General features: G+C 59.1%; 47 protein-coding genes (1 of these 47 running past the window's edge). 31 read left to right on the top strand and 16 right to left on the bottom strand.

The features are described from left to right. Positions 1-110: 110 nt before the first annotated feature. From LAO20_08865 to LAO20_08830, 8 genes are all read right to left on the bottom strand, one after another. The gene (locus LAO20_08865; GenBank protein ID MBZ5531531.1) at positions 111-527 is read right to left on the bottom strand and encodes a hypothetical protein; all 417 of its coding nucleotides are present in this window, start codon (positions 525-527) and stop codon (positions 111-113) included. A gap of 266 nt (positions 528-793) precedes the next feature. Then, positions 794-1,792: an XdhC family protein gene (locus LAO20_08860; GenBank protein ID MBZ5531530.1), complete on the bottom strand. Its 999-nt coding sequence runs from the start codon at positions 1,790-1,792 to the stop codon at positions 794-796. A gap of 152 nt (positions 1,793-1,944) precedes the next feature. Then, entirely contained in the window at positions 1,945-3,081 is a 1,137-nt protein-coding gene (locus LAO20_08855; GenBank protein MBZ5531529.1) for a VWA domain-containing protein, read from the bottom strand. Further along, positions 3,081-3,992, bottom strand: a complete 912-nt coding sequence (locus tag LAO20_08850; protein MBZ5531528.1) for a MoxR family ATPase — start codon at positions 3,990-3,992, stop codon at positions 3,081-3,083. Before LAO20_08850 ends, LAO20_08855 begins: the two co-directional genes overlap by 1 nt. 6 nt (positions 3,993-3,998) lie before the next feature. Then, positions 3,999-4,601 carry an SRPBCC family protein gene (locus LAO20_08845; protein MBZ5531527.1) on the bottom strand — a complete coding sequence of 201 codons (603 nt, stop codon included), beginning with the start codon at positions 4,599-4,601 and terminating at the stop codon, positions 3,999-4,001. Between the two features lie 6 nt (positions 4,602-4,607). Next, positions 4,608-6,959 carry a carbon-monoxide dehydrogenase large subunit gene (locus tag LAO20_08840; GenBank protein ID MBZ5531526.1) on the bottom strand — a complete coding sequence of 784 codons (2,352 nt, stop codon included), beginning with the start codon at positions 6,957-6,959 and terminating at the stop codon, positions 4,608-4,610. Beyond that, positions 6,959-7,444 (bottom strand): (2Fe-2S)-binding protein, encoded by a 486-nt coding sequence (locus tag LAO20_08835; GenBank protein MBZ5531525.1) that lies wholly within the window; start codon positions 7,442-7,444, stop codon positions 6,959-6,961. The genes LAO20_08840 and LAO20_08835 overlap by 1 nt, the downstream gene beginning before the upstream one ends. A 54-nt stretch (positions 7,445-7,498) precedes the next feature. Further along, positions 7,499-8,365: a xanthine dehydrogenase family protein subunit M gene (locus LAO20_08830; GenBank protein ID MBZ5531524.1), complete on the bottom strand. Its 867-nt coding sequence runs from the start codon at positions 8,363-8,365 to the stop codon at positions 7,499-7,501. Between the two features lie 269 nt (positions 8,366-8,634). Between LAO20_08830 and LAO20_08825 the strand changes: the two genes are divergently transcribed. After that, complete coding sequence (locus tag LAO20_08825; protein MBZ5531523.1) at positions 8,635-9,516, top strand: XdhC family protein; 882 nt, start codon at positions 8,635-8,637, stop codon at positions 9,514-9,516. On the opposite strand, the gene LAO20_08820 is transcribed toward LAO20_08825, so the two are convergent. Together LAO20_08820 and LAO20_08815 are read right to left on the bottom strand one after the other, a co-directional pair. Beyond that, positions 9,513-10,256 (bottom strand): hypothetical protein, encoded by a 744-nt coding sequence (locus LAO20_08820; GenBank protein ID MBZ5531522.1) that lies wholly within the window; start codon positions 10,254-10,256, stop codon positions 9,513-9,515. The genes LAO20_08825 and LAO20_08820 overlap by 4 nt on opposite strands. A 28-nt stretch (positions 10,257-10,284) precedes the next feature. Then, positions 10,285-11,421, bottom strand: a complete 1,137-nt coding sequence (locus tag LAO20_08815) for an NTP transferase domain-containing protein (protein ID MBZ5531521.1) — start codon at positions 11,419-11,421, stop codon at positions 10,285-10,287. Between the two features lie 35 nt (positions 11,422-11,456). On the opposite strand from LAO20_08815, the gene LAO20_08810 reads away from it, so the two are divergent. From LAO20_08810 to LAO20_08800, 3 genes are all read left to right on the top strand, one after another. Further along, positions 11,457-11,975 carry a DinB family protein gene (locus tag LAO20_08810; protein ID MBZ5531520.1) on the top strand — a complete coding sequence of 173 codons (519 nt, stop codon included), beginning with the start codon at positions 11,457-11,459 and terminating at the stop codon, positions 11,973-11,975. A gap of 222 nt (positions 11,976-12,197) precedes the next feature. Continuing rightward, positions 12,198-13,361, top strand: a complete 1,164-nt coding sequence (locus LAO20_08805; GenBank protein ID MBZ5531519.1) for an ATP-binding protein — start codon at positions 12,198-12,200, stop codon at positions 13,359-13,361. A gap of 319 nt (positions 13,362-13,680) precedes the next feature. After that, complete coding sequence (locus LAO20_08800) at positions 13,681-14,253, top strand: HD domain-containing protein (protein MBZ5531518.1); 573 nt, start codon at positions 13,681-13,683, stop codon at positions 14,251-14,253. A gap of 140 nt (positions 14,254-14,393) precedes the next feature. Here the strand turns inward: LAO20_08800 and LAO20_08795 are convergent, their stop codons facing one another. The 3 genes from LAO20_08795 to LAO20_08785 form a co-directional block, all read right to left on the bottom strand. Continuing rightward, positions 14,394-15,368: an SDR family oxidoreductase gene (locus LAO20_08795; protein ID MBZ5531517.1), complete on the bottom strand. Its 975-nt coding sequence runs from the start codon at positions 15,366-15,368 to the stop codon at positions 14,394-14,396. A gap of 118 nt (positions 15,369-15,486) precedes the next feature. Then, positions 15,487-16,923 (bottom strand): sigma-54 dependent transcriptional regulator, encoded by a 1,437-nt coding sequence (locus tag LAO20_08790; protein ID MBZ5531516.1) that lies wholly within the window; start codon positions 16,921-16,923, stop codon positions 15,487-15,489. 9 nt (positions 16,924-16,932) lie between these two features. Next, a complete protein-coding gene (locus LAO20_08785) occupies positions 16,933-17,754 on the bottom strand; it encodes a HAMP domain-containing histidine kinase (GenBank protein MBZ5531515.1) in 822 nt (273 codons plus the stop codon). A gap of 1,103 nt (positions 17,755-18,857) precedes the next feature. Here LAO20_08785 and LAO20_08780 point away from each other — a divergent pair. The 11 genes from LAO20_08780 (at position 18,858) to LAO20_08730 (ending at position 28,291) form a co-directional block, all read left to right on the top strand. Next, complete coding sequence (locus tag LAO20_08780) at positions 18,858-19,970, top strand: sigma-54 dependent transcriptional regulator (GenBank protein MBZ5531514.1); 1,113 nt, start codon at positions 18,858-18,860, stop codon at positions 19,968-19,970. A 19-nt stretch (positions 19,971-19,989) separates the two neighbouring features. Beyond that, on the top strand, positions 19,990-20,784 hold the full coding sequence (locus LAO20_08775; GenBank protein ID MBZ5531513.1) for a glycosyltransferase: 795 nt from the start codon (positions 19,990-19,992) through the stop codon (positions 20,782-20,784). A 56-nt stretch (positions 20,785-20,840) separates the two neighbouring features. Then, positions 20,841-21,917 carry a Gfo/Idh/MocA family oxidoreductase gene (locus LAO20_08770; protein ID MBZ5531512.1) on the top strand — a complete coding sequence of 359 codons (1,077 nt, stop codon included), beginning with the start codon at positions 20,841-20,843 and terminating at the stop codon, positions 21,915-21,917. Further along, complete coding sequence (locus tag LAO20_08765) at positions 21,859-22,602, top strand: N-acetyltransferase (GenBank protein MBZ5531511.1); 744 nt, start codon at positions 21,859-21,861, stop codon at positions 22,600-22,602. Before LAO20_08770 ends, LAO20_08765 begins: the two co-directional genes overlap by 59 nt. Before the next feature lie 5 nt (positions 22,603-22,607). After that, positions 22,608-23,771 carry a UDP-N-acetylglucosamine 2-epimerase (non-hydrolyzing) gene (gene wecB / locus LAO20_08760; protein ID MBZ5531510.1) on the top strand — a complete coding sequence of 388 codons (1,164 nt, stop codon included), beginning with the start codon at positions 22,608-22,610 and terminating at the stop codon, positions 23,769-23,771. Between the two features lie 4 nt (positions 23,772-23,775). Next, complete coding sequence (locus tag LAO20_08755; GenBank protein ID MBZ5531509.1) at positions 23,776-24,786, top strand: SDR family NAD(P)-dependent oxidoreductase; 1,011 nt, start codon at positions 23,776-23,778, stop codon at positions 24,784-24,786. A gap of 11 nt (positions 24,787-24,797) precedes the next feature. Then, positions 24,798-25,238, top strand: a complete 441-nt coding sequence (locus LAO20_08750) for a hypothetical protein (protein MBZ5531508.1) — start codon at positions 24,798-24,800, stop codon at positions 25,236-25,238. Then, positions 25,235-25,585: an EamA family transporter gene (locus tag LAO20_08745; GenBank protein ID MBZ5531507.1), complete on the top strand. Its 351-nt coding sequence runs from the start codon at positions 25,235-25,237 to the stop codon at positions 25,583-25,585. Before LAO20_08750 ends, LAO20_08745 begins: the two co-directional genes overlap by 4 nt. 8 nt (positions 25,586-25,593) lie before the next feature. Next, a complete protein-coding gene (locus LAO20_08740; protein MBZ5531506.1) occupies positions 25,594-27,027 on the top strand; it encodes an NAD(P)/FAD-dependent oxidoreductase in 1,434 nt (477 codons plus the stop codon). A gap of 40 nt (positions 27,028-27,067) precedes the next feature. Then, a complete protein-coding gene (locus tag LAO20_08735; protein ID MBZ5531505.1) occupies positions 27,068-27,316 on the top strand; it encodes a hypothetical protein in 249 nt (82 codons plus the stop codon). Positions 27,317-27,394: 78 nt separating this feature from the next. Next, the gene (locus LAO20_08730) at positions 27,395-28,291 is read left to right on the top strand and encodes a polysaccharide deacetylase family protein (GenBank protein MBZ5531504.1); all 897 of its coding nucleotides are present in this window, start codon (positions 27,395-27,397) and stop codon (positions 28,289-28,291) included. Between the two features lie 150 nt (positions 28,292-28,441). Here LAO20_08730 and LAO20_08725 read toward each other — a convergent pair whose 3' ends face one another. Next, a complete protein-coding gene (locus LAO20_08725) occupies positions 28,442-29,023 on the bottom strand; it encodes a hypothetical protein (protein MBZ5531503.1) in 582 nt (193 codons plus the stop codon). Between the two features lie 698 nt (positions 29,024-29,721). Here LAO20_08725 and LAO20_08720 point away from each other — a divergent pair. Beyond that, on the top strand, positions 29,722-30,369 hold the full coding sequence (locus LAO20_08720; GenBank protein ID MBZ5531502.1) for a polysaccharide biosynthesis/export family protein: 648 nt from the start codon (positions 29,722-29,724) through the stop codon (positions 30,367-30,369). A gap of 26 nt (positions 30,370-30,395) precedes the next feature. Further along, positions 30,396-31,838, top strand: coding sequence for a hypothetical protein (locus tag LAO20_08715; GenBank protein MBZ5531501.1), 1,443 nt, complete (start codon positions 30,396-30,398; stop codon positions 31,836-31,838). Positions 31,839-31,850: 12 nt separating this feature from the next. On the opposite strand, the gene LAO20_08710 is transcribed toward LAO20_08715, so the two are convergent. Next, complete coding sequence (locus LAO20_08710; GenBank protein ID MBZ5531500.1) at positions 31,851-33,401, bottom strand: glycosyltransferase family 39 protein; 1,551 nt, start codon at positions 33,399-33,401, stop codon at positions 31,851-31,853. Positions 33,402-33,877: 476 nt separating this feature from the next. Between LAO20_08710 and LAO20_08705 the strand changes: the two genes are divergently transcribed. The 12 genes from LAO20_08705 to LAO20_08650 all read left to right on the top strand — a co-directional run bounded on the left by LAO20_08705 (position 33,878) and on the right by LAO20_08650 (position 50,964). Continuing rightward, positions 33,878-35,449, top strand: a complete 1,572-nt coding sequence (locus LAO20_08705) for a hypothetical protein (protein MBZ5531499.1) — start codon at positions 33,878-33,880, stop codon at positions 35,447-35,449. A 116-nt stretch (positions 35,450-35,565) separates the two neighbouring features. Beyond that, on the top strand, positions 35,566-35,820 hold the full coding sequence (locus LAO20_08700; GenBank protein ID MBZ5531498.1) for a helix-turn-helix transcriptional regulator: 255 nt from the start codon (positions 35,566-35,568) through the stop codon (positions 35,818-35,820). Positions 35,821-35,832: 12 nt separating this feature from the next. Further along, positions 35,833-36,861 carry a FemAB family PEP-CTERM system-associated protein gene (locus LAO20_08695; protein ID MBZ5531497.1) on the top strand — a complete coding sequence of 343 codons (1,029 nt, stop codon included), beginning with the start codon at positions 35,833-35,835 and terminating at the stop codon, positions 36,859-36,861. 13 nt (positions 36,862-36,874) lie between these two features. Then, on the top strand, positions 36,875-38,155 hold the full coding sequence (locus LAO20_08690) for a TIGR03087 family PEP-CTERM/XrtA system glycosyltransferase (GenBank protein ID MBZ5531496.1): 1,281 nt from the start codon (positions 36,875-36,877) through the stop codon (positions 38,153-38,155). Between the two features lie 30 nt (positions 38,156-38,185). Beyond that, a complete protein-coding gene (locus LAO20_08685; GenBank protein ID MBZ5531495.1) occupies positions 38,186-39,478 on the top strand; it encodes a putative O-glycosylation ligase, exosortase A system-associated in 1,293 nt (430 codons plus the stop codon). Continuing rightward, positions 39,475-40,701, top strand: a complete 1,227-nt coding sequence (locus LAO20_08680; GenBank protein MBZ5531494.1) for a glycosyltransferase family 4 protein — start codon at positions 39,475-39,477, stop codon at positions 40,699-40,701. Before LAO20_08685 ends, LAO20_08680 begins: the two co-directional genes overlap by 4 nt. Further along, the gene (locus LAO20_08675) at positions 40,698-41,867 is read left to right on the top strand and encodes a glycosyltransferase (GenBank protein ID MBZ5531493.1); all 1,170 of its coding nucleotides are present in this window, start codon (positions 40,698-40,700) and stop codon (positions 41,865-41,867) included. Before LAO20_08680 ends, LAO20_08675 begins: the two co-directional genes overlap by 4 nt. Next, positions 41,858-43,723, top strand: coding sequence for an asparagine synthase C-terminal domain-containing protein (locus LAO20_08670; protein MBZ5531492.1), 1,866 nt, complete (start codon positions 41,858-41,860; stop codon positions 43,721-43,723). Before LAO20_08675 ends, LAO20_08670 begins: the two co-directional genes overlap by 10 nt. Then, positions 43,720-46,017: a GNAT family N-acetyltransferase gene (locus tag LAO20_08665; GenBank protein ID MBZ5531491.1), complete on the top strand. Its 2,298-nt coding sequence runs from the start codon at positions 43,720-43,722 to the stop codon at positions 46,015-46,017. Before LAO20_08670 ends, LAO20_08665 begins: the two co-directional genes overlap by 4 nt. Continuing rightward, on the top strand, positions 46,014-47,537 hold the full coding sequence (locus LAO20_08660) for an oligosaccharide flippase family protein (protein ID MBZ5531490.1): 1,524 nt from the start codon (positions 46,014-46,016) through the stop codon (positions 47,535-47,537). Before LAO20_08665 ends, LAO20_08660 begins: the two co-directional genes overlap by 4 nt. A gap of 3 nt (positions 47,538-47,540) precedes the next feature. Then, positions 47,541-49,781, top strand: a complete 2,241-nt coding sequence (locus LAO20_08655; protein ID MBZ5531489.1) for a glycosyltransferase — start codon at positions 47,541-47,543, stop codon at positions 49,779-49,781. Between the two features lie 4 nt (positions 49,782-49,785). Next, positions 49,786-50,964, top strand: coding sequence for a hypothetical protein (locus tag LAO20_08650; GenBank protein MBZ5531488.1), 1,179 nt, complete (start codon positions 49,786-49,788; stop codon positions 50,962-50,964). A 37-nt stretch (positions 50,965-51,001) separates the two neighbouring features. Here the strand turns inward: LAO20_08650 and LAO20_08645 are convergent, their stop codons facing one another. After that, positions 51,002-52,879 (bottom strand): amidotransferase 1, exosortase A system-associated, encoded by a 1,878-nt coding sequence (locus tag LAO20_08645; GenBank protein ID MBZ5531487.1) that lies wholly within the window; start codon positions 52,877-52,879, stop codon positions 51,002-51,004. Positions 52,880-53,262: 383 nt separating this feature from the next. On the opposite strand from LAO20_08645, the gene LAO20_08640 reads away from it, so the two are divergent. Both LAO20_08640 and LAO20_08635 read left to right on the top strand, forming a co-directional pair. After that, the gene (locus LAO20_08640) at positions 53,263-54,528 is read left to right on the top strand and encodes a glycosyltransferase family 4 protein (protein MBZ5531486.1); all 1,266 of its coding nucleotides are present in this window, start codon (positions 53,263-53,265) and stop codon (positions 54,526-54,528) included. Positions 54,529-55,062: 534 nt separating this feature from the next. Next, positions 55,063-57,671, top strand: partial view of a hypothetical protein gene (locus LAO20_08635; protein ID MBZ5531485.1) — the 5' portion only. It continues 1,390 nt past the right edge of the window; only the first 2,609 of its 3,999 coding nucleotides appear in the window; its start codon is at positions 55,063-55,065; the stop codon falls past the right edge of the window.

Genomic DNA, 57,671 nt, shown 5'->3' with positions numbered 1-57,671 from the left:
TGATAAATATAGGTTTATATTTTAGAAATCGGCGGGACTTGCCGATCCGGTCCCCGAGAGCCGCTTGACGGTGGGAATTACCTCAGGTTCGGCTGTGGCACTTGTGGCGACTACCGTCCGCCTTCGCCCACCTTTTGAAAACGTTCCCGGTGACGGAGGATGAGAATGGACAGCCCAGCCTGCACAAGATTAACGGAATCGGCCAGATTCTGTATGCCGCTGGTGTCCCAGGTGAAGAGGCCATGGTCCATGTCCGCCGAAACGTCTTTCATCATCCGCGCCAGGCGGCGAAGCCGCTCGCTGGCCAGGAATGAGAGCATGGGCTGCGGGTCTTTACCGCTCTTCCGGACGGTCATGAGTTCGTTCACGGTCCATGCGGTCAAGCGGACATCGTCCAGCACGCGGCGGAACTCTCGCAGAACGCCATCATCAGGCGCCTGCTCGGACTTCAAACTCGCATCAATCCGGCGAAGCTCAGCGGTTAGATCGGTCAACGCTGCGGACAGTTCTGGGTGACTGCTCTTCATCTTGCTTTGCACTTCCTCAGTTCTACCTACAGTACCCCATGAAGAGCAGCTATTGCTCGCAAAAATTGACTATCGCACTACGACATGCATAACTTCAGTAATTAGGAAGTTCCAAAACGGGAAGGATTAGACACGGCTAATGGAGCAGCTTAGTTTATTAGTTATTTCTAATAGTATTTACTTAGTGTGCATCAAAGGCGTCTGTTGAGCGGGACTGCTTTTTCTAAGAACTTCCTGAAGATTGGCGCGCCGACCTAATCGCTGATTTATTGCTGATTCGCAAACTCTTGCGGATTGGCTGCAAACTTCTGCTCACAACCCCCGCAGCAGAAGTAAAACCATTTTCCTTGATATTCCCTTTTGTACTTGGCTTTGCTGGTGTCCACCGACATGCCGCAGATCGGGTCCCGCGCCTGGGAGTTGAGCACCGGCAACTGCATGCCCGTTGGTCCGGCACTGCCTTTGGCATTGAGGTTAGCATCGGCCTTGGTTTTCTGCGCGCGCTGCTGGATCAGCTCCGCCAGGATGCTCACAGCAATCTCTTCCGGCGTGCTCGCGCCGATATTGAGGCCCGCCGGAACTCGGACTCGCTTCAGACGGTCTTCCGCAATGCCTTTTCCGCGCAGGTAATCGAATAACTTTTGCGACTTTGTTCTGCTCGCCACAAAGGCCACGTACGCGAAGTTGCTTCGCACGGCTTGCTCCAATGCGCCTTCGTCGTCCTCGCCCTGGGTTGAGACCACAACGTAGGTTTGTGGTGTAACTCTGATTCCGCTCAAGTCGAAATCTTTGTTGGCGATGAGTTCCGCGTCGGCGAAGCTCTCCGCGGACAGCTCTTCGGCAACCACGGAAACGGCATAGCCAATCGTCCGGCTGAGCCGCGCCAGGGTCTGCGCGATGGGCGAGCGTCCCAGAATCACCACGTGTGGTTTGGGCAGGACCGGTTCAATGTAAATGTCCAACACGCCTCCGCTGTGGCAGGTCATGGTGTAATCCACCACGCCTTCTTCTGACCCGTCGCTGGAAGGGCTGATGCGCACCAGCCGCGGCCGTCCGTCGCTGAGCGACTTCAGCGCTTCTTTCACCACCACCGGCTGCGCGCAGCCTCCGCCAATCCAGCCCCAGAGTTTTCCGTCGGCGTGGATGATGGCCTTGTCGCCGGGCTTGCCGGACGTCGGCGCCTCGCAACGGACCACCGTCGCCACGGCAAACGATTCGCCCTGGACGGCTAGCTCTGCCGATTTTTTGAGAAAGTCATCAAACATGGTTTGCACTTATCTTTTGTCGTTGGTTCGTCATCCCGAAGCTCGTCCTACGAGCAAGCGCTCTCATCCGCTTGCGAATAGGGCTGAGGGACCTTGCGTTTCCAAAACATAAGATACAACGCTTCAGAGCACAGCCGTCCTGAAATGCATTTCTAACTTCGCGTTAGATGCCGCTCCAGCGCCAGCAGGCTCTCCAAATTGTGCGCCGCAGCAAACACGTCAATGAACGGGAGCGCCGCGCTCATACCGCGCGTTACCGGCTGATATTCCGCCATGCCCAGCAGCGGGTTCAGCCAGATGATCTTGCGCACGCGGCGCCTGATGGCGTCGAGTTGCTCAGCCAGCATGTCGGGTTCGCCCGTGTCCCATCCGTCGCTGAGAATCAGAAACAGCGTATGGCGCGAAAGCAGCTTGCGTCCATAGACCGCGTTAAAGTCACGCAATGATTCGCCAATTTTCGTGCCGCCCGACCACCCGGCTGACACCTGGCCGAGTGAAAACAACGCCTGGTATAAATCGCGGCTGCGCAGCATGGGAGTTATCTCCGCCAGTTGCGTGCTGAACAGAAATGTGTCCACGCGCTTGAAATGCTTCTGCAACGCGTACGCGAACCGGAGCAGAAACAGGCTATACGCGTTCATGGAGCCGCTGATGTCCAGCAGGACGGTAAGGCGGTCCTGTTGCAGCTTTTTATTGCGAAAACTGAGGGTGATGGGGTCGCCGCCCCGGCTGATGCTGTGCCGGATGGTCCGCCGCAAATCCACCCGGCCGCGCGGCCGCATGATCTTCATTCTGCGCGAAAGCCGCGTGCTCATCTGCTTCAACAGGCGCACCGCCAGCCGCTCGAGTTCAGCCAGATCTTTCTGCTTTACTTGAGAGAAGTCTGCGCGCTTCAAGCGCTCGGTGGTGGCGGCGCCCACCACAGCGCGTCCGCCGTCTTCTTCAGCTTCGCGGCCCGCGCCGCTGTTTCCCATAAAAGAAGACGCCGCCTCCCGGGGAGGACGCTCGTCTTTTTTCTTCCCTTGCGACATCGGCCTCTTGCGGCTTTTGTCGCGATCAGCATCCCGCCAGAAGAGCCAAAACAGGTCGTCAAACTTGTCCCACTCGTCTTTCGATGAGCACAGCACGGAGCGCAATGCCAGCCGGAGCACTTCCCGGTCAGCGATCCCCACGGCGCGCGTCGCCTCCAGCGCGGTCACGGATTCCTTCACGCCGGCAGAAAGGCCTTCGGCCCGCGCAAAGCGGCAGAATGCGGTAATCAGCGCGGTCAGGCTGTCTGGTTGCTGCATCAAGAACCCGCTTGCGAGATCATCTTCTCAACGCCCGCGCCCTTGATCTTCGCGCCATCTTCCACAGACTTTGCCAAGCAGCCCAGCGTCGCCTCCACCGACTCCTGGTCCAGCTTGTGTTTGCCCAGGGACATCAGCGCTTGCGCCCAATCCAGGGTCTCCGCCACGCCGGGGGACTTGTTCAAGTGTAGGTTGCGCACGCTTTGCACAAAGCTAACCAGCTGTTTGCTCAATTCCTGTTCGATGCCGGACAGCCGCGCGGACACAATCTTCAATTCTTTTTCCAGCGTCGGATACTCAATCCAATGGTACAGGCAGCGGCGCTTGAGCGCGTCACTCAACTCGCGGCTGCGATTGGAAGTAAGGATGACATGCGGAAGGTGCTTCGCGCGGATAGTGCCGAATTCGGGAATACTGATCTGGAAATCGGAGAGCAGCTCGAGGAGAAAGGCTTCGAACGCTTCGTCGGCGCGGTCTACTTCATCCACCAGCAGCACGGGCGAGACATGCTCCGACTGGATGGCCTGGAGCAGCGGGCGCTCCAGCAGAAACTCGCGGCCGAAGATGTGTTTTTCTTTTTCTTCAACCGACTGGCCGGTGCCCTCTTCAATCTTGATGGCCAGCAACTGCTTCTGGTAATTCCATTCATAAACGGCGGAGTTGATGTCCAGGCCTTCGTAACATTGCAGGCGGATCAGGGGCACGCCGAGAAAAGCCGCAAGCACTTTGGCGACTTCGGTTTTTCCCAGGCCGGCGTGGCCTTCCAACAGGACAGGCTTGCCCAGCTTGGCGCCGAGAAAAATTACAGTCGCCAGCGCGGCATCGGTAATGTAGCCGTGCTGCTCAAAGGCGCACACCACGTCGTCGGGTTCCTGGATTCGCTTGCCCTGAGGAAGAGTGGGGGAGGCCATGAAAGCTTAGGTCTTTCCACCGGGAGCGTCTTTGGGTTTCTCTGCGGATTTCGTTTCGCCAGCGGAATGTCCGGTAATGGTGGCCTTCAGCGCGGAGAAAGCCAGCCCCAGGCCGCTGATGGGCTTGGCAATGGCCTCGTCAGTCGCCGCCCCGCCGCCTTGCAACTTCTGGCGGAAATTGGTGGTGAACTGCTCAAACATGATGTTGGAAACTTCATTGATCACCCGCGCACCCATCTGCGCCAGGATGCCGACGACGTTCAGCTCGGAATCGCTCACCATCTCCGTGCTGTTGGCGTCCAGCGCGCGCAGCTTGCCGGTCATCTTCATGGACGCGCTGCCTTTGCCGCGAACGTCCTGGCCTTTGCCCACCAGTTCAATCTCATGGGTGGCGTTGTCCAGGCGGATGATCTGCACTTCGCCTTTGTAGTCGGTCACGCTGGGACCGACCTTCACGCTGATGGCGCCTTTGTAAGTTTTGTCATCCACCTGCTCGGTGATCTGCGCGCCGGGAATGCACGTTGCCACTTTCCTGGGATCGCTGAGGAAGGCCCACACCTTGTCTATGGGCTCGCTGACCTGAAACGTCTTCTCGATCTTGACTGCCATGCTTGGTTAACTCGTGATTCCCTTTTCCTTCAGGATGTTCCACACCTTCCACGGCGTGATGGGCATATCAATGTGCTTCACGCCCAGGTGGGACAGCGCGTCCACCACGGCGTTGACGAACGCGGCGGGCGAGCCCACGTTGGGCGATTCGCCAATACCCTTAGCGCCGAACGGATGATGCGGTGACGGCGTGACCGTTTTGTCGGTCTCCCAGTTCGGCGTCTCCACCGCGGTTGGCAGCAGGTAGTCCATGAAGGTGCCGCCCTGCACGTTGCCGCTTTCGTCGTAACTGATCTCCTGCATGAACGCGATGGCCAGGCCTTCGGTCAGGCCGCCGTGAATCTGGCCTTCCACGATCATGGGATTGATGATGTTGCCGCAATCGTCCACCGCCATGAAACGCCTTACTTTGACTTCACCCGTGCCTTTGTCAATGTCCACCACAGCGATGTAGGCGCCAAACGGGAACGTCAGGTTGGGCGGATTGTAGTAGTCCACCGCTTCCAGGCCGGCTTCCTGATCTGGTGGATGATTGGTATACGCGGCGAAGGCAATTTCCTGGATGGTCTTGGATTTGCTTGGCGAGCCTTTTACGAAAAACTTGCCGGGCTCCCATTCCAAATCCTGCTCGCTGCATTCCAGCAAATACGCGGCAATCTTGCGGGCTTTGTCGCGAATCTTGCGCGCGGCCACGGCTGTTGCGGCGCCGGAGGTCGGCGTACTGCGGCTGGCGTATGTGCCCAGGCCGTAGGGAGCAGTGTCTGTGTCACCCTCTTCCACCATCACGTCGGCTGCCGGGATGCCCAGCTCCTGCGCGACGATCTGCGCGTAGGTGGTCTCGTGGCCCTGGCCCTGGCTCTTGGTGCCCATGCGGCAGATGGCTTTGCCCGTGGGATGTATGCGGATCTCCGCGCTGTCAAACATCTTGATGCCGGCAATGTCGAAGGTGTGCGCCGGGCCCGCGCCAACGATTTCCGTAAACGTGGAGATGCCGATGCCCATCAGCTCGCCCTTCTTGCGTTTTTCTGCCTGCTCCTTGAGCAGATCTTTGTAGCCGATTTTGTCCAGCGCGAGTTTCAGATTGTCCTGGTAGTTGCCGCTGTCATACTCCCAGCCCAGCGGAGACTTATACGGAAACGCGTTGGCCGGAATGAAGTTCTTCTGGCGAATTTCCGCCGGGTCCATCTTCAGTTCGTCGGCCAGCACGTCCACCACGCGTTCGATCAGGTATGCCGCTTCCGTCACGCGGAACGAACACCGGTAAGCGATGCCGCCCGGCGCTTTATTGGTGTAAACGCCGTCCACTTCGCAGAACGCGGTCGGCAGATCGTACGAGCCGCTGCAGATACTGAACAGCCCGGCAGGAAACTTGGTGGGCTGCGCCGCAGCGTTGAACGCGCCGTGATCGGCCAGCGTCTTCACCCGCAGGGCGGTCATTTTGCCGTCTTTGTTGGCGGCGACTTCGGCCGTCATGTGGTAGTCGCGGGCAAAGCCCGTGGACATCAGGTTCTCCGTGCGCGTCTCAATCCACTTGACCGGCAGGCCGGTGGTGAGCGAAGCGACAACCGCGCACACGTAGCCGGGATAGATAGGGACTTTATTGCCGAATCCCCCGCCGATGTCCGGAGAAATGATGCGGATGTTCTGCTCCGGAATGTTGCCGACCAGCGAGAACAACGTGCGATGCGCATGCGGCGCCTGCGACGTGAGATAGACGGTGAGCTTACTGGTGGCAGTGTTGTAATCGGCCACGCAGCCGCAGGTCTCCAGCGGCGCCGGATGGCAACGCTGGAAGAACGCGTCCACTTTGGCTTTGACGGGCGCGGCGTCGAAAGCTTTATTGGTTGCTTGTTTGTCGCCTACTTCCCAGTGGAAGATGTGGTTGTCTTTCTGTTCGCGATCTTCGCGCAGCAGCGGCGCGCCGGGATCCATCGACTTCTTGGGATCAACCAGCACCGGCAGCTCTTCATACTCCACTTCCACCAGGTCAGCGGCGTCGGCGGCGACGTAGCGGTCTTCGGCCACTACGAACGCCACTTCCTGCGCCTGAAACAACACTTTGCCGGTGGCCAGGACCATCTGCTTATCGCCGGAGAGCGTGGGCATCCATGCCAGGCCGGCTTTGGCCAGGTCTTCACCGGTGATCACCGCCAGCACGCCGGGGAGTTTCATGGCTTTGCTGATGTCCACTTTCTTGAGGCGCGCGTGCGCGTACGGGCTGCGCACCATGTGGCCGAACACCATGCCCGGCAGGTTGACGTCGTCAACGTAATTGCCGCGGCCCTGGATGAAGCGGGAATCTTCTTTGCGCTTGATGGAATGGCCCATGCCACCCACTTCGGGAGTCGTCTTAAACATTATTTTGTCCCTCCTTGCGCCATCTTCTTCGCGGCAAATTGAACCGCCTTCACAATGTTCTGGTATCCGGTGCAGCGGCACAGATTGCCGGAGATGCCCCAGCGAATGTCGGCCTCGCTGGGATTGGGGTTCTTCTGCAGCAATGCATACGACGACATGAGCATGCCCGGCGTGCAGAACCCGCATTGCAGGCCGTGCTCTTCCTTGAAGCCTTCCTGCAACGGATGCCACTTGCCGCCCTGGATGAGGCCTTCCACGGTCATGATCTCCGCGCCATCCGCCTGCACGGCGAACATGGTGCACGACTTCACCGTCTTGCCGTTCAGGATGACGGTGCACGCGCCGCAGTTGCTGGTGTCGCAGCCAATGTGTGTGCCGGTCTGGCCCAGGGCCTCGCGGATAAAATGCACCAGCAGCAGCCTGGGCTCAGCGGCGGCTTCACGCTCCCGCCCGTTGATTTTGATTTTGATCATCTGTTTCGCCATCGCTTGCATTCCTCCGGCAATTTCCGCGACCTGTTTCTGCTTGATGAATGAACTCTATTTGCCTGCGCGTTGCAACGCGATCGCCAGCGCGCGCTTGGTTAATTCCTTGGCCAGGCCTTTCTTATAGGCCACCGGACCACGCAGGTCAGCGCCCGGCTGGGCGTCGTCGGACGCAAGCTGCGCTGCCTGGGCGATGGCGGCTGCGTCGGGCTTCTTGCCGCGCAGCGCATCTTCCGCCTTCTTGGCCCGGATGGGTGTTGGTCCGGCGTTGGTCAGCGCGATGCCAATCTTCTGGATTGCGCCGCCGCCATCGAGCGTCAACTGCACGGCCACCGCAGCGGTGCCAAAGTCGCCGACTTTGCGCTCCAGTTTCACGTACGCGCCGCCGCTCTTGGCGGGCGGAATGGGAATGCGAATCTCAGTGAGAATCTCATCGTGCTTGAGCGCCGTGGTAAACAGCGTGACGAAGAACTCGTCAATGGGGATGACGCGCTCGCCTTTGCTGCCGGTGGCGACGATTTGCGCGCCCAGGGCCATCATGGTCGCCGGATGGTCGTTCGCGGGATCGCCGTGCGCCAGATTGCCGCCGACGGTCGCCATGTTGCGGACCTGCGGATCGGCGATCACGTGGGCGGTATCCAGCAGCAGCGGATACTTGGACAGAACCGGCGAGGCTTCGAGTTCGGCTTCGCGCGTCAGCCCGCCAATCTTCAGGAAGCCGCCGTCTTCCTTAATATAAGAGAGGCCGGCGATACGGTTGATGTCAATGAGGACCGCCGGACGCGCTAGACGCAGCTTCATCATGGGGATCAGGCTTTGGCCGCCGCTCAGGATCTTGGCGTCGTCTCCATGCTGCTGCAGGAGGGCCACGGCTTCAGGGATGGTCTTGGGCCGGAGGTACTCGAAAGCGGCAGGAATCATCTTCCACCTCTTCAAGCTGGATATACCCGATAGAGACAACAGGGTCGTTGCCGCTTTTGGGGAGCGGGAGTTTTATATCACATGCAGCGCGCACGGGGAAAGCGCAGCGCTGCGCGAATCCGTGGAAATCCTATCTGATTAGTTCGACATCTAAGCATTTTCACCCATGATGGATGCCCTTCTCCGTTGCCGCCGGAAGCTGGATGTCCGGGTTTGAATGTCCAACGCAGACCGGGCTATGATACGGTTTAGCTTCACTGCCACTGCCCATGTCTCATGACCTCTATCGTCGCGCCGGAGAGCTGGCCACACAGCGCCAGCCGTTTGCGCTGGCCACCGTGGTGCGCGTGGAAGGGTCGTCGTCCGCCAAGCGCGGCGCAAAGGCGCTGATTGACGCCAAAGGCAACATCGTCACCGGCTGGGTGGGCGGCGGCTGCGCGGAAAGCGCGGTCCGCAGCGAAGCCGTGAAATGCATTCGCTCAGAACAACCCGCGCTCATTACTCTGGACATGCAGGACGAAGTGCTGGGCGTGGGCATGCCGTGCGGAGGAATGATGGACGTTTACATTGAGCCGGTGGTGCCGCAGCGGGAACTGGTCATCGCCGGCCACGGACGAATCGCCGAGACGCTGGCTGCACTCGGCCACCTGATGAACTTCTCCGTCACCGTGCATGATCCGTCCGCCGATCGCAGCAAATTCCCCAACGCACACCGCATCATCAACCAGGATTTTGACGTGAAGGAAGTCACCTTCGGTCCGCGGACGTTTGTGGTCATCGCCACGCTGCACAAGAATGACCATCTCTGGCTGCAGCGGGCATTGGAAAGTAAAACCGGCGAGGGCGGCGCTGCATATGTTGCGCTGGTGGCCAGCGCGCACCGTTCCCGGCTGGTGCTGGATTACCTGCTGGCGGAAGGCGTCTCGCCGGAGAAAGTTGAGAGCGTCTGGGCGCCGGCCGGTCTTGATCTGGGCGCGGCCAGCCCGGAAGAAATTGCCCTCAGCATCATGGGACAGATTGTGGCGCTCACGCGCGGCGGCAATGCCCGCCCGCTGAAGCAGAACAAAGATCACGCAGAGCAAGCAGAAGCCCCGGCCGAAAGTTCCGCCGACAAAGTCATTCGCCAGTGTGAAGCCAATCCCAAGGACTAATTGGCTTCCATCGACCGCGTCAGTACATAGGCACAAACGTTGTCCGCCGGAGCGGGCGGCTGCAAGATGCTAAGCCGGACCTCCTGGTCGCTCAACATCTCTACTTTCCATTCTTCCGTGGTTGAGCCTCCGACCCATTGACGGGCGAATTTGATCCGCCCGGACGCAACATCGTGCTCGTACGTCCCATACCACCTCATGGTTGCTGCAATTCCAATGGGCACACCGACCCACACGGTTTTGTCCACACGAAAGCCCCAATGATCGTTAAGGTGGGCAGAGCTGTGTGGGAGCACAACCTTTTGTCCTTCGTCGCAGGCAACAACTGACTGGACCCGCCACCCGCCCATGAGCGGAATGTCAGCGGGGTTAAACACCACAACTTTGGCCGTCAGCTTCTTCGTTCCATTGGCCACGTTGGCATGAACGGTAGCCGTGGTCCCCGCCGCAACCTCTTTCGCTACGGTGATCTTTCCTGTGGACGGGTCAATTGCAATACCTTTGACTTCAGGCTTGATGGACCAGACCACCGCGGCCTTCAGTGGGATGAGCGGGCCATCAGGTGTGGGATACGCGACGCGAGCTTGATAAGATCCGCCGACGGGAATTTCGATGGGCGAATCCGGCCCGATCTGCGCGTTGTCCATGTCCCAGCGCGCGGCTTTTTGTGGCTGGCAAAGAGCCAGACTGGCGGCGAGAGCCGCATACGTCAGCAAAACACCTCGATAAATTTGCCGCACCGTTCTATGCCGCCTCCGCGTGGCAGTTCTAACCCGCGCTGAACTTGCTGGTTGCGCTATTTCTGGCCGCAACAATTTCCGCCAAGATGCTCAACGCAATTTCCTCGGGAGTTTTCGCGCTGATGGAGAGCCCTGCCGGCGCACGGACCTGATTGAGCCTTGCCTGGGCAATTCCCCGGCGCCGCAAAGCAATCATCACTTCCGCCGCGCGATTCCGGTTGGCCAGCAGCCCGATGTATGCGGCGTTGACGTCCAAAGCTTGCTCAATGGCTTCTTCGTCGCACAGACCGCGGCTGGCGACTACTACAAATCGCTCACCCGGCGGAAGTTGCGAGAAATCCAGCGCATGCAGCACGCGATCAGCTTCTGGAAGTTCTTCCAATGAAAGCAGCGGATCAACAAAAGTTGTACAGAAGCCAAGGACCCGCGCCAGGTGGCCAAGGGCCAAGGCCACGTCATCGTGTCCAACGATGACCAGTTCCGGATGGTTTTCTTCCAGGTGCGGCCGCGTCTCCAAATCCGCCGGCTTCGCCGCCGAGTCTTCGTTCTCCTCTGCGCCCGCGAGAAGGCGCAAGTGCCGCAAATCGTCCGGAGTATCTATGTCCAGAAGGACGCCGATATCGTTGACCGGAACTTTGTGAATCCCCGCCGTGTGGCTGCCAAAGATGGCGCGGCAGCCGACGTCGCCGTCCAGTGCGTTCAGTTCTGCAAACACCGACCGGTCCAGCAAGACGGGATTACCGCGGAAGCCCTTGTATAAAGGTAGAGTGATCTGCGGCGCGTGCTCGCGATGGTAGGCGATCAGCTGGTTCAACGTGGACGGCCGCACGAACGGCTGGTCGGCCAGGACCACAAACGCCGCGCGCGCATCAGGCTCCAGCGCGGCCAGCCCGGCGCGGATGGAAGTCCCCATACCCTCTTCGTACAGTGAATTGATGACCACCTTCAGCCCATCGGTGGGGACCTTCTTTTCGATCTCTTCCGCGCTGGCGCCCAGGACAAGGACGATCTCGCTGACCTCAGAGCCGCGAAGATTGGCCAGCGCGTGCTCCAGCAACGTCTTATCGCCCAGGGGCATCAGTTGCTTGGGCATGCCCATGCGGCTGGAGGTGCCGGCGGCCAGCACAATGGCGGCAACTTGCGAGCTTGGCTTGTTCGTAGCCACGTTGTCCCTTATCTTAAATGGAGGAAGGTGTTGGAATGAACAAGATCGAACAACCGGAGCCGTGGCTTCGCGGCACGCTGGCGGACGTCCCGCCGGTGCAGCGCGCGGTATTGCATGCGCTGGAGCTGGCCCGCGAAGACGTGGAGCGATGGACGGACGGTCTGAGCGATGATGAACTCAACGCCCGCCCCGCCGGTCTTGCCCCCATCGCGTTTCATATCCGGCACATCTCCCGCAGCACAGACCGCTTGCTGACCTACGCCGAAGGCGCGCAGCTCTCCGGCGAGCAGATCGCCGCGATGAAAACCGAACTCGATCCCGGGGCCACGCGCAATGAACTCCAGGCGGAACTGGTGGTGGCCTTGAGCCGCAGCGCCCGGCGCATCCGCGCGTTCCTGCCGCAACAGCTTGCGGAAGAGCGCAAAGTCGGCAAGAAACAGCTACCCACCACGGTGGGCGGACTCTTGGTCCACGTGGCCGACCACACGCAGCGTCACGTGGGGCAAGCGGTGATTACGGCAAAGATTGTGTTGGCGCAGAGAACGGGGAGGTAGTAATGACATGCTGGCATGTCTTGTTTTTTCGACTACACAAAGAAGTTCGTTGCGGTAAAGCCAGCTTCCAAGTGCCAGTGGTCGAGGAGGGATACTGCCCTTAGGATTGCCATTGTTCGGTCACGTTTCAAAGCTGACTTCTCAGTACCGATCCACACAGCCGCGTATGGATCTCGCCTGCGAGTCTATTCCGCATGAAGTGTGAAATGGGAAAATGTATCCATGATCCCCAGACCGTTGAACGATATCTCTGAAGCTGACCTCAGTGCGCTGATAGCCAACGGAGTTGCTGAAGGCCGGACGATCGATTACAAGCGCGTCCTGCCTGGCAACACTGACGCGGAGAAGAAGGAATTTCTAGCCGATACGTCGTCGTTCGCGAACACTGGCGGAGGAGACCTAGTCTTCGGAATGGACGAAGTGGGCGGCCTGCCTACTCAGATCGCCGGCTTGCAGGCGGCGGACTTAGATCTGGAGATCCGTCGGCTGGATAGCATCCTTGCCGCCGGCCTCAGCCCACGCATTCGATATGCGATAAGAACCGTGACGACGGCAGCCGGTGAACGTGTGCTGGTCCTACGTGTCGAACGCGGCTGGGCTGGGCCGCACCGTGTTGTTTTTCAGCAGCACGACAAGTTCTATGGCCGAAACTCCGCGGGCAAATATCCGCTGGACGTGAACGAGCTGCGCACAGCTTTCACACTGTCGAGCACGGTGACGGAGCGCATTAGGGCATTCCGCACTGACAGGATAATCGCGCTGTCGAACAATCAAACGCCATTGCCCTTTATGGATTCGCCGACTGTGGTGCTCCACTGCATACCGCTCGAGGCCTTCGCTGGCGCTGCGCAATACAACGTCCGACCTCTCTACGACAACCCTATCCCCCTGTCGCCGATGGGCACGACGAATTGGGATCGGCGCCTGAACCTGGATGGAGTACTTGCGTTTGGAACGCAGCGCCCCTGCCCCAGCTATACGCAGCTATATCGAAATGGCGTGATCGAGGTGGTTCAAGGCAGAATACTGGCACACGAATACGAAGGCAGAATGGTCATCCCGAGCGTGTCTTATGAACGCTACATCCTTGACTATCTGCCTCGTTGCTTCCGTCTGGTCGAAGCAATTGGTGCAAATGTCCCAGTCGTTGCGGCGTTAACTCTGCTGAAAACCGCTGGCCTGTACATGGGTGTAGATAATCTCTGGGGAGAGCCCGGCTATCCGATCGATTCTAACATTCTCGTCCTGCCTGAGGTGATCGTTGAGAGCTTCACAACGCCCCCGAACCAGGTTCTGAAGCCCCTGTTCGATCTGATATGGAACGCATGTGGACTTCCATCCTCGACTAACTTCGACGCCAACGGGAACTGGATCGCCCGCCGTTGATATTCTCCGAAATCTATAGCCAACAAGAAGAGTTCACGCCATAGTAGGAGGATTCAACACAGCTGTTCGAAGCGGCCGCCCGAAGACGATAAGGGCATATTCGATGCCGCAGGCGTTTTCAAGAGGGTTGGCGACATGTTGTTTACGGGTAGGTTCGGATACGGCAGGTGTCCAGTGCTAAGCATCGAGAAGAAATAATGACGGAGACTGGTTTATGCGGAACTTGGCCCGGCCCCGCTTCTGTGCTGCTAGTTGAACCGTCTCCGCCAAAACTGTCACAATCATCTGTAAGAGTCACCTGCCTTCAAGGAGCACTCGCATGGCTTCTCACGATGACCACGCTCTACCCTCCGGCCCGTTGCAGCGGATCCTGGCTGCCGCGCATTTTGCCGCCCAGCGCCACGCCGGGCAAAGACGCAAAGGGCTCGCCGGCGAACCCTACGTCAACCACCTGATTGAAGTGGCGGAGTTGGTTGCCGCCAGCAGCGAAACCGTGGACGCCAACCTGCTCATGGCGGCCTTTCTGCATGACACTGTGGAAGACACCGGGGTCACGCGCAACGAACTGGAGGAACTGTTCGGCTGCGACGTGGCTACGCTGGTCATGGAGGTTACCGACGATAAATCGCTGCCCAAGGAGAAACGGAAAGCCCTGCAGGTGCAGACTGCGCCGAAGAAGTCGGCGCGGGCCCAAACCCTCAAGCTGGCGGACAAGATTTCCAATTTGCGCTCAATTTTGTCGAGCCCGCCGCCGGACTGGAGCGCGCAGCGCAAGCGGGAATATTTCGAATGGGCGCGAGACGTGATCGCCGGTTTGGCTTCGCCCAACAAGCTTCTCAAAGATGAGTTTGAGCGGACGTATGCGCGGTTTACTGAATTGCAGGAAGGGTGAATTCTAGGAGTTTCGTACCTGAGCGGCTGAAGCCGGCCATTCCTGCGACGGTTACGCAGGCATAAATGCCTGCTCCACCCTCTCACAACCAGCTTTCACGAACAACTGCTTCATGAGACTTTGCAGCTTGGGAACGTTGTCTAGCGAGCGGCCGCGGCCAGATTCGCGGACTGCGGAACAACCTGGCGATACCACTCCACCGTCCGCCGCAGACCTTCTTCAAAACTGATCTCCGGCGAATACTTCAGGTGTTTCTGCGCCAGGCTGATGTCGGCCAGAGAATGGCGGACGTCGCCCACGCGTTCTGGAGCGAACTTGGGCGCTCCGGAGAACCCAATGATGTCCTGCAGCATGCGGTAAGTCTGGTTCAGTGAATACCGCTTTCCGGTGGCGATGTTGAAGACTTTTCCGCAGACTTCGGCGGCCGGCGCGGCACAGGCCAGCAGGTTCGCGCTGACGGCGTTCTCCACGTACGCGAAATCGCGGCTCTGCTCGCCGTCGCCAAAAATGGTGGGCGATTCGCCCTGGAACATCTGGGTAATAAACTTGGCAAGTACGGCGGAGTACAACGAGTTGGCGTCCTGGCGCGGGCCAAAGATGTTGAAGTAGCGCAGGCTCACCGTCTCCAGGCCATACACTGACCAGAAGGCCTGCAAATAGTATTCGCCCGTGAGTTTCTGCACGGCGTATGGAGAAATAGGCCGCGGCAGCATGTCTTCCTTCTTGGGAAGGACTTCGGTTTCGCCGTAAGCCGAAGACGATGCCGCGTACACCACGCGCTTCACCTGCGCCTGGCGCGCGGCCACCAGCAGGTTGAGAGTGCCATCCACGTTCACGGCGTTGGTCAGTTGCGGATCAGCCACCGACTTGGGCACCGAAGGCAGCGCGGCTTCATGAAAAACGAAATCAATGCCTTCGCATGCCTGGGCCAGCCCTTTGGGATCGAGCAGGCTGACTTCACGGAAGTCCAGATCGTCCTTCAGGTCGGCGATGTTCTCCCATTTGCCGGTGGAAAAGTCATCCAGCCCGCGGACTTTTTCGCCCCGCTTGATCAGCTCTCTGGCGATGTTGCACCCGATGAATCCGGCTACTCCGGTGACTAGATAACTTGGCATGATGACTCCGAATGATTGCTTAATATGGTTGCTTCGTAACGACGCCTTAAACGCTGGCCGGGGCAGGGTCTCCCGGCCAGAGTTTTTGATAGCAGGTTGTTGCCCCGGTGCGGCTGGCTCAGTCGCTATTGGCGGCTGTGCCCAACCCGAAGCTGCGTTCCGCTCGGGGTGAAACGCCGTGCTGCTTGATCTTGTACAAGAGCGCCTTGTAGCTGATGTTCAAGTGGGCTGCGGCCAGTTTCCGGTTCCAGTTGGTGCTCTCCAGCGCCCTCTGGATCTCCTTGGCTTCAGCATCATCTTTCAGGCCGCGCACCAGGGCCTTCAACCCGCCCTGGGCCGCAGACCGGCTGCCGCCGTCTTCAATGCTGACCACCTTGCTCTTGAGCTCCAGCTCTTCGATCAAATTATTTTCATTCTCCAGCACCAGGAAACGTTTCACAAAATTGCCCAGTTCGCGCAGATTGCCCGGCCAGTGATAGCGCAGGCATTCCTGGACCAGCTTGTCACTGATGGGAAGCGGGTTCTTGCCGAACTGCTGCGCCGTCTTGTTCATGAAGTGGGTGAGCAGCAAGGGAATTTCTTCGCGACGCTCGCGCAGCGGCGGCACGGTCATGGTAAACGCGTTCAGGCGGTAGTAGAGATCTTCGCGCAGGGTCTTGTCGGCGATGGCCTGCTGTACGTCAATATTGGTGGCCGCCAGGACGCGGGCGTCGGCTGTAATGTTGGAGCGGCCGCCCAGCCGGCAGAACTGTCCGTCCTGGAGAACGTGCAGCAGTTTGGCTTGCAGAGCAGCGCTCATCTCGCCGATTTCGTCCAGCATGATGGTGCCTTTGTGCGCCAGCTCAAATTTTCCCGGTTTGGATTTGCTGGCGCCGGTAAAGGCCCCCTGTTCATAGCCGAAGAGCTCGCTTTCCAGCAGTTCCGCCGGCAACGCGGCGCAATTTACCTTGAGCATGGGACGATGCGCTCGGACGGACATCTTGTGGATCAGGCGGGCCAGGATTTCTTTTCCTACGCCGCTTTCGCCCAACAACAGCACCGGCACGTCCACTTTGGCAATCAACGCCACCTGGGCGCGGATCTGCTTCATCACCGGGCTGGCGGCCAGAAAGAACAGGTCGTCGTCCAGAGTGTCCACAAACTCAGCCCCGGTGGGCTTGTACTTGCTGGCTTGGGCGTCTGGCTTGTTTTGTCCCAGAGCGCGGCGGATAGAAGCGGAAAACTGCGCCGGCTGAAACGGCTTGGTGAGGTAATCAGACGCGCCCAGCTTGATGGCTTGCACCACTTTGTTGGTTTCGTTCACGCATGACATCATCACCACTTTTTGTTCCGGGCGGATCTTCTTGCAGCTTTCCAAGGTCTGCAGGCCGTCCATGCCGGGCATGACCAGGTCCAGAACAATCAGGTTGGGGGCAGGACCGTGGTTCATGCGCTGCACGGCCTCTTCTCCGCTGGCAGCGGTCTCCACGCTGTAATTGTCTATCTCGAGCAGGGTCTTGGTATAACGAAGTACACTGGGCTCGTCATCTACGAGCAGTATATTGGGCGCGCTCATCTTACTCTCCTACCTGGACTGGGATAATAGAACTGAAAACGTGCTTCCTTCTCCTGGGTTGCTTTCCACCCAAATCATTCCTCCGCGGGATTCAACCAGGCGCCGGGCTATGGCCAGACCTAGACCGGTGCCACGGGAGGATGCTCCGGGCAACTGCACGAAGTCCGCAAAGATATCAGCGTGATGTTCGGGAGCGATCCCGGGGCCAGAATCACGCACATCAATGCGAACCGCGTTTTCAATCTTCACGTTCCTCTTGCGTTCCATGTTGAACAAGAAATGACTTTGCGCTTTTCGCCGTTCCCAAAAGCAGCAGGTAACGCTCACGGTGACCTGTCCGTGCTGGGGCGAAAATTTCAGCGCGTTTTCCACTAGATTGGACACAATGTGCTGCAGCTTCAGGGGCTCCACTTTGACGTGAGGGCTGCCCGCGGCCCGCCGGAACTCATATCGGATGGCCTTTTGTTTCGCTACCGCCGACCAATAGTTGAAAATCTCCTTCACTTCTTCATTTACGTCAGCGGGTTCCAGGTCGGGCTCTTCGTCGTTTTGGTTTTGCCGGGGTGCGCGAAGATCGCTGAGGAGCAGAAAGTCCTGAATCAGTTTTTGCAGCCGTTGCGCGCCTTCCTGGATTTCCCCCAGCACTTGGTGCTGACGGTCATTGACTGGACCGAGATGTCCGCTGCGCAAAAGATCGGTGTATCCCAGCATGACCACCAGGGGCGTCTTGAACTCGTGCGCCACTGAAAGGATGGGAAAACAGCAGGCATCCACCGATCCCCGCTCATAGGGGTCCTTGATTTCGTTTTGCTCGGGCGGGATGACCTCCACGATAGAGGTCTCTCTCTCCGCCTTGCAGGTTTGATGCGTATCGGAATCAACAGGAGCGTGACAAACCGGGCAAGCCACGGTACCGGGTTGTCGGTCCTGATTCTCCATTTACCTGCGTCAGCCTTTCTGCAAACAGTTACACAGGACGCTTGCAAACATTTGCTCTACCAAAGCTGCATAGTAGAACTTTTTTGCGCACAAGCCTGTGACTTAGGTCACGTTCAAAAGTGAACATTTCCACCGATGGGCTTACACAAAACAGAGTGCAGTCCACGATGGGTTGAACCCATCTCGCGCCGTTACGACGCGCGCATTTTTGCCAGCCAAGTTGCGGATTGGATTAAGGACTTGAGGAAGCACTCCAGAGAGCGGTATTGACGTCTCCGCGGTCTGCGAGCGGGGCTGAGCGGGTTTCAGGTTGAACGCGGGATCCCGGAGAACACTCCGAAGGCCATCGTCCACGGGCTGAATCGCCGCCAGCGCACGGAAGTTAGAATGTGACTTCATAACCCCTCTTCCAGGTGTCCGATTCCGTCGATACGCGCGCCGGTTACCAAACGCCAAGAAACGCACTCATGATCGAGCGCTTTCTTTCTGGGGCTACGCCTGGGTCAGCGAGCGATCGGCCACTTGGCCAATACACTTTCTTGCTTTAGTACAACACAGTGTCCGTACTATAGGACCAGCGCATTCTGGAATCAAGTGAATATAAGGCGAAATCGGCAAAATCTTTCACCTTAGTCCAAAGTCCACTTGAGTCCAATTTCTGTTCTGCTCTAGACACTACCTTAAAAATAGTGTCCGAATCGGCAAATCCGTTTCGTTTCTGGTGAGAATACCCGCGAGGCTTCGTTGGCAGGCAGCTTACTGGCGAATGTGCTCCTTTTTGGAGGAAAAGGTGTTCCCAATGTGAAAATGTTTTCTCTTTGACCCTTTGTGTCAAACCGTTGGCCGCTCTCTGAAAGCCAACCGTTGCCGCACCCACTTCTCAAGCACAGCGCTAAAGAATCAACAGCTTACAGATGATTCTCCGAGTGTGTTAGTGGCCGAGCAGGTTGGCGTCTGGAATGCACTTAAGGGTGGCGAGACCAAAGGATCGAAATATGTATTTGTCTGCCAGCTACCAGGGGAATACTGCAAGAGCGTTGAACAACGCTCCTTCCAACGGCGCGAAGTTGCCGCCGGAGGAAGTTATCTTTGGGCGCTCGCCCGCTTTGGCGACGATCAGAGAACGGATCCGCAAAGTCGCTCCAACCGACATTCCTGTTTTGATCACCGGCGAAAGCGGCACGGGTAAGGATGCCATTGCTTATCTCGTCCATCATTACTCGTCGGTAGCCAATAAGCCCTTTGTGCACGTGAACTGCGCGGCCATCCCCGCGACCTTAATCGAGAGCGAGCTCTTTGGTTATGAGAAAGGGTCTTTTACCGGCGCTGTGGGCTCTAAGCCTGGCCGGGTGGAAATGGCCAACTCCGGAACGCTATTTCTGGATGAAATCGGAGAACTCGATTCAGGCGTGCAGGCCAAGCTGCTGCACCTGCTGCAGGACGGAACGTTCAGCCGCATTGGCGGGCAGGAAGACAAGAAAGTGCATGTCCGGTTCATTTGTGCCACCAATCGCGATCTGGAATCGGAAATAGCGGCAGGTCATTTTCGCGAGGACCTGTTCTACCGCATGAACGTGGTGAACCTTCACCTGCCTCCGTTGCGCGAACGCCTGGAAGACCTGCCGGCCATGGCCCAGTACTTCCTGCAGAAGTACAACGAAAAACATAACTGCCGGACGGCGCCGTTGTCGGAAGCGGCCATCAGCCGCATGCAGGAGTACCACTGGCCAGGCAACATCCGCCAGCTGGAAAATTTGATGAAGCGCTACGTGGTGCTGGGGTCGGAAGATGCGATCCTCTCCGCGCTGGTGGAGCATGAGTCTGACATCTTCAAGTTCGTGATCCCTCCGGGCCAGCAGATTTCCCTCAAAGACATTACCAAGCAGGCGGTGCGCCAGGTGGAGCGCAAGGTGATCTTGAAGGTGGTGGAAGCCAACGGGTGGAACCGCAAGCGGGCCGCCAAGCTGCTCAGCATCAGCTATCGCGCGCTGCTCTACAAGTTGAAAGAAGTGGGCGTGCCTTCCGAGCGCCGCCGGACGGTCCGGCGCCCGGAGCCCAAAACGCCGGTGGAAGCCCAGGCTCCCATCATCAAGAAAGACAATGACTAAGCAGAGGGAACAAGTCGTTATGATCAGCAAGCGTGAACTCGTCTCCGTGGTGGTCCCCATCTTCAATGAAGAAGACGGGATCGGCCAGCTCAAGCAGAAACTGTTGTGTCTGCGCGACCTCCTGGCAGACGACTTTGATGTGGAGTTTGTTTTTGTGGACGATGGCAGCAGTGATGCCACCGTGTCCGCGCTGCACCATCACTTTGCCGGCCAACCGGTCACTTTCCGCGTGGTCGAGCACATCGTCAACCGCGGCGTGGGAGCGGCGTTTCGCACGGGATTCCAGCATTCCACCGGCGCTTTTGTCTGCACCATTGACGCTGACTGCAGCTATTCCCCGGAAGGCTTGCGGCTGCTCCTGACCACGCTGCGCGTGAGCGGTGATGACATTGCCGTGGCCTCGCCTTATCACCCGCAAGGTGGTGTGGAAGGCGTACCCGCCTGGCGCCTGGTGCTGAGCAAGGGCTGCTCCATGCTCTACCGGATGCTATCGCCGCTCAAGCTGTACACCTACACCAGTATTTTCCGGGCGTATCGCGAAGAAGTGGTGCGGCGCGTGCCCTTCAAGTCAGACGGATTTGTTTCCGCGGCGGAGATCCTGCTGGCGGCCGGCCGGCGGGGCTACACCGTGGCGGAAGTTCCCATGGTGCTGCGCGCGCGCAACCTGGGCCGCAGCAAGATGAAGGTGGCGCGTACCACGCTTTTGCATTTGAAGATGCTGTTCGGCTTCATTCTGCCTGCATCATCTGCGCCCGTGCCCAGCAAGCGGCCGGTCACTGCCATGAGCAAGCGCAAAGAAGCAAACGTGGCCTAGAGATATTCAAGAACCACGACGCCGGCGTGATGCGGACCGGCGAGACCAAAGGGGAGATGAGAAGTATGGTGCGAATCGGGACAGTGGGACTGGGGGCCTGGGGTTGGAACCTGACCAGAAATTTTGCCGAAAACAAGAACTGCAATCTGACCAGCAGCTTTGACCTGGACCAGAAACGGCGCGACTCCGCGGCGCGGGCGTGGCCGGGCGTGCAGCCGGTGGATTCGTTCGAAAAACTCCTGCAGCAGGACATTGACGCCGTGGCCATCGCCTCCCCTGCGGTCACCCACTACGACTATGCCAAGCGCGCCATGCTCTCCGGGCGCGACGTGTTCGTGGAAAAGCCGTTCACCCTCGACGTCCGCCATGCGGAAGAGTTGCTGGAACTGGCCGACAAACACAATCGCATATTGATGGTGGGCCATCTCCTGGAATACCACCCGGTGGTGAAGAAGCTGAAGACGCTGATCACCTCCGGCGAACTCGGCCCGGTCTACTACATCTACGCGCAGCGCGTGAACCTGGGCCGCATTCGCGGCGATGAAAACGCCTTGTGGAGCTTTGCTCCGCACGACATCTCGCAAATCCTTTACATGCTGGACATGGAGCCCACCAACGTGAGCTGCCGCGGCCAGAGCTACATCCAGGACGGCATTGAGGACGTGGTGTTCCTCAGCCTGTTCTTTGACAACCGGATCATGGCCCACATCCATTTGAGCTGGCTGGACCCGCACAAAGTCCGGCGCACCACCATTGTGGGCAAGAACAAAATGGCGGTGTTTGACGATGCCGAGAACACCGAAAAACTCCGCATCTATGACAACCACGCGGAAATGCCGCCGGCCAAGAGCTACGGTGAAGCCATCCAGGTGCGATTTGGCGACATTCATATTCCCCGGGTGGACATGACGGAACCGTTGAAGCTGGAAGTCCAGCACTTTGTGGACTGCGTGCGCGAACGCAAGACCCCGGTTTCCGACGCGCGTGATGGTCTCCGGGTGATTCGAATCATAGAGGCAGCCCAGCGCTCCATGGAGCAGGACGGCGTGCCAATTTCATTAAGGACAGGGCATGATGACAAACTTCATTCATCCAACGGCAACGATCGCCGCTGGTACGCAGTTGGGGCATAACACAGTCGTACACGAAAACGTGCAGTTGGGGGCAAATTGCAGGATTGGCAGCGGCGTGGTGATCCATCCCGGAAGCATGATCGGGAACAACGTCCGCATTGATGACAACACAGTCATCGGCAAGCTGCCCATGAAGGCCGCTCTGAGCGCGGTCACCCAGGACCAGACGCTGGACGCGTGCGTGATTGAAGACGATTGCATGATCGGGGCCATGGTGGTGATCTACCGCGGCTGCCGAATCGGCAAAAAAGTGATGGTCGCCGATATGGCGTCCATTCGCGAAAACGTGGAAGTGGGTGAGTTTACCATCATCGGCCGCGGCGTGACCATTGAGAACAAAGTCAAAGTCGGCAGCCGGTGCAAGCTGGAGACCGAAGCCTACATTACCGCGCTCTCGGAGATCGGCGACGGGTGCTTCATCGCGCCGGAAGTCACCTTCACCAATGACAACTTCCTGGGCCGCACCAAAGACCGTTTCAAATATCACAAAGGCGTCACCATGAAGAAAGGCGCGCGCATCGGGGCCAACGTGACTGTGCTCCCCGGGCTCACGCTGGGTGAAGACGCCCTGGTGGCTGCCGGTTCGGTAGTCACCAAAGATGTGCCGGCCCGCAAGATTGTTCTGGGATCGCCCGCGCGCATCTGGCGTGACGTTCCCAAGGACCAACTGCTGGAGAACCAATAACGGCGATGAGAAAGTTTCTGTCCATCATCGGAGTGCGGCCGCAGTTCGTTAAAGCGGCCATGGTGTGCGCAGCGGTAGAGCGGTTCAACCAGACCGCTCCGCCGCAAGACCGCATCCAGCACCTGTTGCTGAACACCGGGCAACACTACGACTTTGAGATGGCGGAAGTCTTCTTCCAACAGCTTCCCCTCCCGGCTCCTGATTTTGACCTGGGCGTTGGATCAGGCAGCCACGGCGCGCAGACCGCCGCCATGCTGCAAGGGATTGAAGAAATTCTGGTGCAAGAGAAGCCGGACTTCGTGATCGTATACGGCGACACCAACTCTACGCTGGCGGGCGCTCTGGCCGCGGTCAAGCTCCATATTCCGGTGGCCCACGTGGAATCCGGCCTGCGCAGCTTCAATCGTCTGATGCCGGAAGAAATCAACCGGCTGGTCGCCGACCATGTCTCTGACGTGCTGCTCTGCCCCACCTATGCCGCGGTGGAACAGCTGGCGCGCGAAGGCGTTGTCAGCAACGTTCATTTCTGCGGCGACGTAATGCTCGACGCGGTACGCGAGTTTGCGCCGCTGGCCGCGCAACAATCGCAGGCGCTGGATACTTTGGGCCTGACGCCCCGGCAATTCATTCTGGTGACGATTCATCGCGCCGAAAACACCGATTCTCTACCGCGGATGGAAGAATTGGCGGACACGCTTTGCCGCCTGGACCGGCCGACCGTGTTCGCCATGCATCCGCGGCTGCGGGCCAAGCTGGACTGCGAGCCGGAATATCGCGACTTGAAGAAGCGGCTGTTCTCCGCCCAGCACCTGCGCATCCTCGCTCCGCTCCCTTATCTCGACATGTTGCAGCTGGAAGCCAACGCGCAACTGGTCATGACCGATTCCGGTGGCGTGCAGAAAGAAGCCTACTTCCTGGGCACGCCCTGCCTGACGCTGCGCGACGAAACGGAATGGACGGAGACGTTGCAATCGGGCTGGAACCGTGTGGTGGGCACTTCGCCGGAGAAGATCCTTCCGCTGGTGCAGAGCTTGTGGTCGAACAACGGCGCCAGCCCTGAATCCCGGCCGGCGCTGCAGGCTTTTGGCGATGGCGCCGCGTCTGACCGCATCATTGAAATTCTGCAGGAGACCTGCAGCACTCGAAGTAATTCCCTACAACATGCGTGAACTCATGGACCCAAAGACTGTACTGGTAACCGGCGCCGCTGGATTTCTCGGCTCACATCTGTGCGATGCTCTGCTATCCCGCGGGCATCGCGTCATCGGCGTGGATGATCTTTCCCACGGAAAACGGGAGAACCTTAGCGAAGCCGAGCTCAATCCGCGGTTCAGCTTTCACGTGCTGGACATTACCGACGCTGCCAGGTTGCACGCCGTGGCCCAAGGCGTTGAGTTGATCGCCCACCTGGCCGCATTCAAGATTCCCCGCTACGGCGGGCGGCTGCAAACCCTGCTGGTGAATTCCGAAGGCAGCTTGAACGTTCTCCGCCTGGCGGCGGAGCAGAAGGCCAAGTTCCTTTTCACGTCAACTTCCGACGTGTATGGCAAAAACCCTGACGTGCCCTTCAGCGAAACCAGCGCCAGCGTGATCGGCGCCTCCACCGTGCCGCGCTGGGCTTACGCTGTATCCAAACTTTTTGACGAGCACCTGGCTTTTGCCTTCATGGAAGAGTACGGAATCCCGGTGACCGCGCTGAGGATCTTTGGCTCCTACGGTCCTCGCCATCACCTGAGCTGGTGGGGCGGGCCGCAGTCGGTGTTCATTGACGCCATCCTGCGCAATGAGGTCATCCCGATTCACGGCGACGGCCTGCAGACCCGGAGTTTTACCTTCGTTTCGGACACCGTCGGCGGAATTCTGGCGGCGCTGGAAAGCGATGCCGCAAACAACCAGATCATCAATATCGGCAGCACGCATGAGATCACCATTGTGGACCTGGCAAAAACCATCCACCGGCTGGCGGACATGCCGGAGCCGCTGCGGCTGGAATTTATTCCCTACCAGCAGATCAGCAGCGGACGCGAGTATGAAGACGTTCGCCGCCGCGTGCCCAATCCGGCAAAAGCCCAGCAGTTGCTTGGCTTCACCGCCAAGGTTTCGCTCGAAGAAGGCTTGCTTCGCACCATTGAGTGGCAAAAGACCGTGCGCGGCGTCTCCAGCCGCGTGGTAGTGGGGGCGTAATGGAAGGGCAGGTGTTTCTGGAGAAGCCGGCCATGCAGGCGGTTGCGCAAAAGCAAACCGCGCAACAGGCATTGTCATGGCAATGGGCTGCGCTGGCGGCGGTTCTGTTCGCGTCAGCCGGACACCTGCTCATCAAATTTGGGCTGATCTCCGCCGCGCCGTCAGCGGCGGGCATGAGCACCGTAGCGCGAATCATCCATTACCTCTTGCAGCCCGCAGTGGCCGGAGGCCTGGCGATTTACGGCCTGGGAACCATGTTCTGGATCTCCGCGGTATCGCGGCGCGATATCAGTTTTCTGTATCCGATTACCGCTCTCAACTACGCCCTGGTCTGCGTGGGCGGCAAATTCTTCTTTGGCGAATACATATCATCCGGCCGCTGGGTAGGCATCGGTGTGGTGGTGCTGGGCGTGGCCCTGTTGCAGCTTTCCGTGCGAGGAGACCGCTCATGACGCCTTCGATTGCATTGTGGGCGAGCATCGCTCTGGGCGCTTGCGCGCAAGTCTTCCTGAAGAAGGGCGTCTCCGGCAAGAATGCAGCTTCGCGCTCAGGCTATTTCGCTCTGCTGCTTTCCGGATGGGTGTGGGCGTGGGCACTGTGCTTCGCCCTGGCAACCGGGCTGTGGCTGATCGCGCTGGCCAAGATCCAAGTTTCGTACGCGTTCCCGCTGCTGAGCCTGGGGTATCCGATTGTTGCCGTGCTCTCCATGTTGCTGTTGAAAGAGCGCGTCAACGCGCCCCGCTGGATTGCGATTCTGGTGATCACCATCGGCGTGGCCATCATCTGGCAAAGCAGTTAGGAGTTGCCGTGCCATCCAGGCAAAATTCGTTGCGCATTGGCATCCTGGGAGGCGGCATCACCGGCTTGACCGCCGCGTTCTATCTGCTGCGCGCCGGTCATCAGGTCACGGTGCTGGAAGCCCGTCCGCAACTCGGCGGACTTGCCACCTATTTCGATTTTGGCCCGTTCCACTGGGACAAGTTCTACCACTGCATCCTCACCTCTGACGGCCCGCTGCTGCAGTTGATTGACGACCTGGGCCTTACCCAGGAACTGCGCTGGACGGAAACCAAGGTCGGGTTCTTCACCAACGGCGGTCTCCACTCCATGACCACCAGCCTCGATTTTCTGCGCTTCCCCGCGCTTTCTCTTTGGCAGAAGTTCCGGCTGGGGCTGGGCATTCTGCGGGCTTCACGCATCGAGGACGGGCTGGCCCTGGAAAAGGAACCGATTGGACCGTGGCTGGTGCGCATCTTCGGTGAAGCCGTTTACAAAAAGCTCTGGGAACCCTTGCTCAAGTGCAAGCTGGGCGAAGCGCGGCGCCAGACTTCCGCCAGTTTTATCTGGGCCACCATCAAGCGGCTCTATTCCACGCGGGAAAAGGGCGCCAGCAAGAAGGAGCGCTTGGGTTACGTTCGCGGCGGATACCGCACGGTTTTTACGCGCTTGATCGAACGGATTGAGGCCCTGGGTGGAAGCCTGCTTACGGACGTGGCGGTGGAGCAGTTGCGCAACAACCGGGGCAAGAGCGTGAGCGTGATTTCCGGCGCGCTGGCCATGGATTTTGACTATCTGCTTTCTACGATTCCCAGCAGCGCGCTGTCCAAATTGACGCCTGAGCTCAGCCCCGAATACCGCAGCAAGCTGGAAAAAGTGCAATACATGGGCATGGTTTGCGCGGTCATGGTGCTGCGGAAGAAGCTCACGCCTTACTATTGCACCAACCTCACCGAGGACCTGCCTTTCACCGGCATCATTGAGATGACCAACTTGATTTCGCTGGACGAGACCGCCGGACGCCACCTGGTCTATCTGCCAAAATACACGTCGCCCGGCGATCCGCTGTTCGACGTCCCCGACGAACAGGTCTGGCAACTGTTCCGCGGCGCGCTGCGGAGGGTGGTCCCCGAACTGGCCGACGACGACATCGAACGGAGTTTCATCTTCCGCGAACGCCTGGTCCAGCCCATCCCGGTGCTCCGTTACTCGGAGATTGTTCCCCCACTGCAAACCAACCTGGGACGCTTACTGGTTGCCAACACAACACAGATCGTGAACTCAACGTTAAATAACAATGAGATGGTGAAGATCGCGCGCAAAGCTGCGGCATGGATCGCCCAAACCGCAGCGGCCGAGATCGCGCGATCACGCGCCACAGAGCTTGCCCCGATTGCGCCCGCGCCGGTCCCCTCCGGGCCGGCCCTGGTGCAAACCAGAGGCAACGGAACGAAGAAGGCATGAGGCAATTCGAACACATGCTTTTGAATTTAGAGGTAGTGCAATGAAACGTCAGCTCATGGTTCTCTTGTTCGCGCTGCCGGTATGTTTGATTGCTGGAGCATGGCCGGCGGTCAACAGCGGACACCAGGCCGCGCCCGTCGCGCTGCACACTCATGCCGGGGCGATGCTCCTTAACTTGTACCGCTCACTCCCCCAGCTCCCCGAAGCAGGCAGCCTGCTGATTCTGGGGGCGTGCTGCTTTGTGCTGGCGTGGTTGCTGCATCGCAGATGGGTCAAGGCACAGAGCTGAACTGAAAATCATTCACCATTGACGATGAAGCCGCGCAGTGACAATCCGATGGTAATCGCAGCCGCCAAGCCAGCCGGCATGGCGCGCCAGAAGCACATCCTCAGCATCGATCTGGAAGATTACTTCCACGTGGAAGCCTTTGCCGGCAGCGTTTCCCGCGAACAGTGGAGCGATTTCCCCGCGCGTGTAGAAGCCAACACCCACCGGCTGCTGGATATTTTTGACCGCTTTGATGTGAAGGCCACGTTTTTTGTTCTGGGCTGGGTGGCGTGGCGCTTTCCCGGACTGGTGCGCCAAGTCCAGGAGCGCGGCCACGACCTGGCGTGCCACAGCTATTGGCACCGCAGGATCTATACGCTCACGCCCAACGAATTTCGCGCAGACACGCGCCAGGCCCGCGACACGATTGAGCAGATCACCGGAGTGCGCGTCAGCGGATACCGGGCCCCCTCGTGGTCGGTGACCAAGGATTCGTTGTGGGCGCTGGATATTCTCGCCGACGAAGGTTTCGCCTACGATTCCAGCATCTTCCCCATTCGCCACGACATCTACGGCATCCCCAACGCCAGCCGGTACCCGTACTTTCACGCCGGCCTGCAGGGAGAGCAGCTCCTGGAAGTCCCGCCGCCAACTTTGCGAATCGGCGGGACGAATTTCCCCGCGGCAGGCGGCGGCTACTTCCGCATTTTCCCTTTCGCGTACACCGAGTGGGCGTTCCGGCAGTTTGAGAGCGAACAGCGTCCCCTGGTGTTCTACCTGCATCCGTGGGAAGTGGATCCGGAGCAGCCGAGAATCGCGGGGCCCCTGAAATCAAGACTTCGCCATTACACTAACCTGGGCAAGACACAGAAGAGGCTGGAGCGGCTGCTGGGACGGTATGAGTTCCAGACGTTTGCCGAGTACATGCGCAGCGCAATGGACTCGACTCCCGCAGTCGAGAAGAAGATCGAAAGCGCGCAGAGGGCGGCGGTGTAAGAGCGTCGAAGGCAATCGCCGTGATCGCCGACATCGCGCGTGATCGCCGTAATCGGAAAACCCAAGACTCATCGCTGCACCGCAGAGGACGCAAAGGAAAACACCGCCGCGGTCGGCGGCGCCACGCGTGAATCGCTGGGATGACTGTATCTAGTGGCCTGACGCGACCTGCATATTGCGGAAGCCGCTCACGGTGAATCCCACGGAGCTGGCCACTTGCGGCAGCCACCACAGTTTGCGGAAGGTCGGGTGATCGCTTTGCATCAGGCGACGCGCCAAATAGTCGGTGGCCAGCGGCGCCACCTGCGTGGCGGCGTACATGGCTCCGGAACCGGCAAAAGGCTTCATCAAGGGATTGAGTTCGTGCCCGTGGCCGGAGGTGATGGATTGGCGAGTGGACCAGGCGTCGAAGGCTGCGGTGCCATGCTGCACAACCGTCAGGGCGATCCAGGCATGGCGGGTCGCCGGCGAAACCGGCGGCAACTCCGCACGCTTGACCGGCTTGATCGGGATATACGGGGTGGGCGCTTCAGGAAGGCGCGCCTCGGGAACAGCCGTCTCCAGCACGGGCCGGATCGAGGGAAACTGAGTCAACGTCGCCAGGGTGGCGTTCTGGTCCGTAGGTGACTCAATCGAAACCACTAAGCTTGGCACGGACGCAGCAGCAGTTTCGCTGCCGGAAGCCCCGGGGACAGCAAGAAGCAAGCATAAACCCGCAGTGATAGTGATCATGACCCTCCCTGTTAGTGCATGCCCGGTGCCACGGGGACCGAGCGGAATCAATACGTTCCTTAAGCACAAATGCCAGGGGAGGCTGTGCATACAATACGCGAATTAGGACATGTACTCAAGGATTAACGGAAGCGTCGAGCACCCTAGTAACTGAAGCCGTGGGGAAGGTCTATGTTATTTACAAATAAGTATTTTATGAAAATTCTTAGGGGCGATCCGCAGGGGCAAAATCGGTCCGAACCAGCACCGAGGACGCGCCAAAGCCAGAGTAACCTCGAGCGGAACCATCCTCCGTCCCGGCAGGCTGGGCCGGAGAACTTTGTGAATTTCTAGCCACGATGTGCAGGGTTTTGCATCTTGGCGGAAACCGGGTTCCTCGTAGCCGAAGGCTATCACCCAGGCCAGCAAGTAGTCGGTTGCCGGAAAGTCCCTTATCCCCAATCAATTCCGCACGCAACGCAGGGATCCGCGCAATCGCACAGGCGCGCTGATTTGGTAGGCCAATTGCACCATCGGGCAGGGGAGCACTTGCCTGCGCCGGTTGGCGACCTGATGAGGCGTGCTCCTTATTGAGGTGGCTCCGCGGCACGGTTCGGGGCGGGGCGCTAAGAGTCTGAACACGAGCAAATAGATCTGAAGTTCGTGGGGAAAGAGGCCTTGCAATGATTTTTCGTACTGCCAGATTGGCTTTTTTGGGGATGGCATTCCTAGTGTGTGCGGGCGCGTTGGCCCAGACCAGCGGTGACAAGAAGCCGGAGCAGGACAAAGTCGCGGCGCTGAAGCCGACGGCGACACCAGAGATGGAAAAAGCAAAGGCTCCGGCGGGTGGCGATTCCCACGCCGCGCCGGCGCAAGCCAAAGATAGTTTCCAGCAGTATCGAATTGGCGAGCAGGACGTGCTGGTGATCACCGTGTGGCGCGAGCCCGAGCTTTCCGCCACGGTGATGGTCCGCCCCGACGGCAAGATCACACTGCCTTTGGTCAATGACGTGGACGCCGGCGGCCTGACCACCGACGAACTCAAGAACCTGCTGACGGAGAAACTTCGCCCCTTCGTAAATGTCCCGCAGGTCACGGTGGCGGTGCGCGAGATCAACAGCCGCAAGGTTTTTGTGATCGGCCAGGTAGGCCGTGAGGGATCATACCGGATCAACAGCACGTCCACGGTGCTGCAGGTGATTGCCGAGGCCGGCGGGCTGCGCGACTTCGCCAACCGCAAAGGCATCTACGTGTTGCGCCATCAAAACGGCAGCCAGGTGAAGCTCAGCTTCAACTACGACAAAGTGATCCGCGGCAAGGACGACAACATTCAGTTGCGCCCGGGCGACACCATCGTGGTCCCCTGAGGACGAGAACAGGAAAGGAATTCCCCATGAAACAAGCGCGTCGCAACGCCTTCCGCATGATGCTGGTCATCAGCCTGTTGGCCCTGGTCTTTCCCTGGATGAGAGCAGCCGCGCAGGATGATCAAACGCCGCCTCCTCCGCCGCAGACGCAGCCAACGCCTGTAGACGTCACCGCGCCGAACGACCAAAACACCCCGGCCCAGACTCCGGCGGACCAGGCCCCGGCCGAAGAACCCAGCTATGACAAAGCACCCATCAATCTTGCGACCGGCCAGACGCTGAGAGTGACCAGTTCTCCGTTGCGCTGGGGACACTTCTCCGTGCTTTCCATGAACGCGATGCAGGTCTACGACAGCAATTATCTGTTCCTGAAGAACAACCCGATTGCCGCACACGCGGGGGCGGTGCAAGGGCTGCTGGTGTTCGCCATCAAGAGCGGGCGCTCGAACTTCAGTGTGCAGTATCGTCCGCAAGTGTGGTTCTCAGGAGAGACCACGCAGACGGACTATGCCAGTCATCTGGTGGACTTCCACGCGTCACGCCGGCTTTCCCAGGAATGGTCTTTCAACGTGAGCGACCAGTACCAGTGGGCGGCGGACCGGGGACGCCTTGACCAGATTGGCTTCACCGCAGATTACTCCACCAACGCCATCAATCAGAACCCATTCCTGGCACAGGGCCGGCGGGTGATCTCCAACCTTGCCGACATCAGCCTTGATCACAATCTCTCAGCACACAACACGCTGGAATTTCGCGCACGGCATCAGTACATCCAGCTTTCGGCATTTCCCAGCGACGGCGCCACTCCAGATCCGCTCTCCCTTGCGACGCGCGAGCAGATTTTCGGCGGTGAAGTGGCCTGGAACCATGCTTGGCGGCGAGACAACTCACTGGGTATCCGCTACGCCTATGATCGCGAGTATTTTGAGGGCTTCACCGGCGTCGCCGAGTTTCACAGCGTGTTATTCGGGTTCTCCCGGCGACTGACATCTTCTTTGTTGTTGCGCGTAACCGCCGGGCCTACTTTGTTGCAGCCGGCAACCCCGATCGGCACGGCCCTGGCGCCTGAAAATCAGCTCACTTATCAGGGATCAGCAGCCCTGTTCAAGACGTTCCGGCGCTCGGCCTTGTCGGCCTCCTATTCGCGGAACAACGATTTCACCGGCCAGATCAGCGCCACTTTGAATGACCGCTTTGACGCCTCTTATTCCCAACGATTCTTCCGGCGGATTGATGTAGTGGTCGGCGGGGCATACGTCCGGCAGGAACTCTCCGCGGGCGCGCACCTGATCGGCAAGTCCGGATGGACCGAGATAGATTATCGCCTGACGCCGTCGTGGTCGTTCTACACCACGTACAGTTATTTGACGCAAGGCGGAGGGCCGCTCCTGTTTGGACCGCGGCAGTTGGTGACGTCCGGGATCCGCTGGTCGTGGAATGCATGCCGCGAACCCTACGGACGCATGTGATAAAGAAATAGCCTAGTGCGACAGAACTGGAGCGCTCGGCTTGCACCCCAGGTCCTGCAGGCGGCGTTCGGTGGCGGCGCTGTCGCTATCCGCTGCGCGGCTGCCGGGTACGTAGACGGCAAAGCGGTCAGTCGCACAGGCCAGGCGATAGTCGCTGGCAATTTCCCGCAAGATAGACCCGCTGAACAGAGTCAGCCCGCGCCATTGCCTGGGCTGGCCGCCGCTGAGTCCAACAATGACAAAATCAAAGTCCTGTCGCTTCACTTCTTCCAGGACCGGTTGGGGCGACCAGCGCCGCGCGAGTTCCAGATAGTGGTTCACAGACGGGTCGAGCAATTCCGGCTGCGTGCCGTGCGCGCTTACATAAGGAAAGTCAGAGAGAACGCGATGGCCCCGGACGATCTCCGCAAGCTCGCCGTATGTGGACGTCGGGCGCACGGTCATAGGTACACGCCAGGCTTCAAGGCTTACCGCGGCGGCGGCAAGCCATAGCAGAACCAGAGCGGCTTTCGCCGGAATTGGCACTCTGTACCAGCTCTCGGCAAGCTGGTAGATAGCAAACGGCGCCAGCATCGCCGAAACAACCCAGGCTTCCAGAAACGCGTTCACGTTCGCGCCGGGCGCCATGGCGGTATAGAACCCTGCGAGCCAGGCAAAGGCGAGATACAGAAATAGAAACCCTCGCAGAGATTCCTTGGGGAAACACAGCGCGCCCAAAAAACCCAGCGCGAGCAGGATCATCTGCCATGGAGAATGCAGCAGGTCTGCTTTTAACAGTTGCACGGCAGCGACGAAGCTGACTGGCGAATAGCGCGCCAGGAGCACTTCTTCGAGGAAGGGCTCGTGATGGAAAGCCAGCCAGCCGACGACTACAACTCCCAGCGTTGCTCCTCCGGCGGCAAAAAGCAGCGCATTGCGCAGGCGCCTGGTCCAAAGCAGCCAGACCATCGCAACAAACGGAAGCGCGATGAATGATTGCTTGAACGAAGCGGCCATGCCGCACAGCAAGCCGGCAATGATCATTCGTCGCCAGGAGGCGTCCTCGGTCGTCAGCAGATAGAAAGCGGCAACGCTGAAGAGAAGCGCCAGGAGGTCAGGACGCACGGTGACGTTCCAGTCCAGGAAGTCAATTTGCGCCAGAACAAACGCGGCTGCCGACAGAGCAACCGCAGTGGTCAACCCTCGCTTGCGCGCCCAGCGATAGGAAACGATGGGCAGAAGCAGAAAGCTGATCAGAATCACGACACGGCCGAAAATCAGGAGGCTGTCAAACCCTGCACTGGTGGAGCGGGCTACAGCCGACAAGCTCACGTAAAAAAGAGGGCCATAGGGCGCCGGCGTGTAGGGCGAACTCTGCAAGGCCGGATAAACGCGCCCCGAATCCCGGCTCCACACGGCGGTCTGTACCACGGCGCCTTCGGGGAAGGTGTTGTCGCCGTGGAAAAAGAGCGACTGGCCGGCCTTGACCAACTGGCAAACGCCAGCCAACAAGAGCGGCGCCAGCAGGATGAAAGCGAAGAACCTGGGGGTGGCTATGAGTTGCGGGAGGTTTTCTTTGTTCATGGGCAGAACGCTGACGAATCTTTTGGGATTCCTTAGGCCGGATTTCGCAACCCGGTGAATATAGCATTTTGGTTGCGTGGCAAGTTCCCCGTTCGACTGGACGGCCTTGTTCCCAAGCCGTCCTGCGTCACCGGCGGAGAAGCCTCCACGGAGTGCGCGCTGGGGAAAAGAAAGGCCCTAATTCCGCGACCCGCCCATAAACTTGCCCCGGTGTGAAACAGTTTGCACACAAATCTACGCGACCTCATGACGTAGTTCCAGCGAATCGGCTTGTTTTGTTGTTAAATGTTTTATTTTCAATGTTTTAGATTGATATTTGTCTCCGCCCAATGGCCTCCGGATGGCACGCTGCTTGCCTTTATCAGGGAGACGGTAGACCGCTCTACCCGAGAGTTAAGTGCTGCGTTACTTGGGCGAGGGACCATTTCCTCGCCTTATTCCAAGAACCTGTTGGCAACAAATTGTTGGAAGGAACCATGGCGACAAAGACAGAATTCACCACCGGATTGGGCCTCCCTGGGCTCGAGCACTTCACCCCAAAGGATTACTTGCAATTATTGCAGCGCCGCAAGTGGCAGATTCTCCTGGCCGCTCTGGTCGTCGGGATTCTGGGGGCCCTGTTCGCCCGCTCCCTGCCCAATGCGTACCGGGCCACTACGGTAATCATGGTTGATCCGCGAAAGGTTCCGGACAACATTGTGGCGCCCACCGTCTCGGCCAGCGTCGCTGACCGGTTTGCCACGCTGAAGCAACAAATCTTCTCGTCCACCAACTTGACGGAAGTGATGGATGAAATGAAGCTCTACCCTTCGTTGCGCGCCAGCAAGACGCCGGAGGAGTTGGTGCAACTGATGACCAAGAACATCGAGATCATCGTTGCCCCGCCCAGTGAGCGCGGTGAAGGCACGTTCAAGATTTCTTTCCAGAGCGGCAGCGCCAATGAGGCGGCGACAGTCGCGAACCGACTGGCGTCGCGGTTCATCAACAACAACGTGAAGGCGCGGCAAAAAGAAGTCACCGGCACCGCCGAGTTCATTGACCGCGAACTGGAAGACGCGAAAAAAGATCTGCAGGCCAAAGAAGACAAAATCCGCGAAATCAAGAGCCGGTATATCGCTGACTTGCCGGAATCACAAACCCTGCACGTCCAAGCCTTGAATTCCCTGCAATTGGACTTGCGCAATGAAGGCGACGCGATTTCGCGCGCCCAACAGCAAAAGCTTTTTTACCAGAGCCAACTGCTGACCGCGCCCCCGGTGGTGGACTTGGACCGCAACGGTGAAGCGTCAGAGATTGTTCCTCTGCAGATTGAACTGGCCAAGGCACAGAGCCAGTTGGACAACTTGAAAACGCGCTACGGGCAGGACCATCCAGACGTGGTCAAGAAGACCACGGAAGTAAAAGACCTGCAACGGCGGATTCGCGAAACCAAGGACGAAGGCGCCGATCGGCGGTCTAACAAGCCGGTCGTCAAGTCAGGCAACCCGGTGCTGGAGAGCCAGATCGCCGCCATTGATGAAGAAATCAAATCGCGGACCAAGCGCCAGGCAGACATCCAAGGACAGATCGCCTATCACCAATCGAAACTCGAGCGCATCCCGGTACTGGAACAGCAATTGGCTTCCGTAAACCGGGATTACGAAAATGCGCGGGACCATTACAAGCTGCTGATGGACCGCAAATTTTCCGCGGACATGTCCACGAGCCTGGAAAATTTCCAGAAGAGCGAACGCTTCATTGTGCTGGATTCCGCGTTGCCGCCTTCCAAGCCGTACAGCCCGAACCGGCCGCTGATGAATGCAGCCAGCCTGGCGCTGGGGCTGGCGCTGGGATTAGTGCTGGCACTGGCGCGCGAAATGATGGACCCCAGTGTAAAGACGACGCGCGAAGTCAAAGAGCTTCTGGGTATGCCGGTTTTGGCTGAAATCCCCACCCTGGTGACGCTCGGCGATGAGCGCCAGCAGCGCTTCCGCAATTGGGTAAGCGCCACCGCGACCCTGGTGTTTGCTGTGGCGTTCGTGGTCATTGCCATCAATCCTCCGGCTTGACGCGTGGCCATGTTACAGAAGACAACCACTGGCTCCCCGAATGTCGCGACCCGCAGCGTAAGAGCGTGGAAGCGATGCTTGAAACACAACTTGGAGAAATAGGCGTGTACCCGAACTTGAAAATGGAAATTTGGCTTTCCGGCATCCGGCAGAACCGCCTGGCCCGCGAACTCAACCTTGACGAGACCGTCTTGAGCAAGGTCATCAACGGTTACCGGCAGCCTTCAGAGAAAATGCGCGCCCTGCTTGCCCAGTATTTCAACAAGAACGAACGCTGGCTTTTCCAGACCGAGCCAACCCAGCCGAACAGAATCTTGACCAAGGGGAACAACGGCGCCGGAAGCCCTCACCCAACCGAGCACAAGGACTAGGCAGCGATTGCGATGAGAATTATCGAATACAGCAACGAGCAGCAATCACGATGGGATTCCTTTGTGCTCCAGCAGCCGGGCGGAACCATCTTCCACACTACGGCGTGGATGAGGGCGATCACCCGAGCGTTTGGCTACAAACCGCATTACCTGGCGGCCGAAGAGGACGGGAACATCGCAGGCGTGTTGCCGCTGTTCGTGACTTCCAACCCTTTGACCGGACGGACGCTGATCTCCACGCCTTTCGCGGTCTACGGTGGCGTGTGCGCGGCCAGTGAAGAAGCGCGCGTCGCGCTGATGGATGCCGCCACCGGGCTGGCGGAGACAAGCCGCGTGGAATATCTGGAACTCCGCACCCAGGAAGCGAATTCGGACCTGGGCTTCCAGACCAAGAACCTCTATGTGACGTTTGACTGTCCCATCGAGCCTGATCCTGAACGTCTTCTCAAACAGCTTCCTAAAGACACGCGGTACATGATCCGTAAGGCGCAGAAGGCCGGGCTGCGGTCCACCAAGGGCAATCACCAGGTTGATGAGTTCTACGAAATCTACGCGGAGAGCGTCCGCAACCTGGGAACGCCCGTGTTTTCCAAAAAGTTTTTCAAGGTTCTGCTGGAGGAATTTGGCGAGACCGCCGAGATCAGGATGGTCTGGAAGGACCAGAAGGCCTTGGCCGGAGTGATGAGTTTCCGCTTTCGCGACTGGATTCTGCCCTACTACGGTGGGTCCACATTAGAAGCCCGGCAATATGCGGCCAATAACTTCATGTACTGGGACCTGCTGGAGGATGCGCGGCAGCGCGGCATCAAGTTTTTTGATTTCGGACGAAGCAAGTTGGGCACCGGTGCGCACGCATTCAAGTCGCAATGGAATATGCGGGAGCGGGCGTTGCCCTACCAGTTCCACCTGGTCAAACGCCAGGACATGCCGAATTTTTCTCCGGCGAACCCCAGGTTTCAGCGCGCGATTGAGCTGTGGAAGCGCATGCCCTTCCCGCTGACCAAACTGCTTGGGCCGGCGCTGGTGAAGTTGTTCCCTTAGAGATTGAGTGACTATGAGAATCCTGTTTCTGGTCCATCGCGTTCCCTACCCGCCCAACAAGGGCGACAAAATTCGTGCGCTCTGGGAACTCAAGTCGCTGGCCGGCGAACATGAGATTGATCTGTTCTGTTTTTACGATCACGAAGAGGACCGGGATTCCATTGAGGCCTTGCGTCCGTACTGCCATGACTGTTACGCCGAACCTCTTTCCTGGTGGAGCAGCCGCTGGCGCGCGCTGCTGGCGGCAGCGCGGAGACGGCCTTTCAGCCTGGGATATTTTTATTCCACTCGCATGGCCCGCCGGGTAAAGCAGGCCATGGCCACGCGCCATTACGACACTGTGCTGGTCTTCAGCTCTTCCATGGCGCAATACGTGGAAACGGAGACCACGGTCCCGCGGGTGCTGGACATGGTGGACGTAGACTCCGCCAAGTGGAGTGACTACGCCAAGAGCGCACCGGCCTTGCTGCGCTGGTTGTGGCGGCAAGAGGGCCGGGTCCTGGCGGAATACGAATACCGCATCGCCAACAGCTTTACCCAAACTCTGTTGTGCACCGACGCGGAAGCTGCATTGTTGCAGCGCCGCGCGCCGCGTGCGCCCATCAGCGTGCTTCGGCACATGGTGGATACGGATTATTTCGATCCTGCAAAGTCCACTGTGTCTGAAGACCTCGCCAAGTGGCAGCCATACGTTATTTTTTCCGGTTCCATGGACTACGCCCCCAACGTGGAAGCCGTGGAATGGTTCTATCGCAACACGCTGCCTCTGTTGCGCGCTCGCATTCCGGAGATCAAGTTTGTCATCGCCGGCCGTAATCCGGCCAAGGCCGTCATGGAGTTGGGCAAGGACCCAGCCGTCCTGGTGACCGGATCGGTGCCCGACGTGCGTCCCTATTTGCGCGGAGCCGCCGTGGCCGTGGCGCCGATGCAATTGGCGCGCGGAGTTCAGAACAAAATCCTTGAATCCATGGCCATGGGGCTTCCCGTGGCGGCGTCGTCCAAGGCTGCGGTGGCTTTCCCGCAGGAAGTGGCCGGGTTGATTGTGGTGGAAGACAACGCCGCGGCGCTGGCGGACAAACTTGCAGTCATGATTCAAGCCGGCCCGCGGCCGCCCGTGGCGCGTATTCGCGAAGGCTTGCAGAGAGTCTACGGCGCCAGCAGCCTGAAGAACCAACTGGAAGACATTCTGGCGCAGGCGACCAGCAAAGAGATGCAGAAGCGTACAGAACGCATAACCGACATTTCAGAACGATTCAAATCCGATTGGCGTTCGAAGACCGCAGGGCAACGGTAAACGATGTTAAGAGCATTTGTATTTTACGCGATGGTGACGATGGGAGTGCCGCTCTCCATCTTTGAGCCTTTTTACGGGCTGCTGCTCTATTTGTTCTTCGCCCACGCTCATCCCGCGGACTTCGTCTGGCCCGGCTATGTCTTCAACTATGGTCTGGTGCTGGTTCCATGCCTGGTGGTTGGCTACCTGCTGTTTGAAATGCGCAAATCACCTCTGCGTTTTCGCGGCATGGCGTTGTTGCTGGTTTTCTGGGCGTGGCTGACCGCCGCAGCACTCATGGCGCACGACTCGCAGCCGGCCCTGGACATGCTGACCCGGTTCAGCAAAATGTTCGTCATCGCTTTCCTGGTGGCCACGCTGGCCAATTCCACGGAACGGATTGGCACCATCCTGCGGGTCATCGCCGTGTCTCTGGGATTGCTCGGATTGAAAGGGTTGCTGGACATCATCCTGACCGCGGGACGCAGCCGCATGCAGGGTCCCGGTGGATTGATGTCAGAAGAGAATGAGTACGCGCTGGGCATGAACATGGCCATCCCGATTCTCTTCTGGATGGCGTCCGTGGAAGATCGGGGATGGTTGCGCAAAGCCTTCAAGCTCGCGGCCGTAGGGTGCGCGGTCACCGTGGTGTTCACTTACTCGCGCTCCGGACTTCTTGGCTTGATTATGGTTTGCCTCTTGCTCGCCATTTATTCCAGGCACAAGTTGCTGTTGCCCGTTGGCGTGGCGACTGCAGTTCTCGTTTTCCTGATGGTGGCTCCGCCGGCCGCCATTGAGCGCTACAAGTCCATTCCCACGGCGGCGCAAAACGATCCTTCAGCGATGGCCCGGATACAAGTCTGGGAGGCCGCCGTGCAAATGGCCAAGGTCCACCCCTGGTTCGGCGTGGGCTTGCGCAATTTTGAATTGACTTTTTCAGAGTATTCCCAATACGAGCCGCGGGCGCCGCACAATGCGATTTTGGCGCTCGCTGCCGAGTCCGGCATTCCTTCATCTTTGCTGTTCATCGCTCTGGTTCTGAGCGCCAGTTGCACCAGTTGGCTGGGCTGGCGGCGGCTGCGCCATGATCCGGAAAGTCGAGCACTGGCAACGTACTGTCTGATCGTCCACGTGACTCTGCTGGTTTACATGGTCCCGAACTTCTTCATCAACCGCCAGGACTTTGATCTTATGTACCACCTGGTCGGCCTGTCGGCGGGGATGAACGTGGTGGTATTGCGCTGGATCGCAGAACGACAAGCGCAACTCGCCGTGGCGCCGGAAGCTCAGCCTGATTCTTTCGCCGGCGTGTTGGGCCAGCAATGGGCCGAGGAGGGCAAATGACCGTGACCGCAAAACTCCGCAACGGCAAGACCGCCCCGCATGTTGTCATGCTGCTCAGCAACTGCTTTGATCCTGATCCGCGCGTACACAATGAAGCGCGGACCCTGGTGGAGATGGGCTATCGCGTGACCATCGTCGCCTGGGACCGCGAACGTATCTGCCCGGCCAGCGAAACCATAGATGGAATCCAGGTTGAGCGGGTCTTTGCCCGCTCCACCCACGGGCGCGGCTTCATGCAGATGTTCGTCATGCCCAGGGTCTTCTTCTTGATGATCAAGAAAGCCCTCTCTCTGGATTTTGACGCGGTCCACGCCCACGATTTTGACACCTTGCCGGCGGGGCTGCTGCTGGGGTGGTTCAAGCGCAAGCCCGTGGTGTATGACTCCCACGAAGACTACGCCGGCATGCTACATGGTTCCCTGCCGGGCTGGCTGGAAAAGCTCATCCGCTGGACGGAGACTAGATTGATTCGACGCGTTGACCTGCTCTTGACCGTGGGCGAGACTCTGCGCAAGCAATTCGAAATGCGCGGCTGCCGCAACGCGCAAATCCTGGGCAACTGGAAACCGGTGGAAGAATTCAAATTTCCTCACACCGTGCAATCGCAGGTGCGCGCGGAACTCGGCGTACCACCGGGTTCGCTGCTGGTGCTCTACATTTCGAACCTGGGAAAAGAGCGCCACGTTGAGGAACTCCTGGAAGCGGCCAGCCAGCGGCCGAACGTGCACGTGGTCGTCGGTGGCAGCGGGCCCGGAGCAACGACGGCCCAGCAATATGCCGCGCAACACAGCAACATTCGCTACCTGGGATTTGTCCAGCAGCGTGACGTTCCTCGTTACACCGCGGCGTGCGACGTCGTTTACTACGGCTTTGACGTTACCAGCCCGAACGCGCAGTACAGCGCTCCCAACAAACTGTTTGAAGCGCTGGCGGCCGGGCGGCCGCTGTTGACAGCGCAGTTCGGAGAAATTGGACGCATCGTGAGCGAAGCTGGTTGCGGCGTGATTCTGCGCGACTACTCCGTGGCAGAGATTCTGCGCGGCCTGGATCGCTGCCAGGACGCCGCCCTGATGGAAAGTATGAAAGCGCGTGCCGCCCGGGCCGGCCAGCAGGAATACAACTGGGACCGCGCGCGGCAGGTGCTGCTTGCGGCTTACGGCGAACTCATTCCCCGGCAAATGGCCGATGAGCGCCCGCAAGTCCACGAGGTGGCCGCGCGATGAAACGTTTGCGCATCATTCACGTGCTTCACCGCATGGGCGCCGGCGGGACCGAGTTGGCGTTGCGTCGCGTGGTGGCCGGATTGGACCCGGAGAGCTTTGAAAACATCATCTGCACCGTCGCACCAATTCCAGAAGCAGAGCGCACGGCGGGCGGGCGCTATATCAGCCTGGAACGCAGCGGCCGCAAGACCGGGTCGCTGGTCGCCGACTTGGCCCGTGTCTTCCTGCGGGAGCGGCCGGACGTGGTGCATTCCAGAAACTGGGGCGCGATTGAGGCCGTAGTCGCCGCTAAGCTGGCGCGGGTGCCGCGCATCATCCACAGCGAACATGGCCGCGACATCAACACCATGAATGGCGATCCTTTGCGGCGGCGCATGTTCCGGCGTTTTTGCTACACGCTGGCCGATGAGGTCTTTGCTGTTTCGCGCGAGCTGCGCGAACACTATGCGGCTCAGGTCGGCGTGCCGGTAAGCAAATTTGGACTGATTCCCAACGGCGTGGATACCGGCAGGTTTCAGCCGAATCCAGAAGTCCGCACCAGCCTGCGCGAGCGGCTGAAGATCGCCAACGACATGATGGTAGCCGGGACTGTGGGACGCCTCGACCCAGTCAAAGACCATGCCACTTTCGTGGAAGCAGCGGAGCAATTGGTAACCTCAGGCGCGCGGCTCCACTTTGTGATTGTGGGCGGAGGCCCGGAGCATGACGCTTTGCGTAGCCGCATTGACTCCAGCCCAGCGCTGCGCAAGCGATTCATCCTGGCCGGCGAAGCTGAGCGGCCAGAAGACTGGCTCAATGCATTCGACATTTTTGTGTTGCCGTCGCTTTCCGAAGGCATGTCCAACACGGTCTTGGAAGCCATGGCCACCGCGCTGCCTTGCGTGGTGACGGCCGTGGGAGCGAATCCTGACCTGGTGGAGGACGGTCATACAGGTTTTCTGGTGGAAGCACGCGACGCCGACACCCTGGCCGACCGCATGCTTGAGTTGGCCGCCGATCCCCAGCTGCGATCAACCTTTGGCAGGCGCGGACGTTTGAAAGTTGAGACGCAGTTCAGCCTGCCGCGCATGATAGCCAACTACACACGTCTGTACATGGCCAATGCAACGCAGCGGCGCGCTGGACGCGCCTCTCTCACCCGGGCAAGGGGCCACCAATGGCAGTAGCGGGGATCACAGTTACGCGAGCCGCCGAGCCTCTGGGCTCTGGCCAGATCGGACGCATGCTCGCGGCGCTCACCTTGGGCGGTAGCTCACGGTGTGAGTCGAGAACCACGGCACTAGCGCAGGTCGGCGCTGTTTCCAGCACAGGCTCAGCGTCGGTTTGGTCGAATTCGGAAATCCTGGTAGCTTGCGATGCCGAACTGGTGGCCACGCAGAACCACGCGGCCGAACTTGGGCTTCCGCAGGATGCCGCCGCGGCACGGATCATTGGCGAACTGTACTTGCGTGATGGAATCGAGTTCTTCAAGAGCCTGCGCGGCTCCTTCGCGCTGGCGATCTGGGACAGCCGCACGGAAACCATGCTGATCGCGTTGGACCGCTTCGCCGCCAAGCCGCTGAGCTACTCTGCCGGCAGCACGCAGCTGGTCTTTGCGTCACACCCGCGCGGCATCTTCGCCAGCGACCGAATCAATAAGGAAATCAATCCACACGCCATCGCCACCTTCTTGAATTTCAGCGTGGTGCCGGCGCCACAGTCCGCATTTCAATCGCTGGCCAAACTTCCAGGCGGCTGCTACCTGACTTGGAAGGACGGCGAGACTCATCTGGGCCGGTACTGGGACCTGGAATATTCAGAAGCAGACCATTCGTCGCCGAACAAGCTTGCGGAAGAGTTGCTGTCATCCATGTCAGAGGCCGTCCGAGTTTACTCCGCCGACGTTGCCAGCGCGCAGTTGGGATGTTTTCTCAGCGGCGGCACCGATAGCAGTTCCATCCTCGGCTTGCTGACCCAGCACAAAGGCAAAGCGACGAAGGCTTTTTCCATTGGCTTTTCTGAAGAGCGGTTCAACGAACTGGAGTACGCCCACCTGGCTGCGCGGGTTTTCCAGGCAGAGCACTCCATCGCTGTGCTCACGCCGGAAGAGACTTTCCAGGATATCGCAACCATCGCGGCGGCTTACGATGAGCCTTTCGGCAACGCGTCCGTGCTGCCGACTTACGCGTGCCTGAAGCTGGCGCGTGAGCACGGCGTTGAAGTCATGCTGGCCGGCGATGGCGGCGACGAGTTGTTCGGCGGCAATGAACGCTATGCGACCGAACAGATCTACGGCTACTACCAAAAGATTCCGCAAGCGCTGCGCCGCTATTTGGTTGAGCCGCTGGCCTTCGGGCTGCCCGGCGTCGGGCCGGTGGGCAAAGCACGCCGCTACATTGATCGTTGCAAGGCGGGAAATCCCGATCGCTACTTCCAGTGGCTGCTGCTCCAGAGATTTGCTCCGGAGAGTGTCCTTGGTCCCGGAGTGCCCCTTGCGAATGGGCATCGCGATCTGCTGGCGATTGCCCGGCAGCACTACAACGAAGCTCCGGCGCACAGCGAGCTCAACCGCCTGCTTTACATTGACATCAAAATGACGCTGGGCGATAACGACCTGCCGAAAGTCGTTCGCGCGGCGGAGTTGGCCGGCGTGAATGTGCGCTTTCCGTTTCTTGATCATCCACTCGCCGACTTTTCCGGAAGGCTGCCGACCAACCTGAAAGTACGCGGCATGGAAAAGCGCTACCTGTTCAAGAAGGCAACCGCCAAGCTGCTCCCGGCAGCCATTCTTGCCAAGAAGAAGCACGGCTTCGGATTGCCGATCGGCATGTGGATCAAGAGCCATCCGCTGTGGCGCAACTTGGCGCAGGATGTTCTGCTGGACCCCGAAACGTACCAGCGCGGCTACTTCCAGCGCACTTTTGTGGAAGAACTCTTCCGCATGATGGACGCGGACAACTCCACCTATTATGGCGACCTGATCTGGCTGTTCCTGATGACCGAGCTGTGGCACCGCCACCAGATGCAGGAGGTGGCGGCGTGAAGATCATTCTTTATGCGCGCTGGCAGGACGTGGAACAGATCCAGACGCGTTGGAACGCGCTGCTGAAGCAAAGCGCCGCCGATACGTTCTTTCTCTCATGGGAATGGTGCGCAAGTTGGTGGAAAGCTTACGGCGGCAACCTGCAGCCATTCGTTCTGGGCGCATGGCAAGACGGAAGGCTCGTTGGGGTTGCGCCGTTGTGCGTGGAGAACGTTCGCCGCATGGGCTGGACATGGAAATATCTGAAGTTTATCGGTGACGGCTCGCAAGACTCTGACTATCTTGACTGCTTCGCCGAGCGCGGACTGGAAGCCGGCTTTGCCCAAGCCGTGGCCGAATATCTAAACTCGCATCGCGAGTCATGGGACTACCTGGAACTGCACGGGCCGGTGGAATCGTCGCCATTTGTCGCTGCCATGTCCGCTCAAGTGCAGGGCCTTGGCTGGACCGTGGCCACGGAAGATGTGCCCTGCCTCACCCTCAAGCTGCCCAACACCTGGGATGCGTATGTGCAGTCGTTGAAACCGCGCTTCCGCAGCAAGTTGCGTTCTTGCCTCAGCTTTTTTGAACAGCAACTCAAGCTTGCACCGGTGGAATGCACCGGCGAAGACCAGCTCCAACAGTGGTTGCCGGCATTTTTTGATCTGCATGGCAAACGGTGGCAGAGCAAAGGCCGCAGCGGAGTTTTCCAGGGCGACGCCAAGCGCGCTTTTTATTTTGACCTGTCGCGGGCCGCGCTCAAGTCCGGCGTGCTGCAATTCCACCGTCTGGACTGGGGCGAGCGCACGCTGGCATTCCAATACGGTTTCCTTTACAACAACCGCTTCCTGTTGCTGCAGGAAGGATACGACCCAGATTTTGAAAGCCTGCGTCCGGGCGTGGCGCTGCGCGGATTCCGTTTGCGCGAGATGATCGCCCGCGGCGTTGAGGAATACGACTTCCTGGGCGGCGTGGCACAGCACAAACGCGACTGGGGAGCCGGCGACAAGCGCGCCCTGAAGATCGGCGTGGCATGGTCGCGGCAAGCAGCGCTGGCATTTGCGAAAATGCCCGCGACGCGAAAGCAATTCAAAGAGGGTTTGCGGAAGCTTGTGCCTGAGCCGCTGCTGGCCATGCGTCGCCGGGCGAAAGCGCAGGCGGAATCGCCGGCGCACGCGTCTGACACCGCAGCACGTGCATCGCTCAAAGGCGCAATCGCCAGAGCGTATGCGACTACTCCGCTGCGGCGGCTGGGCGCATGGGTGGCGGACCACTATCAGCGCGGGCTCCATTCTCTTTCTTTGCAGAAGCGCGAGACACCCTCATGCCAGATTCTTCTTTATCACCGGGTCAACGATGATCTTGATCCCTACTTGCCATCGCTCCCGGTGGACGAATTCCGCAGCCAGATGGCATACGTTGCTCGCAATTGCAACGTCGTGACTCTGGACGACATCGCTGACGGCCGGATCGCCCGCGACTCGTCGTCGTCGAAACATTGCGTCGCCATCACCTTTGATGACGGCTATCGCGACAATTTCACGTCGGCGTTTCCGATCTTGAAGGAACTCGGCATCCCGGCCACCATTTACCTAGCTACCGGTTACGTTGGGACCAGCCAGATTCCGTGGTACGACCAGGTGTGTCTGGCGTTCAAGCTGACGACGCGGCCAGCTTTGGATCTGGAAATGGACGGCGCTCCTGCGGGTTCGCTCGCGTCGCAAAGTGATCGCCTGGCGTTGCTCGACCGAGTGCTCGCATGGCTGCAAGGTCTTGATGACGACTGCCGCCGAAAGGCCATCCCCAGCTTGTTTGCCGCGCTGGGCGTGCCGGCTTCGCTGACCCTGCCCAACTACATGCTGAGCTGGGAGGAGGTCCGCCAGATGAAAGCGCACCAGATCACGTTTGGGGCGCACACCGTGAGCCACCCTGTGCTGTCCCGGATCAGCAACGCGCAGGTGCAGCAGGAGATTGCGGTGTCTAAGAAAACGGTTGAGCAAAAGTTGCAGACTCCAGTCCGGCACTTTGCTTATCCTTTTGGGAGATCGTTCCACTTCACGCAGGAAGCCAAGCAGTGCTTGCAGCAAAACGGCTTCAGCACGGCCGTCACCACGGAATTCGGATTCAACCAGCCCGGAGACGATCCGCTGGAGTTGAAGCGATTCACTCCCTGGGGCCGCGATCGCGCAACATTTATTTTGCAATTCGATTGGTACCGGTTTGTCGGATTCGGACCTAAGCCCAAGCCACCAGCTGAATTGCCAAAGCTGCCGGTTGCGGCGGCGCAAGCGAATTTGAGGGACGTAAAGCTGTGAACGAGCAACTCGCCAAATTGTTTCGCAACGCCGCGGTGTACGGCTTCGGCCGCATCCTGGGGAAGGTCATCAGCTTCCTGCTGATTCCCTTCTACACCCATTATTTTTCCGCGGGCGAATACGGCGTGATGGAGATCCTGAATCTCACGGCGATGATTGCCACAGTGTTGCTGGCGCCCGGCCTGTCCACGGCTGTCATGCGCTTTTACTACGACACCGACGACGACAAGGAAAAGAAGCTGGTGGTCAGCACCGGAATGATTACTACTCTGCTGGTAGGCGGCGCGGCAGTGGTGGTTGCGCTTCTGTTCCCGAACGCCGTATCGCAAGCCTTGCTGGGCAGCGCAAAGTACCGAACCCTGGTGCAGTTGATGGCTTTCGGGTTCTTCTTTACCTTTTCCGCCGACATCGGCTGGGTTTACCTGCGCGGCAAACAGCGTTCCGGCCTGTACACCTTCCTCACCCAGGGATTTCTCCTACTCTCCGTGGGGCTCAACATTTACTTTGTCGCCGGACTCAAGCTGGGGATTGCAGGATCGTTCTGGGCCAATCTCGCCGCCGCCGGCGCCGTGTGGGTGGTGCTCATGTTTCTCACCCTTCGCGAAACCGGCTTGCGGATCTCCGGGACCAAGCTGTTCAAGCTCCTTAAGTTTGGCGCACCGCTGTTTACCGTGTGGGTAGCGGCGTTCGTATTGAATTTCTCTGACCGCTTCTTCCTGCAGCGCTTTCACGGCATTGACACCGTGGGCGTGTACGCCGTGGGCTACAAGTTCGCTTACGTCCTGAGCCTGATGGCCATCCAGCCATTCCAGCTCATGTGGGAGCCGCAGTCGTATGAGATCGCCAAGCGCGAAGATGCGCCCGCGCTTTTCTCGCAGGTCTTTACGCTGTATTCAGTCGCGCTGATTACGGTGGCGTTCCTGGTGAGCATCAGCATCCGCGAAGTCTTTGAAGTGATGGTGGGAGCAAGGTTCACGGACGCCTATCGCTTTGTGCCGCTCCTGGCATTCGCCTACGTGGTGCAGGGCATGGGGCTGTTCTTTGAGGCCGGATTGCTGGTCCGCAAGAAGAACGTCACGCTTTCCATCATCGGGATTGCGTCCACGGTGTTTTGCCTGGCGCTGAATTTCGGACTGATCCTTAGGTGGGGCGCGTGGGGCGCGGTGTGGGCAACGTTTTTCAGCTTCGCGTTTCTTTCCGTCGCCAGCTACTGGTTCAGCGTGGCCGCTTACCCGGTGCGGTGCAACTTCAAAGTCATCTTGCAGGTGCTGGGATGCTGCGCGGCGCTGTTGGCGATTGCCTATCTGTTGCCCGCGGAGTCGTTCATCGTGAGAGTGGCGGTCAAGTCAGTTTTGGCGACGATCTTTCTCTTCATGCTGACGCGGCTGCGGCTGCTGCCGCCGGGATTGTTGCGGTCTCTGCGTGCTGATTCTGCGGCCTGGATGCGTGCGCGTTTGTCGTCGCGCCGTTTGTCAAGCGAGACCGGCCGCGTGGCGAGCCAGGCCAAAGGAGTGAACTAAGTTATGGCTGATGTTTCCGTAGTAATGGCAACTTACAATCGCGCACAGCAAGTGCGGGAAGCGATTGACAGCGTGCTGGCGCAAACGGTTCCGGTGCGCGAGATCATTGTTGTGGACGACGGCTCCAAGGACAACACGCGCGAGCAGCTTCTGGCTTACGGCGACCGCGTGCGGCCATTCTTCCAGGCCAACGGAGGCGCGTCCGCGGCTCGGAACCTGGCCATGCGCAATGCAACCGGCGAGTGGCTCGCGTTTCTGGATGATGACGATGTCTGGCTGCCCAACAAGATTGAAAAGCAGATGGAACTGGCCGCGCAGAACCCCAAGCTGGGGCTGGTGTACTGCAGCGATTACGCCGTGGACGAGCAGCTCCGCATTCTGTACGCGCGCAACGCCGCAGCGGAGAACCGCGGCGACGTCTTTGACCGCCTGCTGATCAAGAACTTCATCTTCACTTCCTGCGTGATTGCCCGGCGCGACGCCGTGGAAAAAGCCGGCTACATGGACCTGGAATTCAAGTTCGCCCAGGACTGGGACCTGTGGCTCAAAATCCTTGCCGGTAGCGAGGCCGATCTTGTCGCCGAACCGCTGGTGCTGTATCGCCAGTCAGCTTCAGGCTGCCTCACCCGTGACATGAAAGCCGAGGACCGGCTGCTGGAGATGAAAACCATCAGTGAGCGCGCGATGAAGCTGAGGAGCGTCAGCCCGAAGGCCCAGCGCCGTGCGCGATTTGAAATTGAGACCCAATGGGCGGCAACCGACCTGCTGCAAGGGACCAATGCCGGCGCCATGCGCCATGCCGTTAAGGCCATTGCCGCACAGCCAGGTTCGCTCACCGGCTATCGTCAAGCGGCTTATTCGCTGGTACCGAGAGGCGCGCGCGAATGGGCGAAGAGCAAACTGCGGCGAAACAGCGAGTCGCCAGACACTGCGGCGGAAAAGCCAAAAGCACAAGCAGGAACGCCTGTGCCACACGATTCTTCAGGTGATGGCGGTTCGGCCGCCAGGCACGCGCCGTCGCCCGCGACTGTGAAGAGCACGAAGCTGCCGCCGGTCATCATCATGAACATGTTTTATTCCGGGTTGGCGATTGCCCGCGATCTGGCCGGCACCGGACTCAAAGTGATTGGCCTTTCCGCTGACCGCAAAGCCTATGGCAACTTCACGCGTTTTTGCGACGTACGCTTTGCTCCGGATTCGCAGAGCGAGCCGGAAAAGCTTGCCGCGTATCTCAAGAACGCTGCGGTGGAGCTTGGTGGCGCCGTAATTTTCCCAACGCGCGATGCTGACGTAGTTTTTCTCGACCGTCATCGCGAAGACCTGAAAGACTACCGCCTGTCCATTCCCGGCCAGGAATCTCTGCGGCGGGTCCTGGACAAAGGCCAGTTGGTGGAGGCGGCCAAGGCCGCCGGGGTGCCAGTGCCCAGAACGCTGGTGGTGCACAACGCGAGTGATCTGGAGCGGGTCCCAGCGGATGTCGGCTTCCCGTGCGTGGTAAAGCCGGTAAGCTCCTACCAGTGGCGCGGCGAGGGAAACTGGCAGGCTGTGGGTTGCCGCAAAGCCTTTCGCGCCGATAGCGCGAGCGAACTGAAAGAAGAATATGATCGCGTCGCCCAGGTGAATCCGGAAGTGCTGGTGCAGGAGTGGATACCCGGGGCCACCGGGGACATCGCCATCATGGGCGGGTACTTCGGGAACGGGTCCGAGCCGCTGGGTTATTTCTGTGCGCGCAAACTGGTGCAGGAACCGGACGACTTCGGCACCGGATGCGTGGTGCAAAACGTCAGCCTGCAGGAGATTGTGGAGCCCTCGGCGCGGCTGTGCAAGAGCCTGGCGTATCGCGGCATGGCGGAGATTGAATACAAACGCGACGCCAACACCGGCGAGTACAAGCTGATTGAGATCAACACTCGCCATTGGGACTGGCACCAGCTGGCGCACATGAGCGGCACCAACCTGACGCGCGTCGCCTACAGCGACCTTACCGGGCACAGCCTGGACGCGCACACCTCGCAACATCCGGGCGGCAAATGGGTGGCAGAGGACGCGTGGCTCATGTATTCGGCGTCAGGAATCTATAACAAGCGCGTCAAACTGAAGACACTTTTCGGCCAGTTGTCAGGGCCGAAGATGTTTGGCATCTTCAAGTGGGGCGATCCCATGCCTTTCCTGCGCTACGCGTGGGGTTCCATGTTTCCCACCATGAGCAGGATGGCGCTGCGGAAGATCAGGAGTAAGGGCTAAGTTTATGATCAGTTTCATACATCAATTTGTGAAAAACAAAAACCGGCTATTGCTGATGTCCGTTCTGGCGTTGCTAGGCCTGGCGCAAGCCGCGCGTGCCCAATCGCCCTGGCAGGTGGAAGTGGTGGAAGGCGGCGACGGGCGAAACCTAGGCAAGTTCAGTTCGCTGTCCATTGACAGTCATGACAACCTCCACATCGGCTACTACGATGAGACCCGCCAGGCCTTGCGCTACGCGTTCCGCTCCGCGTCCGTCAAGCGCTGGGACATCATGGAAGTTGACGCCAGCGGCGGATTTGAATCACTGGCGGTGGACAACAACGGCCACCCGCACTTCGCCTACGCGGGCCCGAATGAGTCCGGCCTGCGTTACGCCTTCTGGGACGGAAAGAAGTGGACCAAGCAAACGCTGGACTACGAGCACATCAATTTCTTCAACTTCATCCGCATCGCGCCCAACGGCCAGCCGCGGATCAGCTACTACCATCGCCTGTATAAAGACGGCACGTATGCCTTGCACTTGAAATACGCGTTTCTTGACGGCGGGACGTGGTATACGGAAACAGTGGATTCACGATCGGCCACCGGCAAATTCAATTCACTGGCGCTGGACAGCAAGGGTCTGCCGCACATCGCTTATTCCGACGTGGATGCCGGGGACCTGCGCTATGCCAGTTGGGACGGCTCGGAGTGGCACTTCGGCGCTCCCGACACGCATCAGATGTCAGGCGGCTGGACGGGACTGGGCGGCAGCATTGAGATCGATCAGGCAGGCAATCCGCACATCGCTTACTTTGACGTTGCCCACCGCATGGTCAAGTACGCCAGTTGGACGGCGCAGGGCGGATGGAAGTCAGAGGTGGTGGACAACATTACCGGCCGGGCGGACAACATTGAACGCGTCTCGTTGAAGTTTGACAGCAAACAACGCCCGCATGTGGCTTACTGGGACAGCGGCATGGGCGTCTTGCGATATGCCACGATTACACCCAAGGGCTGGAAAGCCGAAACCGTTGACAACGGCAACAACGTGGGCCTTGATCCTTCGCTGGCGATTGACAGCCACGACGACATCTACATCAGCTACTACGATATGGCCCACACCGCACTGCGGCTGGCGCACAAGCGCGCTGCCGTGGCGGCGCCGCAGACTCGGGCCGAGACGGTCAAGCCGCAGCCTTAGGAGTTCAAAGATTTTCTTGGCGCTTCAGTGACGGCTTCTACGCCGGAAAAGCACTCCGCCACTTGCGATACATGAGCACCGTCCAGAGCTGCGGCGAACGGTCAGCCTGGCCCGATTGATGCTGCTTCCAGATTTTCCCCAACTGCTTGGGATCAAGAATGCCGTCGTCCTGGCCGATGATGTTGTCGTAGGCCATCTCTTTGATCTCTTTGCGGAACCAGTGGTCGAGCGGGATGGCGAACCCCTGCTTGCGGCGATACAGCACGTCGTCCGGCAAGGTGGGCGACATGGTTTTCTTCAGAATATATTTTCCGTTGGTGCCGCGCAGCTTCAGGCTGGAAGGAATGGTAGCGGCCATTTCCATCAAATGATGGTCCAGGAACGGAGCCCTCACTTCCAAGGAAACCGCCATGCTGGCGCGGTCTACTTTGGTCAGAATGTCATCGGGCAAATAGGTCTTGATATCAACGTACTGGATGCGGGTCAGCGGATCGTCCGTTCCGGCGTTGTCGTAGTGTTTCTGGAAGACGCTGATGGAATCGTAGCCGGCCACCTGCCTCAGGAAATCAGAACTGAACAGGCTGGGCTTTTCATCCGGACGAAAGATGGAAAGCGAGTTGAAGTAGCCTTCCAGCGGCGAGCGCGACAAGCTTTGAAAAGTGGCGCGGCCGCGAAACACGCGCGGCGCCCAGGAGAGCGGAGGATAGATCCGGCCCAGCGGCCCAAAGATGGCGCGCCGGATGGAGAGCGGGGCGATGCCGCGCAGACGGTTCTCAAACTGGTCAAAGTAGTAGCGGCGATACCCGGCAAAGTTCTCATCGCCGCCATCGCCGCCCAGGGCCACGGTGACTTTTTCCCGGGCCACCGCGGACACGTAGTACGTGGGTATGGCGGACGAATCAGCAAACGGCTCATCGTAGTGCCACGCCAGCTTGTCAATGACCTCCGTGGCCTGCGGATGAACGGTCTTCTCGTGGTGATCGGTGGCAAACTGGTCGGCGATCTTGCGGGCAAACGGCGCTTCGTTGTACTCCTCCTCCTCAAACGCGATGGAGCAGGTGGTGACTGAGCCTTTCTTCTGAATGTGGCGCATCATCGCCACCACGGTGGAGGAATCAACGCCGCCGCTCAGGAAGGCCCCCAAGGGCACGTCGCTCATGAGCTGGATGCGGGTGGACTCGCATAGCTGGTGGCGCAGGATTTCACACCACTCGGCTTCGCTGCGGTCTTCGCGAGGATGGAAACTCAAGTCCCAATAACACTCGTCGCGGAGGGAGCCGCCGGAAACGACCACGTAATGACCGGGCAGGACTTTGCGGACTTCGCGATAAATGCTTTTCGGCGCCGGGACGTAGCCAAAACTGAAGTAGTCGAACAGCGCTTCATTGTCGGTGTGGACCGAGACATCGGGCCCGGCGAGAATGGCTTTCAATTCGGAGCCGAAGAGCAGGCGGTTGGCGTCACGATAGTAGAACAGCGGCTTTTCGCCGGCGCGATCACGCGCCAGAATCAGCTTGCGAGTGCGCGAGTCCCACAACGCGATAGCAAACATTCCGCGCAAATGGGTAAAGCAGCCTTCGCCGTAATCTTCGTAGAGGTGGACGATGGCCTCCGTGTCAGAACGCGTGGCCAGGCGGTGTCCGCGGCCCAGCAGTTCCTGGCGGAGCTCGGGGTAGTTGTAGATCTCGCCGTTCAGAAGGACCCAAATGCTGCCGTCTTCGTTGGAGATGGGCTGGTGCCCGCCGGCGACGTCAATGATGCTCAGGCGGCGATGTCCCAGTCCAATGCCGGGAGCCACGTAAACTCCGTCGTCGTCCGGGCCACGGTGGCGCAGGGTTTGGTTCATGGCATGGACGTCCGCGCGAGCCACGGGCCGGGACTGGTCGAACTCAAAAATTCCGCAGATTCCGCACATTCAGCTTTTCCTTCTTCCGGTACCGAAGTGGCCCCAAGTAAGCTTGCAATGGACACAATTCGGCGAACCTCAGTTAAAAGGCAAGTGAATGGCCAAACACTCGCGTGATGGGCGCTTAATGAATGAATATCTGTCTTGGATTCAACCAATTAGCGCGACCCATCGCACACGAGCAGGTTTGTCGGCGGCGCATCCTTTATATAGTATGCAAAGATTTTCACATCAAGAACGTTGGGTACTCACCAGGCTGAGTTTCCAGGCCGCTATGCTGTTCACAAAAGGTGACTTAACTTGCCACGCGATGTGAGAACGTGGCAGGCCAGTTGCTCATAGTTACTTGTTTGCTGTCAAGGGTTTAGAGAAGCAATCACCGTGGCGAGCCAATGCACATCCTGACTTTCACCAGCCTTTTCCCCAACTCGAGCGATGACACGCTGGGTGTATTCATTTACCAGCGGATGGCGCACGTCAGCCGGCGCCCCGGAAACAAGGTTACGGTGGTTGCACCAGTGCCGTATTTTCCCGCGTGGATCAAGTCTTCGACGTGGGGCGCGACAGCGCGCATTCCCCGGGTAGAGCAAATCGGAGAGCTTACCGTTTACCATCCGCGCTATCTGCTGCTGCCGAAAATTTCCATGCCCTTGCACGGACTGTTGATGTTTCTTGGCAGCTACCTGCTGGCGCGCAAGCTGCACAAGCAGCTTCGCTTTGATTGCATAGACGGACACTACATCTACCCCGACTGTTTCGCGGCGGTCCTGATCGGCAAGCTGCTCGGCCTGCCGGTGGCGGCGTCGGCGCGCGGCACGGACATCAATCTGTTTCCTTCGTTCCGCCTCTTGCGGCCCATGATCCGCTGGACGCTGAGAAATACGGCCGGCAACATCGGAGTCTGCAAAGCTTTGACCGACGAGATGGTGAAGCTGGGCGTGCCGCCGGAGCGGGCCACCGTGATCGGGAACGGCGTTGACCTGGGCCGATTCAATCCAGTGGAGCAGAAGCAAGCGCGGCAGGAACTTGGCCTGCCGGTGGAAGACCAAATCGTTGTTGCCGTTGGCGCCTTGATACCCAGGAAAGGTTTCCAGTTTCTGATTCCGGCAATGGCCAGGCTGGCAGAGAGATTTCCCAAACTCGTGGTGTACATCGTGGGCAAGGGCGATACTGCGGAATTGCTGGCGCTGGCGCGGACCTGCAACGTGGCAGATCGCGTGATCTTTGCCGGAGCGCGGCCCAACGAAGAGCTTCGGCTGTGGTACAGCGCGGCCGACTTGAGCTGTCTGGTCAGTTCGCGCGAAGGCTGGCCCAACGTGGTGCTGGAGTCGCTGGCCTGCGGAACGCCTGTGGTGGCGACCGGGCTTTGGGGCGTCCCGGAGATCCTGGTTTCTCCGGAGTTGGGAATCATGGTCGCGCAGGACGCGGCGGCGATCGCTGACGGGATCGGCGCGGCGCTGGAGCGCAAGTGGAATCGCGACGCCATCGTTCGCTACGCGCGCACGCGCACCTGGGAGACTGTCGCAGCGGAAGTAGAGAGTTACTTAGTGCGAATCTCAGCGGAAAGCCGTAGTGAAAATCGCAATGATATTGCCGATGCCCAAAGCCGGAACCACTCCGAAGAAGCACCTGCGAAGCTATCTAATATTGAACAGTGAATGCATTTTTTTCTCGCGTGTGTAGTTTGTGCGCGAACGAACCACGCTGAAATAGTTTTCAACTCCACAACTAAGTTGCTTTTAATCCAACGTAATTTCTTCTGCAAAAACTTTGGCCACCTCCTTGCCTCTGAAGCAATGCCTGTAGTTATTTAACACTCGTTTTTCTGTAGTGAGCCCGCTTCCGGTAAAGTTCAAAACATGCAAAGTTTTGCACTCTTGCAAGCGCAGGTGTGCTGCTATCAGCGTTACAGCCCTTCTGTATCTGGGAAACAAAGATTTATAGCGGTGATTTCGTAGTGCAAGTGGCTTAGGAAGACCCCTAATCATTCGAATTACTTTTGTCTCAAGACCCTGACTAGCTTTTTGGTGATCGTTCGGACTGGATTGCTGTGAACTGTCGGCATCTCGTAGCAGCAATAACTGTCTTGTATCGTTCACGATGTGCAACTGACTTTCGTACCCGATAACCGGCCCAGTTTCTTCGAGTTTTTCTGCTGGGCATGCGTGGCCTGAGCGCCAAGGAAGAAGTTGATGAATATCGCAGTCCCCCGTCGTAGAGCTTTCCTCACCCGGTTGCTTTCCCTTGCGCCAATTCTTTTTGTTCTGCTCGCGTCCGGCGCGTTCGCGCAACTGAACGTCCCGTTGACGATCCAGGAAATGACCTATCCCGGCGCCACCGGGGTGGCGCGCACCAGCGAACCTCTGAGCGTGGGCGTGCCTTTGGCGAAAGGACTGGTGCCGTGCGCCAATGCCAACCCGGCGAGTTGCGCAGGGTTGTCGTCACTGGGGCTGACGGGGGCCACCATGGGACAGTTCCGCTGCCTGGTGGAATGGGAAGATCAATCCTGCAAGTGGGTGCTGGTTGATACACAAGCGACCCTGACGGCCGGCGGCGTGAATACCGCGATCGCCCTGACCAATGCCGGCGCCGGAAACTTCGGCGGCGCCAATCTGGCCACGGACAACGGCACCACCATCACGGTAAACACCGGAGCAGCGCAGTTCACCATCAAGAAAGCCAACTTCAACGGGCTGGATATTGTCGTAGCCGGCGGCAAGACGATTGTCGCCAGCGGCGCCAGCACAGGATTGGCGATCGTGGGTCCGGCCCCCGGCGGGACCTCCTGCGGCACCTGCACCACCACCTACACTTCCGCGAACGATGCGACCTCCACGGCAATCATTGAAGAAAATGGCCCGGTGCGCACGGTGGTAAAAGCTGACGGAGCACACAAAGACGCGGCCGGCAACGTCTACATGCGCTATGCGGTGCGGCTCTATTTTTATCAGGGCAAGAGTTATGTCCGCGCGAATGTGAGCCTGCGCAACGCTGACAACGCTTCCACCGCGGCGAATACAGCGTACAAAGGATTCTCTGCCTACGAGCTTCGCGTGACGCCCACGCTGGGAACGGGCCGCGGCTTCACCTTTGGCAATGGCACGGCAACGCCAACCGCTGGCACATTCACCGGCTCAGAAAACGCATACCTCTACCAGGCCTACACCAGCCACATGGAGCACATCGACTGGGCTTCATCCACGGCATCCTTTATTACTCGTTCTGGCGCGACCTACGCGCAAAACGGATACGAGATCACGCAAGGCGGCGCCAACCTTCTGCGCGGCACCGCGGTCTCGGCGGCCTCCAAGATGTTTGGCGATGTTGCCGACTCCACGGGAACGGGAGTCCTGGCGGGCGTTTATCTGGGAGGCGAGGTCTGGCCCAAGTCCGTGCAGTTGCAGAGTGGCGGCAATGAAGTGCGCGTTGGCATCTGGCCCGACCAGACTCTCTACACCGGGACCTGCTCGCTGACGCCGTGCGCCAGTCCTTACTACCAGGCATGGCCGCAGCACAGCATCCATGACGTGTATTTGAATTTTCACAGCGCGGCGCTGGCCAGCCCGCAGAACGAATTCCTGAAACAGCAGTTTTATCTGGTGGCGCGCGCTTCTGTTGACTACTACAACGGCACCAACGCGATGTTCAACGCGCTGATCAACCCCACGGAAGAAGACGCTTATTACCGCAATCTGACAATGTCCTGCTGCATCGCGGACTTTACTCCAAGTGTTTTTCGCTTTTACGTATGGCCGGCCACCAGCGGCAGCAATCAGGCGGACTTCGCGCTGGCTTACATGCGCAACTTCATGGAACGCGGCTACACCGGACGCTACATGTACGCGGTGAATCGTTACCGCTTCGATGCGGAGCAGGCTTTCCCGCGTTCCGACGGGTTCTCCTGGCGGACGAGCGGGAGCTCTTTGGATTCCTGGGGCTTCCCGACGGCGGGTTCCACCAACGGCGGCAATGCCAACCGCGCGTGGGTTGACCAGGAGCACGCGCACTGGTACGGCATGGTGGACTACTACCTGGCCAGCGGCGACGAAACCATTCATGACGCCATCAACGATGGTCCCAAAGACCGCTACCTGAACACTACAGCCGGGCTGAATACCGGGGGGCTGTGGAATGAGCGCGCGATCGGAAACGAGCTGATCGCCATCTCCCGCATGTATCAGCTGGCAAGAGGCACCAATGATCCTGACGCTCCGGGCTTTCTCACGGTCGCGGACAAAGTGATGAACACGCAAGTGTGGCCCGACCTGCCCAATCCGGCCGCGCCCGGAGCCGCACAGAACGCCCAGGGCACGGCGATGAACCGGGGCTTCCATTACGGCTGCTGCGCTTCCGATACGTGGCCCAATCCGCCGGCGACCAGCGGCCCGGCGGGAGCGGGATCCGCGCGCACCAATCACGTGTTCATGACCAGCATTCTGGTGCAGGGCGTGTACGAACTGGCAATCGCGCGGGGAACAACCTGGACCGGCACTGCAGGAAACGACCAGTACAACCGCGCGCTTGATTACGCTTACGGACTGGCCCATTGGGAACTGACGGAAGGATTCAGCGACAACGGGACCTGCGTTCCGGTGCAGCAATGCGGCTTCATCTATGCGTTGACGCCGGATTATCCGCAAACTCTGGGTCCGCAGATTGGCCAGGAGACGATCTGGTATCCGTTCTTCATTCAGCAGCTGTACAAAGGCGACGTAGGTTTCTGGCAGCGCAAGCTGAATGTCCAGCTCAAGCAGGTTGATCAGGCAAACTCCGGCGGCACCTGGGACGAAAATGCGAATTA

Source organism: Terriglobia bacterium, assembly GCA_020072815.1.
Taxonomy (GTDB): domain Bacteria; phylum Acidobacteriota; class Terriglobia; order Terriglobales; family Acidobacteriaceae; genus Angelobacter.
The sequence above is the reverse complement of the archived record's forward strand: the minus strand, read 5'-3'. Positions and strand labels throughout refer to the sequence as shown.

Excerpts from the sequence above, each read along its gene's own strand:
- LAO20_08865 (MBZ5531531.1), bottom strand. The coding sequence starts at position 527 with ATGAAGAGCAGTCACCCAGAACTGTCCGCAGCGTTGACCGATCTAACC.
- LAO20_08860 (MBZ5531530.1), bottom strand. The coding sequence starts at position 1,792 with ATGTTTGATGACTTTCTCAAAAAATCGGCAGAGCTAGCCGTCCAGGGC.
- LAO20_08855 (MBZ5531529.1), bottom strand. The coding sequence starts at position 3,081 with ATGCAGCAACCAGACAGCCTGACCGCGCTGATTACCGCATTCTGCCGC.
- LAO20_08850 (MBZ5531528.1), bottom strand. The coding sequence starts at position 3,992 with ATGGCCTCCCCCACTCTTCCTCAGGGCAAGCGAATCCAGGAACCCGAC.
- LAO20_08845 (MBZ5531527.1), bottom strand. The coding sequence starts at position 4,601 with ATGGCAGTCAAGATCGAGAAGACGTTTCAGGTCAGCGAGCCCATAGAC.
- LAO20_08840 (MBZ5531526.1), bottom strand. The coding sequence starts at position 6,959 with ATGTTTAAGACGACTCCCGAAGTGGGTGGCATGGGCCATTCCATCAAG.
- LAO20_08835 (MBZ5531525.1), bottom strand. The coding sequence starts at position 7,444 with ATGGCGAAACAGATGATCAAAATCAAAATCAACGGGCGGGAGCGTGAA.
- LAO20_08830 (MBZ5531524.1), bottom strand. The coding sequence starts at position 8,365 with ATGATTCCTGCCGCTTTCGAGTACCTCCGGCCCAAGACCATCCCTGAA.
- LAO20_08825 (MBZ5531523.1), top strand. The coding sequence starts at position 8,635 with ATGTCTCATGACCTCTATCGTCGCGCCGGAGAGCTGGCCACACAGCGC.
- LAO20_08810 (MBZ5531520.1), top strand. The coding sequence starts at position 11,457 with ATGAACAAGATCGAACAACCGGAGCCGTGGCTTCGCGGCACGCTGGCG.
- LAO20_08805 (MBZ5531519.1), top strand. The coding sequence starts at position 12,198 with ATGATCCCCAGACCGTTGAACGATATCTCTGAAGCTGACCTCAGTGCG.
- LAO20_08800 (MBZ5531518.1), top strand. The coding sequence starts at position 13,681 with ATGGCTTCTCACGATGACCACGCTCTACCCTCCGGCCCGTTGCAGCGG.
- LAO20_08795 (MBZ5531517.1), bottom strand. The coding sequence starts at position 15,368 with ATGCCAAGTTATCTAGTCACCGGAGTAGCCGGATTCATCGGGTGCAAC.
- LAO20_08790 (MBZ5531516.1), bottom strand. The coding sequence starts at position 16,923 with ATGAGCGCGCCCAATATACTGCTCGTAGATGACGAGCCCAGTGTACTT.
- LAO20_08780 (MBZ5531514.1), top strand. The coding sequence starts at position 18,858 with ATGTATTTGTCTGCCAGCTACCAGGGGAATACTGCAAGAGCGTTGAAC.
- LAO20_08775 (MBZ5531513.1), top strand. The coding sequence starts at position 19,990 with ATGATCAGCAAGCGTGAACTCGTCTCCGTGGTGGTCCCCATCTTCAAT.
- LAO20_08770 (MBZ5531512.1), top strand. The coding sequence starts at position 20,841 with ATGAGAAGTATGGTGCGAATCGGGACAGTGGGACTGGGGGCCTGGGGT.
- LAO20_08765 (MBZ5531511.1), top strand. The coding sequence starts at position 21,859 with ATGACAAACTTCATTCATCCAACGGCAACGATCGCCGCTGGTACGCAG.
- wecB (MBZ5531510.1), top strand. The coding sequence starts at position 22,608 with ATGAGAAAGTTTCTGTCCATCATCGGAGTGCGGCCGCAGTTCGTTAAA.
- LAO20_08755 (MBZ5531509.1), top strand. The coding sequence starts at position 23,776 with ATGGACCCAAAGACTGTACTGGTAACCGGCGCCGCTGGATTTCTCGGC.
- LAO20_08745 (MBZ5531507.1), top strand. The coding sequence starts at position 25,235 with ATGACGCCTTCGATTGCATTGTGGGCGAGCATCGCTCTGGGCGCTTGC.
- LAO20_08735 (MBZ5531505.1), top strand. The coding sequence starts at position 27,068 with ATGAAACGTCAGCTCATGGTTCTCTTGTTCGCGCTGCCGGTATGTTTG.
- LAO20_08730 (MBZ5531504.1), top strand. The coding sequence starts at position 27,395 with ATGGCGCGCCAGAAGCACATCCTCAGCATCGATCTGGAAGATTACTTC.
- LAO20_08725 (MBZ5531503.1), bottom strand. The coding sequence starts at position 29,023 with ATGATCACTATCACTGCGGGTTTATGCTTGCTTCTTGCTGTCCCCGGG.
- LAO20_08720 (MBZ5531502.1), top strand. The coding sequence starts at position 29,722 with ATGGCATTCCTAGTGTGTGCGGGCGCGTTGGCCCAGACCAGCGGTGAC.
- LAO20_08715 (MBZ5531501.1), top strand. The coding sequence starts at position 30,396 with ATGAAACAAGCGCGTCGCAACGCCTTCCGCATGATGCTGGTCATCAGC.
- LAO20_08710 (MBZ5531500.1), bottom strand. The coding sequence starts at position 33,401 with ATGAACAAAGAAAACCTCCCGCAACTCATAGCCACCCCCAGGTTCTTC.
- LAO20_08705 (MBZ5531499.1), top strand. The coding sequence starts at position 33,878 with ATGGCGACAAAGACAGAATTCACCACCGGATTGGGCCTCCCTGGGCTC.
- LAO20_08695 (MBZ5531497.1), top strand. The coding sequence starts at position 35,833 with ATGAGAATTATCGAATACAGCAACGAGCAGCAATCACGATGGGATTCC.
- LAO20_08690 (MBZ5531496.1), top strand. The coding sequence starts at position 36,875 with ATGAGAATCCTGTTTCTGGTCCATCGCGTTCCCTACCCGCCCAACAAG.
- LAO20_08685 (MBZ5531495.1), top strand. The coding sequence starts at position 38,186 with ATGGTGACGATGGGAGTGCCGCTCTCCATCTTTGAGCCTTTTTACGGG.
- LAO20_08680 (MBZ5531494.1), top strand. The coding sequence starts at position 39,475 with ATGACCGTGACCGCAAAACTCCGCAACGGCAAGACCGCCCCGCATGTT.
- LAO20_08675 (MBZ5531493.1), top strand. The coding sequence starts at position 40,698 with ATGAAACGTTTGCGCATCATTCACGTGCTTCACCGCATGGGCGCCGGC.
- LAO20_08670 (MBZ5531492.1), top strand. The coding sequence starts at position 41,858 with ATGGCAGTAGCGGGGATCACAGTTACGCGAGCCGCCGAGCCTCTGGGC.
- LAO20_08655 (MBZ5531489.1), top strand. The coding sequence starts at position 47,541 with ATGGCTGATGTTTCCGTAGTAATGGCAACTTACAATCGCGCACAGCAA.
- LAO20_08650 (MBZ5531488.1), top strand. The coding sequence starts at position 49,786 with ATGATCAGTTTCATACATCAATTTGTGAAAAACAAAAACCGGCTATTG.
- LAO20_08645 (MBZ5531487.1), bottom strand. The coding sequence starts at position 52,879 with ATGTGCGGAATCTGCGGAATTTTTGAGTTCGACCAGTCCCGGCCCGTG.
- LAO20_08640 (MBZ5531486.1), top strand. The coding sequence starts at position 53,263 with ATGCACATCCTGACTTTCACCAGCCTTTTCCCCAACTCGAGCGATGAC.